This is a genomic window from Methylorubrum aminovorans, from assembly GCF_022179725.1.
In the GTDB taxonomy this organism is placed as follows: Bacteria; Pseudomonadota; Alphaproteobacteria; order Rhizobiales; family Beijerinckiaceae; genus Methylobacterium; species Methylobacterium aminovorans.
Genome location: NZ_BPRC01000035.1, coordinates 1 through 42,230, shown reverse-complemented (window position 1 = coordinate 42,230; position 42,230 = coordinate 1). Strand labels below are relative to the sequence as shown.

31 protein-coding genes are annotated in these 42,230 nt (G+C 65.7%); 21 read left to right on the top strand and 10 right to left on the bottom strand.

Translation table 11 applies throughout. The features are described 5' to 3' along the window. Window positions 1–462 precede the first annotated feature (462 nt). Complete coding sequence (locus tag MFF24_RS25380; protein ID WP_238228762.1) at window positions 463–831, bottom strand: hypothetical protein; 369 nt, start codon at window positions 829–831, stop codon at window positions 463–465. Between the two features lie 963 nt (window positions 832–1,794). On the opposite strand from MFF24_RS25380, the gene MFF24_RS25375 reads away from it, so the two are divergent. Continuing rightward, entirely contained in the window at window positions 1,795–3,327 is a 1,533-nt protein-coding gene (locus MFF24_RS25375; protein WP_238228761.1) for an ammonium transporter, read from the top strand. Between the two features lie 85 nt (window positions 3,328–3,412). On the opposite strand, the gene MFF24_RS25370 is transcribed toward MFF24_RS25375, so the two are convergent. Further along, the gene (locus MFF24_RS25370; protein WP_108943239.1) at window positions 3,413–4,411 is read right to left on the bottom strand and encodes a GlxA family transcriptional regulator; all 999 of its coding nucleotides are present in this window, start codon (window positions 4,409–4,411) and stop codon (window positions 3,413–3,415) included. A 105-nt stretch (window positions 4,412–4,516) separates the two neighbouring features. Between MFF24_RS25370 and MFF24_RS25365 the strand changes: the two genes are divergently transcribed. The 5 genes from MFF24_RS25365 to MFF24_RS25345 all read left to right on the top strand — a co-directional run bounded on the left by MFF24_RS25365 (window position 4,517) and on the right by MFF24_RS25345 (window position 10,628). After that, entirely contained in the window at window positions 4,517–5,767 is a 1,251-nt protein-coding gene (locus MFF24_RS25365; RefSeq protein WP_238228760.1) for a sarcosine oxidase subunit beta family protein, read from the top strand. 12 nt (window positions 5,768–5,779) lie between these two features. Then, entirely contained in the window at window positions 5,780–6,067 is a 288-nt protein-coding gene (locus tag MFF24_RS25360; RefSeq protein WP_063988298.1) for a sarcosine oxidase subunit delta, read from the top strand. Next, window positions 6,064–9,105: a sarcosine oxidase subunit alpha family protein gene (locus MFF24_RS25355; protein WP_238228759.1), complete on the top strand. Its 3,042-nt coding sequence runs from the start codon at window positions 6,064–6,066 to the stop codon at window positions 9,103–9,105. The genes MFF24_RS25360 and MFF24_RS25355 overlap by 4 nt, the downstream gene beginning before the upstream one ends. After that, window positions 9,098–9,718 (top strand): sarcosine oxidase subunit gamma, encoded by a 621-nt coding sequence (locus MFF24_RS25350; RefSeq protein WP_238228758.1) that lies wholly within the window; start codon window positions 9,098–9,100, stop codon window positions 9,716–9,718. The genes MFF24_RS25355 and MFF24_RS25350 overlap by 8 nt, the downstream gene beginning before the upstream one ends. Window positions 9,719–9,911: 193 nt before the next feature. Next, window positions 9,912–10,628, top strand: a complete 717-nt coding sequence (locus tag MFF24_RS25345) for a helix-turn-helix domain-containing protein (protein WP_238228757.1) — start codon at window positions 9,912–9,914, stop codon at window positions 10,626–10,628. 988 nt (window positions 10,629–11,616) lie between these two features. Here MFF24_RS25345 and MFF24_RS25340 read toward each other — a convergent pair. Next, the gene (locus MFF24_RS25340; protein WP_108943210.1) at window positions 11,617–12,261 is read right to left on the bottom strand and encodes a helix-turn-helix domain-containing protein; all 645 of its coding nucleotides are present in this window, start codon (window positions 12,259–12,261) and stop codon (window positions 11,617–11,619) included. 567 nt (window positions 12,262–12,828) lie between these two features. On the opposite strand from MFF24_RS25340, the gene MFF24_RS25335 reads away from it, so the two are divergent. The 10 genes from MFF24_RS25335 to MFF24_RS29115 all read left to right on the top strand — a co-directional run bounded on the left by MFF24_RS25335 (window position 12,829) and on the right by MFF24_RS29115 (window position 22,942). Then, window positions 12,829–13,404, top strand: coding sequence for a dimethylamine monooxygenase subunit DmmA family protein (locus MFF24_RS25335; protein WP_108943209.1), 576 nt, complete (start codon window positions 12,829–12,831; stop codon window positions 13,402–13,404). Continuing rightward, window positions 13,401–14,348 (top strand): PDR/VanB family oxidoreductase, encoded by a 948-nt coding sequence (locus MFF24_RS25330; RefSeq protein ID WP_238228756.1) that lies wholly within the window; start codon window positions 13,401–13,403, stop codon window positions 14,346–14,348. Before MFF24_RS25335 ends, MFF24_RS25330 begins: the two co-directional genes overlap by 4 nt. A gap of 10 nt (window positions 14,349–14,358) precedes the next feature. Next, window positions 14,359–15,420, top strand: coding sequence for a heme-dependent oxidative N-demethylase family protein (locus tag MFF24_RS25325; RefSeq protein WP_108943207.1), 1,062 nt, complete (start codon window positions 14,359–14,361; stop codon window positions 15,418–15,420). 303 nt (window positions 15,421–15,723) lie between these two features. Next, window positions 15,724–16,617, top strand: coding sequence for a class II glutamine amidotransferase (locus MFF24_RS25320; protein ID WP_108943275.1), 894 nt, complete (start codon window positions 15,724–15,726; stop codon window positions 16,615–16,617). After that, a complete protein-coding gene (locus MFF24_RS25315; protein WP_238228755.1) occupies window positions 16,617–17,306 on the top strand; it encodes a GltB/FmdC/FwdC-like GXGXG domain-containing protein in 690 nt (229 codons plus the stop codon). The genes MFF24_RS25320 and MFF24_RS25315 overlap by 1 nt, the downstream gene beginning before the upstream one ends. Beyond that, entirely contained in the window at window positions 17,306–18,649 is a 1,344-nt protein-coding gene (locus MFF24_RS25310; RefSeq protein ID WP_238228754.1) for an FMN-binding glutamate synthase family protein, read from the top strand. Before MFF24_RS25315 ends, MFF24_RS25310 begins: the two co-directional genes overlap by 1 nt. Window positions 18,650–18,738: 89 nt before the next feature. Next, window positions 18,739–20,037 carry a type III glutamate--ammonia ligase gene (glnT, locus tag MFF24_RS25305; RefSeq protein ID WP_238228753.1) on the top strand — a complete coding sequence of 433 codons (1,299 nt, stop codon included), beginning with the start codon at window positions 18,739–18,741 and terminating at the stop codon, window positions 20,035–20,037. Window positions 20,038–20,330: 293 nt separating this feature from the next. Next, on the top strand, window positions 20,331–20,879 hold the full coding sequence (locus tag MFF24_RS25300; RefSeq protein WP_238228764.1) for a formaldehyde-activating enzyme: 549 nt from the start codon (window positions 20,331–20,333) through the stop codon (window positions 20,877–20,879). A gap of 84 nt (window positions 20,880–20,963) precedes the next feature. Then, window positions 20,964–21,371, top strand: a complete 408-nt coding sequence (locus MFF24_RS25295; RefSeq protein ID WP_108943203.1) for a globin domain-containing protein — start codon at window positions 20,964–20,966, stop codon at window positions 21,369–21,371. 992 nt (window positions 21,372–22,363) lie between these two features. Continuing rightward, a complete protein-coding gene (locus tag MFF24_RS29115) occupies window positions 22,364–22,942 on the top strand; it encodes a MucR family transcriptional regulator (protein WP_425543210.1) in 579 nt (192 codons plus the stop codon). 317 nt (window positions 22,943–23,259) lie between these two features. Here MFF24_RS29115 and MFF24_RS25280 read toward each other — a convergent pair whose 3' ends face one another. The 4 genes from MFF24_RS25280 to MFF24_RS25265 are packed head-to-tail and all read right to left on the bottom strand — an operon-like array spanning window position 23,260 to window position 28,575. Further along, window positions 23,260–26,424 carry a multidrug efflux RND transporter permease subunit gene (locus MFF24_RS25280; RefSeq protein WP_238228752.1) on the bottom strand — a complete coding sequence of 1,055 codons (3,165 nt, stop codon included), beginning with the start codon at window positions 26,422–26,424 and terminating at the stop codon, window positions 23,260–23,262. Between the two features lie 26 nt (window positions 26,425–26,450). Beyond that, the gene (locus MFF24_RS25275) at window positions 26,451–27,605 is read right to left on the bottom strand and encodes an efflux RND transporter periplasmic adaptor subunit (RefSeq protein WP_238228751.1); all 1,155 of its coding nucleotides are present in this window, start codon (window positions 27,603–27,605) and stop codon (window positions 26,451–26,453) included. Window positions 27,606–27,646: 41 nt separating this feature from the next. Continuing rightward, window positions 27,647–28,228 carry a TetR/AcrR family transcriptional regulator gene (locus tag MFF24_RS25270; protein WP_108943197.1) on the bottom strand — a complete coding sequence of 194 codons (582 nt, stop codon included), beginning with the start codon at window positions 28,226–28,228 and terminating at the stop codon, window positions 27,647–27,649. Window positions 28,229–28,230: 2 nt separating this feature from the next. Further along, entirely contained in the window at window positions 28,231–28,575 is a 345-nt protein-coding gene (locus MFF24_RS25265; protein WP_238228750.1) for a DMT family transporter, read from the bottom strand. 734 nt (window positions 28,576–29,309) lie between these two features. Here MFF24_RS25265 and MFF24_RS25260 point away from each other — a divergent pair. Next, on the top strand, window positions 29,310–29,588 hold the full coding sequence (locus MFF24_RS25260) for a hypothetical protein (protein ID WP_238228749.1): 279 nt from the start codon (window positions 29,310–29,312) through the stop codon (window positions 29,586–29,588). 539 nt (window positions 29,589–30,127) lie between these two features. Beyond that, a complete protein-coding gene (locus MFF24_RS25255; RefSeq protein ID WP_238228748.1) occupies window positions 30,128–31,186 on the top strand; it encodes a helix-turn-helix transcriptional regulator in 1,059 nt (352 codons plus the stop codon). A 104-nt stretch (window positions 31,187–31,290) separates the two neighbouring features. On the opposite strand, the gene MFF24_RS25250 is transcribed toward MFF24_RS25255, so the two are convergent. Then, complete coding sequence (locus MFF24_RS25250; RefSeq protein WP_238228747.1) at window positions 31,291–32,424, bottom strand: aminomethyl transferase family protein; 1,134 nt, start codon at window positions 32,422–32,424, stop codon at window positions 31,291–31,293. A gap of 144 nt (window positions 32,425–32,568) precedes the next feature. Further along, window positions 32,569–34,413 (bottom strand): trimethylamine N-oxide permease, encoded by a 1,845-nt coding sequence (locus MFF24_RS25245; RefSeq protein WP_238228746.1) that lies wholly within the window; start codon window positions 34,411–34,413, stop codon window positions 32,569–32,571. A 1,345-nt stretch (window positions 34,414–35,758) separates the two neighbouring features. On the opposite strand from MFF24_RS25245, the gene MFF24_RS25240 reads away from it, so the two are divergent. From MFF24_RS25240 to MFF24_RS25230, 3 genes are all read left to right on the top strand, one after another. Beyond that, window positions 35,759–37,114, top strand: a complete 1,356-nt coding sequence (locus tag MFF24_RS25240) for a trimethylamine monooxygenase (RefSeq protein WP_238228745.1) — start codon at window positions 35,759–35,761, stop codon at window positions 37,112–37,114. Between the two features lie 135 nt (window positions 37,115–37,249). Then, window positions 37,250–39,631, top strand: a complete 2,382-nt coding sequence (locus MFF24_RS25235; RefSeq protein WP_238228744.1) for a trimethylamine N-oxide demethylase — start codon at window positions 37,250–37,252, stop codon at window positions 39,629–39,631. 991 nt (window positions 39,632–40,622) lie between these two features. Beyond that, entirely contained in the window at window positions 40,623–40,835 is a 213-nt protein-coding gene (locus MFF24_RS25230) for a dodecin (RefSeq protein WP_238228743.1), read from the top strand. Between the two features lie 212 nt (window positions 40,836–41,047). On the opposite strand, the gene MFF24_RS25225 is transcribed toward MFF24_RS25230, so the two are convergent. Beyond that, complete coding sequence (locus tag MFF24_RS25225) at window positions 41,048–42,049, bottom strand: IS481 family transposase (protein ID WP_425543211.1); 1,002 nt, start codon at window positions 42,047–42,049, stop codon at window positions 41,048–41,050. Window positions 42,050–42,230: the final 181 nt, after the last annotated feature.

Sequence of the window (42,230 nt, the reverse complement as noted above, 5' to 3'; positions counted from 1 at the left end):
GTCGAGCCGGATTCGATCTCCTGCGACAGCGCGTCCTGCATGCTGCATGAGCCGCAATCAGCAAGGCTTGATCGGACGCCAAGCCTTCAGCACCGAAAGTGCGGAAGAACCCTTTTTCCACGCCGATACCCACTGTGAACGCTTGATGAGACGAATGCGTGCGCGTCCCTGGTTCCTTCCGCGTCCCGGCGTTCGACGCCCTGTCAGGCTGCCCGGCGGAAACCTTCGCGCGGTCGCCCGATGACGGGACTCTCAAGTCGGCCTTGAAGGTCGTGCGTCCCGAGACGGAACTCGGCGAGATCGATCCCGTCAAGGCATCCCCGGGACACGGCACCCTATCGGAAAACTCGACGCGGCGGAGCGGATCGATCGGGCGCCCGTCCTTCCCGGTCTACGGTGGCAGGATTCGGGAAGCGCCGATACCGAGACGATTTCATCCGGACCGACTCAGGCCCGCCAGCCTCAGCTATCCTGTTCCCTTCTTTGCAGCCCGATGTCCCGCAGCACCTCTTCCCGGCCCTGTTCGCGCGCCGCCGTCATCAAGGCGACGATCTGGTCGGCGGTCGCGCGGAACGTTCCGGTTCCCTCGAACTGTCGGAAGCCGTGGAACATCGCGACCTCCACCATCGCATTCGCGGCGTCGCTTCCGGGGGCAGGCGGAGCGAGAGCCACCCGGCCGGCGTCGCGCGACTGCCGGGCATGGCGCAGACCGTCATAGATGCGCTCGATCAAGACGTGCCCACTCCAATCGTCGGCGATCCTTATGATCGTGGATCCATGATGGATTTCGAATAGATAGGGTGTCGCTCCTGCCTTGTCGTTCATGGTCATTCGTCATTTCGGGTTGGTGTATAGGTACGACGGCTCGAGCACCGCTCTCGTGATCCCAAAGGACCGCCGGAGACCGCGCCTGATCTGGGCACAGCTTCGGCTGCCCGCCGATCGTCTAGGACGGCAGCGCCTCCCGTACAACGCCTCGCTGCAACAGCGACGTCGTGCCTCGTCGTTCCCCCGTCAGCCGATCACCCATCCCAACCAGCAGAACTCGTCAACGATCACCCGCGCCGGCGATCCGGAAGGCCGGGGTGCCGGTCCGCCGACGATGGGCTTGCCGACGCTCGACCGCGTCGAGGACGCCCCCACCGGCATCTCCAGGCGCAGGAGACGCGGAGCCGGGGAGGCCGTCTCTTCTAGCGCCAAGGGCCGTTGGGCATGGGCCTGCGACATCAGCCAGCGCCGCGATGGGAAATGCCGCACGGGTGATGCTCGCGCGTGCAGTGAAGGCTCCAACGGCAAAGGGAGGCCGTGCTCTCGGAAATGCAAATACGGGCTGTTCGGCTGCGCGTGGTTCCGGAACCCTCCTCGCCAACCGCCGGCAGCGCCGGGGACGAGAGGTCAAGACAGGGTCATCAACCTGGATTGCAGAACCAGGTTGGCATCCATGCCGTCAGCACGGCTGTCCTGATGCAATTCGGATCGCCGAACCGAAAGGGTGGGCCCCCGATCGGGCTCCAGAGGAGACCGCCTCCTTCAGGCGCCGGAACAGTGCGGCGGTACCGCGGGACCGCCGTCGCCGACCAAGTTCCGCGCAGCGCATTTCCTCCTGCCGCGTCCCTTTCCAGGCGACAGGCATGCGATCGCGGCTGCCCCATGCCTTTCCGACCCCGTCATACCGCATGAACCAAATGACCTCACCACGCACGGCTCCACTATAGCTGCCCATCCAAGACACATACTGCCGCATTATTGGGCCCATCGAGCGATTTATTTGATCACGGCATAGAGTTCGCCAGCTTGACGATCTCGGATCCAAGCCGGCATCTTCTCATACTGTTCCGCAAGGGAATAAAAATTGCCCATCGGGGGAAGCCCCGTAGTGAAGAGTTGATGCTTCTGACGGAGATGAAGATGCGTAAAGCAGCTTTCACTGCTGCCATGTCATGCGGCCTGCTAAGCCCATCGTCGGCCTTCGCTCAGGATTCACCTGTCGCGACATTGAACGGGGCGGATACGGCCTTCGTCGCAACCTGTTCGCTGTTCGTGATGCTTATGATGCTACCGGGTCTGGCCCTCTTCTACGCGGGCTTGAGTCGCGGCAAGAACGTTCTTTCGGTCCTGACTCAGGTCTTCACTTCCGCCGCCTTGATGTGCGTGCTCTGGACGGTCGCAGGTTACTCGCTCGCGTTCGATGCCACGGGGCCGTTGCAAGCGGTCATCGGCGGCACGTCGAAGCTGTTCCTCTCGGGCGTTGATCAGGCAAGCTTGGTTGGGACCCTGCCGGAGTACTTGTACTTCCTGTTCATGATGCTCTTCGCCGCGATCACGCCGCCCATCATCGTCGGGGCCTTCGCGGAGCGGATCCGCTTTTCCGCGGTCCTGATCTTCATGGCCGTCTGGTTCTTCATCAATTACGTGCCGATGGCGCACATGGCTTGGGGCGGCGGTTGGGTCGCCAAAATGGGTGGGCAGGATTTCGCCGGCGGCAACGTCGTCCACCTGAACGCCGGTCTGGCCGCGCTTGTCGCCGCTTACATGGTCGGGCCGCGGAAGGGCTACGGGTCGACCATGATGGCGCCTCACAACATGACGATGGCCTTCGTCGGGGGCGCCCTGCTGTGGGTCGGCTGGCTCGCCTTCTGCGGCGGCTGCGCCCTCGTCGCGAACGGATTCGCGATGCTGGTCGTGGTCAACACGTTGCTCGGCGGTGCCGCCGGCGCCCTGAGCTGGATGGCAACCGAGTGGCTGCACCGCGGTCGCCCGAGCACCCTTGGCGTCCTGTCCGGCACCATCGCCGGCCTCGTGGCCATCACTCCCGCCTGCGGCTTCGTCAGCCCCATGGGGGCGATCGGTGTCGGCCTGCTGGTGTCGCCCGTGTGCGTGTGGGCGGTCGAGTACCTGAAGCACCGCTTCGGTTACGACGACTCGTTCGACGTGTTCGGCGTGCACGGGGTGGGCGCCATCGTCGGCGGCCTCCTGACCCCGGTCTTCGCGGCACCGCTCCTGGGCGGACCGGGCTACGCCGAAGGCCGCGATCTCGTCTCGCAACTCGGCGTGCAGCTCCTGCTGATCGCGTTCAGCTCCGCGGTCTCGGTCGCGACAACGTTCATCGCCCTTAAGCTGGCCGATCTGGTGGTCGGGCTGCGCGTCAGCGCCGAGGATGAGGTGACCGGTCTCGACCTGACCACTCATGGCGAGCGCGGGTACCGGATCTCCGGCGCCGCGAGCGAGGAGGGCGTGCCGATGCCGCAATCGCCGGACGGAGCGAACCTTCTGCCCGATCCGGCCGCGTCCGGTGCGGTGAACCTGTCGGCGGCCTCCGCGACCTGATCCCTCTGCCGTACTGGAGACCTCGGTGGCTTCCCACCGAGGTCTTATGCCACCGCCGAGACGAGCATCGCGAGCACGCGATGCCTCAGTGCGTCGCGGCTTGGCGCCGCCTGCGCCGCTCCACCCGGGAAAGTTCGTCCGCGCTCGCGAAGCCCGTCGCCGCTGCGATCTCGGAGGCCGAGAGCGCGCTCTCGCGGCGCAGCTGGTGCGCCCGGTTGAGACGCAGGTCGAGGTAATGCCGGTGTAGGCCGCGCCCGAGCAGATCCCGGAACAGCCGCTCCAGCTGCCGCACCGAGACGCGGGCGAGATCCGCCAGGGCTTCGCGGGGAAGCGGGGCTTCGAGGTTGGCCTCCATCGCGGCCAGCGCCCGAAGAAGGCGCGGGTCGCGCACGCCGAAGCGCTGGCGCAAATCCATCCGTTGCGGGCTCAGGCCCTCGCGAATCTGGTTGTGCAGGAACCAGTCGCTGACCCCGGCGGCGAGGCCGGGCCCGTGATCGCGCTCGATCAGGTTCAGCATCAGGTCGAGGGCGGCGATCCCTCCCGAGCAGGTGACCCGATCGCCCTGGATCTCGAACAGCGAGCGGACCACGTCGATCTCAGGGTAACGCTCCTCGAAGGCGGGGACGTGTTCCCAGTGCAGCGTACAGCGCCGCCCGGCGAGCAGGCCGGCGCGGGCGAGAAGGTAGGGCCCGCCCGAGATCCCGCCGATGGTGGCACCGTGCCGGGCGAGGTCGCGCAGCCACGCGAATAGGTCGGGATCGTCGAACGCGGCCGGGTTGCCACCTGCGCAGACGAAGATCCGATCGGCCCTCTGGGCCGCCGATCCGACCTCGACCTCCGTCAGGACGGCGACGCCGCTCGAGGCCCGCACCGCGCCCCCGCCCGGCGCCGCATGCCACCACTCATAAAGCTTATAGCCGGACAGCGTGTTCGCCGCGCGCAGCGGCTCGACGGCGGCCGTGTACGCCATCAAGGGGAAGTCCGGCACGAGGATGAAGCCCACGTTGATGGGGGCAGGTGGCTCGACCCGTGGCGCCTTGCGGCCTGGCTTCGATCGCGCCGCGTCCTGGGATGGGCTGCTCATTTCCGCGCAGTCTGCCGGATAAGTGTCGCAAAATGCAAGGGCGAACGCATCGGCGGGCGGTATTTAGACAACTGCAGACGAACACGACCGGCGACGGGAAACTCCATGCGCTACTCTGTCTTCAGCGTGCTGGGCCAGGCGCTCCGCGGCCAGCGGGACTGGGGCCCGCAATGGCGCGACGCCGCCCCGCAGGAGGCCTACGACGTGGTGATCGTCGGCGGCGGCGGGCACGGGCTCGCGACCGCCTACTACCTCGCCAAGGAACACGGGATCTCCCGCGTCGCGGTGCTCGAGAAGAGCCACGTCGGCTCCGGCAATGTCGGGCGCAACACCACCATCGTGCGCTCGAACTACGGCCTGCCCGGCAACATCCCGTTCTACGAGCGCTCGATGAAGCTCTGGGAGGGGCTGGAGCAGGACATCAACTACAACGCCATGGTCAGCCAGCGCGGCGTGCTGAACCTGTACCACTCGGACGCCCAGCGCGACGCCTACGCCCGCCGCGGCAACGCCATGCGGCTCGCCGGCATCGACGCGGAGCTCCTGGATCGCGAGGGCGTGCGGGCGATGGTCCCGTTCATCGACTTCGACAACGCGCGCTTCCCCGTGAAAGGCGGCCTGCTCCAGCGCCGTGGCGGCACCGTGCGCCACGACGCGGTGGCCTGGGGCTATGCCCGCGCGGCCGACGCGCGCGGCGTCGACATCGTCCAGAACTGCGCCGTCACCGGCATCCGCCGCGAGAACGGACGCGTCACCGGCGTCGAGACCAGCCGCGGCTTCATCCGCGCGAACAAGGTGGCTTTATCGGTCGCCGGCTCGTCATCGCTGCTCGCCGGCATGGTCGACATGCGCCTGCCGATCGAGAGCCACGTCTTGCAGGCTTTCGTCAGCGAGGGCGTGAAGCCCCTGATCGACTGCGTCATGACGTTCGGGGCCGGCCACTTCTACGTCAGCCAGTCGGACAAGGGCGGCCTCGTCTTCGGCGGCGACATCGACGGCTACAATTCGTACGCGAGCCGCGGCAACCTCCACACCATCGAGGACGTGATGGAGGGCGGCATGGCGCTCTGGCCCGGCCTCGGCCGCCTGCGGCTGCTGCGCCACTGGGGCGGCATCATGGACATGTCGATGGACGGCTCCCCCATCATCGACCGCACCGAAATCGGCGGCCTCTATCTCAATGCCGGCTGGTGCTACGGCGGCTTCAAGGCGACGCCGGCGGCGGGCTTCTGCTTCGCCCACCTGATCGCCCGCGACGAACCGCACGCGGATGCGAGCGCCTACCGCCTCGACCGCTTCGCCACGGGCCATCTCATCGACGAGAAGGGCATGGGCGCCCAGCCGAACCTGCACTGAGGAGCGAGTCAGATGCGCATCCGATGCCCGCATTGCGGCGAACGCGACAACGGCGAGTTCAGCTACTTGGGCGACGCCGCGCCGGTCCGCCCCGACGGATTGGCTGTCGAAGCCGCCGCCATGCACGATTACGTGTACCTGCGCGACAACCTGGCCGGCGAGATCCGCGAGCTCTGGTACCACGCCGCCGGATGCCGAGGCTGGCTCGTCGTGACCCGCGACACACGCACCCACGCCATCAGCGACGTCTCGCCTGCCCGCGACGCGGCGCTGGCCCGCCGCAAGGGAGAGGCCGCATGACCACCATCACGCTTCGCCGCGCCGAGAACGGGGCCGGTGCCGCCCCCGCGACGCCGGGTCGTGCCGAGGTCTTCCGCACGGTCACCGGCGGCCTGATTGATCGTCGTCAGCCGCTCGGCTTCAGCTTCGACGGGCGCGCCTACACCGGCTTCCAAGGCGACACCCTGGCCTCGGCGCTCCTGGCCAACGGCGTGCGCCTCGTCGGACGTTCCTTCAAGTACCACCGGCCCCGCGGCATCCTTTCCGCGGGCTCGGAGGAGCCGAACGCCCTGGTCGAGCTGCGCTCGGGCGCCCGGCGCGAGCCGAACACCCGGGCGACGGTGGCCGAACTCTACGACGGGCTCGAGGCGCAGAGTCAAAATCGTTGGCCCACGCTGGCGGTGGACGCACTCTCGGTCAACGCGCTGCTCAGCCCCGTCTTCGCCGCGGGCTTCTACTACAAGACCTTCATGTGGCCGGCCTCCTTCTGGGAGAAGCTCTATGAACCGATGATCCGCCGCGCGGCGGGTCTCGGTCGGGCGGCGACGGGGGCCGATCCCGACGATTACGACAAGGTCTACGCCCATTGCGACGTGCTCGTCATCGGCGGCGGCCCGGCGGGCCTCGCGGCCGCGCTCGCCGCCGGCCGCACGGGCGCCCGCGTGATCGTGGTGGATGAGGATCACCGGCTCGGCGGCCGCCTGCTGTCCGAGCGGCGCGAGATCAACCTGGGATCCGGCGTGAACTGGGTCAACGAAGCCGTCGCCGAACTGCGGAGCCTGCCCGAGGTCACGGTCCTGAGTCGAACGACCTTGTTCGGCGTCTACGACCATGGCGCCTACGGCGCCGTCGAACGGGTCAGCGACCACTTGGCGGTCCCTCCGGCTCACACCCCGCGCCAGCGCTTGTGGCGGATCACGGCCCGGCGAGCGGTGCTGGCGGCCGGCGCCATCGAGCGTCCCCAAGTCTTCGGAGGCAACGACCGGCCCGGCGTGATGCTGGCCGGTGCCGTACGCGCCTACCTCAACCGCTACGGCGTGCTGCCGGGCAAGCGCGTGGCGATCTTCACGTCGGGCGACGACGGTTGGCGCACCGTCACGGACGTCGCGGCCGCCGGCGGCCAAGTCGTCGCGGTCATTGACACGCGCTCCTCCATCGCACCGAGCCTGCACCGGGAGGCCGAGGCCGCGGGCGCGCGGGTGATCACCGACGGTTACGTGGCGGGCACCAAGGGCCGGCTGGCGCTCCAGGCCATCGACGTCGTCGACAGATACGGCAGCCATGAAACCATCGCCTGTGATTGCCTGGCCATGGCGAACGGCTGGAACCCCGTGGTCCACCTCGACTCGCACCTGTCCCGGCGTCCCGTCTGGTCGGAGGAAATCTCAGCGTTCGTGCCCGGCACGCTGCCATCCGGAATGACCGCCGCGGGCGCGGCAGCCGGCCGGCTGACCCTTGCCGATTGCCTGGAAACCGGGGCGACGGCAGGGACTGAAGCAGCGTCCGCATGCGGATTTACCGCGAGGCCTTCCGAGCCGCTCAGAACCGACCCCGAGAGCCACGCACACGAGCCCATGTGGCGGGTGCCGCGGCCGAAGGGCAAGGCGTTCGTCGATTTCCAGAACGACGTGGCGGCCGCGGACGTCGAGCTCGCCCACCGGGAAGGCTTCCGGGCGGTCGAGCATCTGAAGCGTTACACCACGCTCGGCATGGCGACCGACCAGGGCAAGACCTCGAACATGGCCGGGCTCAGCATCATGGCCGAGCTGACGGGACAGGCGATTCCGAGCGTCGGCACCACCGTGTTCCGCCCGCCCTTCACGCCGGTCGCCATCGGCGCGTTCGCCGGCCACCATCGCGGCAAGGACTTCCGGGCAACCCGTCACGTGCCCTCGCACGCCTGGTGCGAGGAGCAGGGCGCGGTCTTCGTCGAAACCGGCCTGTGGCTGCGCCCGGCCTACTTCCCGAAGGCCGGCGAAACCGACTGGCTCGAGACCGTCAAACGAGAGGTGAACACCGTCCGATACCGGGTGGGAGTCTGCGATGTCACCACCCTCGGCAAGATCGACATCCAGGGCCCCGACGCGCTGGCCTTCATTGAGCGGGTCTGCGCCAATCCGTTCGGATCGTTGCCGGTCGGCAGGGCCCGTTACGCGGTGCTGCTGCGCGAGGACGGCCTCATCATGGATGACGGCACGATCGCGCGGATGGCGGAGTCGCATTACGTGATGACGGCCTCGACGGCGAACGCCGCGAAGGTGATGCAGCACCTCGAGTTCTGCCGCCAGTGGCTCTGGCCGGAACTCGATGTTCAGATCGCCTCGGTCAGCGAGCAATGGGCGCAATACGCGGTGGCCGGCCCCCGTGCCCGCGACACCCTGCGGGGCGTCGTGGATGCCGGCTTCGACATCGGCAACGAAGCCGTCCCGTTCCTGGCCTGCCTCGAGGTCACCGTCGGCGGCGGGATCCCGGCGCGGCTTTTCCGAATCTCGTTCTCGGGCGAGCTCGCCTACGAGCTGGCGGTGCCGGCGGCCTACGGGGACGCGGCGTGGCGGGCGATCATGCAGGCGGGATCGGCCCACGGCATCACCGCCTACGGCTCGGAAGCGCTCTCGGTGATGCGCATCGAGAAGGGACACGCGGCCGGACCTGAGATCAACGGGCAGACGACCGCGCGTGATCTCGGCCTCGGAGGCATGCTCGCCAAGAAGAAGGACTATGTTGGCCGCCTCATGAAGGACCGGCCGGCATTGACCGACCCCGACCGGCCGATGCTCGTCGGCTTCCGCCCGGTCGATCCGAGCGAGCGTCTCCGCGCCGGCGCTCACTTCCTCGCGCTCGACGCCACTCCGAGCCTCGAGGCGGACCAGGGCGCCATGACCTCTGTCGCCTACTCTCCCAGTCTCGGTCACTGGATCGGGATCGGCCTGATCCGGCGCGGCCCCGAGCGTCATGGCGAGCGCGTGCGCGCCTATGATCCGGTCCGCGGCGGCGACGTGGTGGTCGAGATCTGTTCGCCCGCCTTCGTGGACCCGAACGAGGAGAAGCTGCGTGTCTGAGATTATGACGAGCGCGTGGGCTCCCCGCAGCGCCTGGCCCGCCAGCCCGCGTTCCGGCCGCCATGGCCGCTTGCAAGGCGAACCCGGCCTACGCCTGACCTTCCGGGACGGTCTCGGTCTTGCCACCATCGTCGCGGCCGACGGTCAGGAGGAGACGCTCCGCGCGATCCTTGCCGAACGCCGCGGCTGGCGCCTGCCCGAGGCTGGCGCGGCCGCGCTGACGGGCGAGCGCGGCCTCGTCTGGTCGGCGCCGAGCCAATGGCTCGCCGTGGACGAGTCGCCGGACACCCTGCGCGACCTGCCAGAGGTCCTGAGGGGCGTGGCGGCGGTGACGGACCAGAGCGACGGGCGCGCGATCGTGCGCGTGTCGGGCGCGAATGCGCGGGCAGCCCTCGCCAAGGGGGTGACGATCGACCTGCACCCGCGCACCTTCCGGACCGGGCGGACGGCGGTGACGAGCATCGCGCATATCGGGGCGCAGTTCTGGCAGCGGGACGAGGCACCGACCTACGACATCGCGGTGGCGCGCAGTTTCGCGGGCAGCTTCTGGGCCTGGCTCGGCGAGGCCGCCGCCGAGTTCGGGTACGAGGTCAGCCGTACGCGGTCAGCCTAGCGACGGAGAGACGGCCTGTCGTGTCGGACGGGGCCGAGCCCGTCATGCCGACGTCCGACGCCTCAGGCGCCGACGGCGTCGCGTTTGACCTTTCAAACGGTCGCTGCGGCGTAGCCGGTCGGTATCGTTCCAAAGGCGCCGAGGACACCGAGGCGATCGCCGAGTCTGCTCAGACAGCACGGAGGCGGACCACATGGCACAGGTCACGAAGTTTCCCGTCTCGCTCGCCGATCGCGGAAAGGTCGGCGTCGACACCGCGGTCGCAGGGTCCCAACCCGCCGGACTTCCGGCCGGCTCCGATCTCGCGACCGTATCGAGTGCGCCTCAGGAGTGCGCGAAGACCCTGGAGAAGGCGCTCGGGCATCAAGTGCGCCTCCTGCGACGCGAGCGCGACCTCTCCGCCGCCGAACTGGGAAGGGCCGCTGGCATCTCGCTCGGAATGATCTCGAAAATCGAGAACGGCCAGATCTCCCCCTCTCTCTCGACCATCAGCGGCATCGCGAATGCCCTGAACGTGCCGTTCACATCGCTCTTCTCGACGTTCGAGGAAAAGCGAGACTGCTCCTACGTGAAGAACGGCCAAGGACTCATCATTGATCGAGGCGGAACGAAGGTCGGCCACGTCTACGAACTCCTGGGAGCGTCCCTGGGAGGGGATCTCGCTGTTGAGCCCTACCTGATCAGTCTCGAGGACGATGCCACGCCCTATCCCAATTTTCGGCACGCGGGCATCGAGTTCATCTACATGTTGAGCGGCGAAGTTGTGTATCGGCATTTGAATCATGATTACCATCTGTCGCCGGGGGACTCGCTGATGTTCGACTCGGCCGGGCTCCACGGACCTGTCCAACTCGTTCGCACGCCGGTGACGTACGTCACGGTGATCATCTACCCGCGTCAGCCAAGGTGAGCCGCGGCACGGCGGACCAATCCCGGGGTACGGCGGGGCAAACGCGGCAGCCAGTCGCAACCGCTTCGCCCGAGCCGCTCGGCCCGCCTGCGCGTCGGGTGGGCGTCGAGTTCCCCGGCCCGTCCGCGTCGGCCTGAAGGCTCATCACCGACGGCTGGGACGCTGCCGGGCGAACGCAGGCTCCGCGAGCGATCCATCCACGCTTGGAACGCCTACCGGCGACGCACGCAACAACTAGCCTTGCGAGAGGTTGCCGCGGCGCAGGGAGGCGAGGGGGCTCTGCCAAGGCTGCGACCGGGAGCGATCAGCACACTCCTTTCGAGGTGACGCGGATCTGTCGACGGAACGGGCCGGGACCGGCTCGGCTTCCAGGAGAGTAGAGGCCGGCGCGGTATCCGTTACCCAGGGTACGCCGACGCATTGGACGGGATGGTTTCGGTTCGCGGCGGATGTCGTCACCGAGGGACGGCGACGGTCGCTTCCGGCGCATCTCACGCAACGAAAAAGCTTCGCCGGCTTGGACCGGCGAAGCTAAGTCCTTGGGAGAAACCATGATCGAGGGCCCGCCCGCACCGGGAGCGTCGATCACACAAAGAAACTATCGTGCTTGTCAGGAAATGCAAGACTGATTTCGCGACCGGCCGCCATATGGCCGTTCAAGCGGACCGTCGTCGCGGAGAACTTCGACCTTCGGCGACGCGGGTTCCACCGCTGCCAGGCACGCGTGATGAATGCCGGGTAACGGCCCGATGTCGGGGCTACCGCCATCGAAGGGGCTTCAGGGACGCCGCGGGCGTACGCCCTACCTCCGCCGGCGACTTGTCCGCCGGGGCGCAGGATGGACATGACGCTCGTTCGTCATCGGAATCGATCGCAGCCGGGCTCCGGCCGCGGGCCGCGATCAGACCTCATCTCAGGCGGCGCGGTTTCTGAGCCCCCGACGGAATGCCATCCACGTCGGCACCTCCGATCGTACGGCAGGCGGGGTTTAGGGCCTGGGGAAAGCGATGATCGAGAGATAGGTCATCGGCGTCTTGAGGAGTTTGGCCGGCCCGTGCATCGCCTGCGCATCGAACATCAGCGAGTCACCAGGCTTCAGGTGATAATCCTGGTCGGCGTGACGATAGCTGACCTCGCCGGTGAGCATGTAGATGAACTCGATGCCGCCGTGACGGAAACCCGTGTAAGATTCCGCATCCCCCTCCAACGTGATCAGGTAGGGCTCGAGCACGATCTCGCCTCGCAGGCCCGCACCGAGCAACTCGTAGATGTGGCCGACCTTGGTGCCTCGCCGCTCGATCACCACTCCCTGACCACGCTTCACGTAGGAGCAGTCACGGCTCTCCTCGAAGGCCGCGAACAAGGCGGTGATCGGCACGTTCAGCGCGCTCGCCACCGCGTTGATCGATCCGAGCGAGGGCGAGATCTGACCATTCTCCATTTTCGAAATCATGCCGGGCGAAATGCCTGCCGCCGCTCCGAGATCGGAAACCGAGAGGTCGCGCTCGCGCCGCAGCGCCCGGATCTGGTGACCGAGCGCGCGTTCCAAAGTCCGCTTCTCGTCGACGGGCGCATTCGAGGCCGTGTTCAGCGGGCGGTCCTGATGATCGTGTTCGGATGCTCGCCTCTTCATTGTCAGGAAACCGCTCGCCTCGATACCGCCGGACCGATCGAATCCTCGGAGGCGCCAGCAGGCGGCGCAACCGGCCTCCGCGCGGCACCACGAACTTCATCTTCGCTCACCGCTCGAAGGTTGGCTACCTGTCGAAGCGGCCGGATGACGGTCGTCGCCGGCCGGCAAAAGCAAGCCGCGAGACTGCAAGATAAGTGCACTCGACCACATTGGATGACGCGGGCTCAAATCCGGCGCTCAAATCTGTGGCAACTGCCGAAAAAGCCGCCATCTGTCTAAACCGTGCGCAAAGACTCAGTTTTGTTGCAGAGCAACATCGAATCGCCAGTTGACATCCGATTTCCCTTAGAGAAAACATCATTCGCCGAGGGAAGGCCGCGAAAGGTCCTGCCGGCACGATGTTGCTGAATTCCGGTCGGTTGGCAACGTCTCGGACCTGTCCCGGGCCTTCGGCGGGGGAGGGCGATCCCGGTCCGGCACTTCGGATTCCGCGGCGTGAGCGGCCCTGTGCGGGCATCGGTCGCATGCGGTGTCGAAGCATCGCTTTACTGCTTGGGGACCTGAGGCATGAGTGATCAGGGGATAAAGAGCCGGCCTATTTACGAACAGCTCCGGATCGACCCGTCGGGCTTACGCCACCTGCTGGTTGCCGATGCCCCGTCCTACCCGATCGAGCCGCTGGTGGCCGAGGCGGCGGAACTGGAGGTTTGGACCGTCGTCCCTCGCGACAGCGAGGGCGTCATCGGAGCGTTCGCGCAGGAGGGTCGACGCAACTTCCGCTCGTCGCAGCACCTGCTCGAACGCCTCGCCCATCGTCTCGACAACGAGCATATGGGCCTCCGCTTGTACGCGGCTGGCCGCGAGGCCTTCCTGTGGGACGTGTACGGTGCCGCCCAGCGTGCCGGCATGGGCAAGCAGGAGGTCTTCCTCTCCCACCACGGCTCCAAGGCTCGCCGCGTACACTGTGTGCATTGCAGGACCTTCAACGATGGGGTGTCCACGACCATCGTGCGCTGCGACGGATGTGGCGCCCATCTCTTCGTCCGCGATCATTTCTCGCGGCGGCTCTCAGCCTTCATGGGCGTGAAGGTCGACGCAGAGGTTCCCGGTGACGTTCCTCCCGCAGAGCAGGCCTATCTATGATCTTGGAAGGCAACCTGTCGGCGCGCGTGGTCGACGTCGAGAGTATCAGCCCGACGCTCAAGCGCTTCCGCTTCGCCCCGGAAGGGCGGGATGAGTTTCCGACGGCCGCGCCGGGCGCGCACGTCCTGATCACCCTCCGAGGCCCGGATCGGGTTTGGAAGAACTCCTACTCCCTGGTCACGACGCCGGACCAGCGCGACCAGTACGCGATCATCGTTCGGCGGGTGAAAGAATCTCGCGGCGGATCCCACTTCCTCCACGACGTCATAAAAGGCGGTGAGACCGTCGAAATTAGCGCTCCGGCGAGCTTGTTTCCGATCGCGTCCCTTGCACGCAGGCATATCCTGATCGGCGGGGGCATCGGGCTCACCCCGTTCCTCTCCTACATGCCGGTCCTGAGGTCTCGCGACGCCGACTTCGAACTTCATCAGTTCTGCTCGGAAGAGGAGGTGAGCATCTTCGAGGGCCTCCTCGGCAACTACGGCGAAGGCTTCAGCGTGCATGGTCCGCAATCGCCGACCGGTCTCGGGGACATCCTCTCCGGTCAGCCTCTCGGGACCCACGTCTACACCTGCGGGCCGGAGGGCCTGATGGACGCGGTGACGAGAACCGCTCGTCAACTTGGCTTTCCCGAGAGCGCCATCCATCAGGAGAGCTTCGGCGCCACGCGCGGCGGTGAACCTTTCGTGGTTCGATTGGCGCAATCCCAAAAGACCATCCATGTCGGCGAGACGCAGTCGCTCCTCGAGGCGCTGGAGGGTGCCGGGCTGGAGGCGCCGTGCCTATGCCGCGGCGGTGCGTGTGGGGTGTGCCTCCTGCCGGTCATCGATGGCGAGCCCGAGCATCGGGATCATGTTCTCTCCGACGCGGAAAAGGCCGAAGGACGCCTGATCGCCACCTGCGTCTCGCGCGCCAAGTCCGGCTCTCTCGTGCTGGATTTCTGAGGAGGTCACGATGGGCATTCAGTTCAAACCGGCAGAAACCTTCCGCGACGATTTCTCGTACAAGAACAGCGACGCGGCCGTACTGCGCTTTCCCTTCCCGTTTACGGAAGACAAGTACATGTACTCCGTGAACATCGAACCGCACGTGAAGGGCGGTGGAAGTCCGACGTTCGAGCATGCGTTCGACGTCGACGAGCATTACATCGCCGAGTGCCACGAGCGCGCGCTCGTCTTAGAAGCGGATCCGAAGCGCTGCCAAGTGCTGCCCCACATGATGCCTGCTCAGTGGGACACCCTCGAGCTCATCATGCAGAGCCTGGCTGCCGATTATCCCGAACACTTCTCCCTAACGCGCGATGGCTCGAACTGGCACTGGGTCAACCGGCCGCTCAACATCGATCAAGCGTTCGTCTTCGGCGATGCCAGCACCTTGCCGTGTGAGCCGTTCGAGTACATCACCAGACAAGCCCAGGGCGATTTCACGCTCCAAGACCAGCGGGACAACAACCTCTATGTCGATGGCGGCATGGTCACCTGCCAGGCGGACTGGTCGCTCGAGTTCGACATCGGCATGAGCTTCCACGAATGGCATGGTCCCGTACCCCTGGCGCATGATATCGGCGTGTTCGACCGCGCGCTGCAGTTCTTGCTTCGGCTTCAGTACGGCCACCCCGTGCGCCGCCTGAATTGGACGATGACGATCAATCCGCGGATGGACACGTCGCCGGAGAACTATCCGGATTGGGGGCCGGACCGGACGACCGTCACGGCCGAGAACGTGGCGCGGAAGGTCCACCTCCGGGTCGAACTGCAAACCCTGTTCCGCCTACCTCGCTCCAACGCGGTCCTGTTCGGGATCCGCTGCTACTTGATCAGCCTACAGGACATCGAGCGTGTCGAGAAATGGCGCAAGCGGCTCCACAGGGTGCTCCGCACGCTCCCGCCGGAACTGGCGGAGTACAAGGGCCTGACCCGGTACCAGGATCTCATCCTATCCCGTCTCGCCGCAAGCGACGACGGGGCGCCGCTCTCTCTCGGCATCCAGCCTGACCAGTCAACGCTGCCGGCCTGAACCCGGAACCCGAAGGGGCCGCGGGCGGGCTCGCCGCCGAGCGGCCCTCCACATCCGCCGTGCTCGGCGATCGCGATCCCAGCCCGGTCCTCACCTCCGCGGGGACGGTCGCTCCGTGGTTCCCGGATCGGCCGACCACCTTCCGTTCGGGAACCCGCACGGGAGCGCGATCCGGGTGTTTGCCCGCACGTGAGTTCCCAATCGGCATCGTTTCGTAGCAGGAAAATTTTGTGATCCTTAGTTGACGGAACTTCAGCAGTATGCGAGCAGTATGCAGCGCCGCTGATGAACCGGGGAATGGCGATGTGTGGTATTGTTGGTTTGTTTCTCAAGAATCCGAAGCTTGAACCGCAGCTCGGATCTCTATTGTCGAGTATGCTTGAGACGATGACCGACCGGGGTCCGGACAGCGCTGGCTTCGCGGTCTACGGCTCGGACGCTGCGGGCGTGAAGCTGACCTTGCGCGGTCCGGACCAAGCTGCCCTGGGCAAGGCGATCGCCGGGCTCGAGGAGGTCTTCGGGCGCACCTTCACCAAGACCGAACGCGATACCCACACCGTGCTGTCGGTGCCCGCCGAGCGCGAGGATAAGATTCGCGTCTGGCTCAAGGACAACGCCCCCGGCATCGACGTGGTGAGCTCGGGCCGGCGCATGGAGATCTACAAGGAAGTCGGCCTGCCGGCCTCCGTCGCCGAGCGATTCGATCTGTCCGGCATGGCGGGCAGCCACGGGATCGGCCACACCCGCATGGCCACCGAGAGCGCGGTGACCACCAACGGCGCCCACCCGTTCTCCACCGGCACCGACGAGTGCCTCGTCCACAACGGCTCGCTGTCGAACCACAACGACATGCGCCGTCGTTTGGAGCGCGAGGGCCTGAGCTTCGCCACCAAGAACGACACCGAGGTCGCCGCCGGCTATCTGAGCTGGCGCATGCGCGAGGGCGCGTCCCTCAAGGAGGCGCTTGAATCGAGCCTGACCGATCTCGACGGCTTCTTCACCTTCGTGGTCGGCACCGAGAACGGCTTCGCCGTCGTGCGCGACCCCATCGCCTGCAAGCCCGCCGTGATGGCCGAGACCGACGACTACGTCGCCTTCGGCTCCGAGTACCGCGCCCTGGTCGGCCTGCCCGGCATCGACAAGGCCCGGGTGTTCGAACCCGAGCCGGCCAAGGTCTATGCCTGGGAGCGTCACTGATGCCGAACTTTGATCTGAACCGCTCGCCCCTGCGCGAGCTGAACCGGGCGCTCCACGCCCTGCGGCCCGACACTAACGAGACCCACTGGACCGTCACCGGTCCGGACGGGCGCCACGCCATCGCCGCGGGGCTCGACGCGCCGGTGACCGTCGAGATCGAGGGCAATGTCGGCTATTATTGCGCCGGCATGAACAAGCACGCGAGCGTCGTCGTCAACGGCAACGCTGGCGTCGGTGTCGCCGAGAACATGATCTCGGGCTTCGTCCACGTGCGGGGCGATGCCAGCCAGTCGGCCGGCGCCACGGCGCATGGCGGCCTCCTCGTCATCGACGGCAATGCGGGCGCCCGCTGCGGCATCTCGATGAAGGGCGTCGACATCGTCGTGAAGGGCTCGATCGGCCACATGTCGGCCTTCATGGCCCAGGCCGGCACCCTCACGGTGCTCGGGGATGCCGGCGAGGCGCTGGGCGACTCGCTCTACGAGGCGAGGCTGTTCGTGCGCGGCTCGGTCAAAAGCCTCGGCGCCGACTGCGTCGAGAAGGAGATGCGCGACGAGCATCGCGAGCTCCTCTACGCCAAGCTGAAGCTGGCCGGTCTCGCGGGCGAGATCGATCCGTCCGAATTCCGCCGCTACGGCTCGGCCCGCACCCTCTACCACTTCCACGTCGACAACGCCGGAGCCTACTGATGGCCGAGCATAAGGACTCGCGCGGGACCCCGCGCACCAAGCCGCGCCTGTCGGCGACCTTCACCCCCGACGTGATGTCCGAGATCCGCCGCGCGGCGGCGACCGGCATCTACGACATCCGCGGCGCCGGCGCGAAGCGCGCGCTGCCCCATTTCGACGACCTGCTGTTCCTCGGCGCCTCGATCAGCCGCTACCCGCTGGAGGGCTACCGCGAGCGCTGCGGCACCGAGGTGGTGCTGGGCTCCCGCTTCGCCTCGAAACCGATCCACCTGAAGACGCCGGTCACCATCGCCGGCATGAGCTTCGGCTCGCTCTCGGCCAACGCCAAGGAGGCGCTCGGGCGCGGCGCGACGCTGGCCGGCACCTCGACCACGACAGGCGACGGCGGCATGACGCCGGAGGAGCGCGGCCACTCCAAGACGCTAGTCTACCAGTACCTGCCGTCGCGCTACGGCATGAACCCGGACGACCTGCGCAAGGCCGACGCCATCGAGGTCGTCATCGGCCAGGGCGCAAAGCCCGGCGGCGGCGGCATGCTGCTCGGCCAGAAGATCACCGAGCGCGTCGCCGGCATGCGCTGCCTGCCGCCCGGCGTCGATCAGCGCTCCGCCTGCCGCCACCCGGACTGGACCGGGCCGGACGACCTCGAGATCAAGATCGAGGAGCTGCGCGAGATCACCGACTGGGAGAAGCCGATCTACGTCAAGGTCGGCGCCTCGCGCCCCTATTACGACACCGCGCTCGCGGCGAAGTCGGGCGCCGACGTGGTGGTGCTCGACGGCATGCAGGGCGGCACCGCCGCGACCCAGGACGTGTTCATCGAGCATGTCGGCATCCCGACGCTCGCCGCGATCCGCCCTGCCGTGCAGGCGCTCCAGGATCTGGGTCTCCACCGCAAGGTGCAGCTCGTGGTCTCGGGCGGCATCCGCTCGGGCGCCGACGTGGCCAAGGTGCTGGCGCTCGGCGCCGACGCGGTCGCCATCGGCACCGCCGCCCTGATCGCGCTCGGCGACAACGATCCGCGCTGGCAGGCGGAGTACGAGGCGCTCGGCACCACGGCCGGCGCCTACGACGACTGGCACGAGGGCAAGGATCCGGCCGGCATCACCACGCAGGACCCGGAGCTGATGAAGCGCCTCGATCCGGAGCTCGCGGGACGGCGGCTCGCCAACTACCTCGCGGTGATGACGCTGGAAGCCCAGACCATCGCCCGGGCCTGCGGCAAGAGCCACCTGCACAACCTCGAACCCGAGGATCTGGTGGCGCTCACCATCGAGGCCGCGGCCATGGCGCAGGTGCCGCTCGCCGGCACCGGCTGGATCCCTGGCAAGACGGGCATCTGAGAAAGCACGGGCCATCTCCGCACGGAGATGGCCCTTTTTCGTTGTCGGGAAATAACAAGTAACCGATCGACTTCCGGGAGGATTTGGCGATGACGCTCGATCTCGAAACGGCCGCCAAGGAGCGCGGCATCAAGTATTTCCTCGTCTCCTACACCGACCTGTTCGGCACCCAGCGCGCCAAGCTGGTGCCGGCCGCGGCCATCAAGAGCACATGCAAGAACGGCGCGGGCTTCGCCGGCTTCGCCACCTGGCTCGACATGAGCCCGGCCGATGCCGACCTCCTCGCTGTGCCGGATCCGGACGGCCTGATCCAATTGCCGTGGAAGCCGGAGGTCGGCTGGCTGCCCGCGGATCTCGTCATGGACGGCAAGCCGGTCGAGCAGGGCCCGCGCAACATCCTCAAGCGCCTGATCAAGGAGGCGGCCCGCGAGGGGCTGCAGATGAAGACCGGCGTCGAGTGCGAGTTCTTCCTGATCACGCCCTGCGGCTCGGAACCCGCCGACATGGCCGACAAGCAGATGAAGCCCTGCTACGACCAGTCCGCCCTGATGCGCCGCTACGATGTGATCACCGAGATCTGCGACGCGATGCTGGCTCTCGGCTGGAAGCCCTACCAGAACGACCACGAGGACGCGAACGGCCAGTTCGAGATGAACTGGGACTACGACGACGCGCTGGTCACCGCCGACCGGCACGCCTTCTTCAAGTACATGACCCGCTCGATCGCCGAGAAGCACGGGCTTCGCGCGACCTTCATGCCCAAGCCCTTCATGGACCTGACGGGCTCGGGCTGCCACGCCCACGTCTCGCTCTGGCGCGACGGGGAGAACGTCTTCGCCGACCGCTCCGACGAGATCGGCATGTCGCAGCTCGGCTACCACTTCATCGGCGGCCTGATCCACTCGGCCGACGCGTTGGCGGCGATCACCAACCCGTGCGTGAACTCCTACAAGCGCATCAACGCGCCGCGTACGACCTCGGGCGCGACCTGGGCGCCCAACACCGTGACCTATACGGGCAACAACCGCACCCACATGATCCGCATCCCCGACGGCGGACGCTTCGAGTTCCGCCTCGCGGACGGGGCGGCCAACCCCTACCTGCTCCAGGCGGGTATCCTCGCCGCCGGTCTCGATGGAATGCGCAACAAGCGCGATCCGGGGAAACGCCTCGACATCAACATGTACACCGACGGGCATACGGTCGAGGGCGTGAAGCAGCTGCCGCTGAACATGCTCGACGCGATGCGCGCGCTGGACCGTTGCGACGTGCTGAACGACGCGTTCGGTTCGTTCGTTCCGAGCTACCTCAAGCTGAAGCAAGAGGAGTGGAACGCCTATTGCCGCCACCTGACCCAGTGGGAGCGCGACACCACGCTCGATTGCTGATGAGCGGATAGCCGCGGCGTCCGACCCCTTCCCGAAGCCCCAAGGCATCCCCGCCCCTCGCGGGAGCACCGGCCAAGGGGAGGGTGCTCTGTTGAGCCGCCGTAATGCGTCGGTAGAGCTCCGGCCTCGCGGAGGGGCATGGACGAGCTCGGTTGTGACGCTGGCTGGTCGAGATGCCGTGCAGCGCCGATCACCAGCACTCATATTTAGAGTTTCCTGAAATGCATGATCGAACCTACGACGACGCGCCGGAGGACCATGTCCGGCAGAGAACTCATCCCGTGCCCTCGAAAATGCACCAGCGTATCGTCCTTCGCTCCGGCGAGGCTCTCGTCGCGGGCGGCCCCCCCAACACCGCGTCCGAGCCCGAGGTCATCATCGGTGAGCTGGACGGGCCGGTCGGCACCGCGCTCGCCACGCTGACCGGCGATCAGGTCGTCGGCCACAGCCGCGTCTTCGCGCTCCTGAACACCGACATCATGGTCCGCCCCGTGACGCTGTGCGTGTCCAAGGTGAGCGTGACCGAGAACAAGTACACCTCGATCCTGATGGGCACGGTGCAGTACGCCATCGCCAACGGCGTGCTCGACGCGGTGCGCGCCGGCTACATCCCCAAGGAGAAGGCCAACGATCTCGGCATCATCTGCTCGGTCTGGCTCAGCCCCGGCGTGATCCAGGCCGAGAACGTCGACCACAAGGCGCTGTTCGAGATCCAGCGCAAGGGCATGACCGAGGCGATCCGCAAGGCCATGACCAACGAGCCGTCGATCGACTGGCTCCTCGAGAACCAGGACAAGATAACTCACAAGTATTACAAGATGGGCCTTGAGGGAAAGCTTTGAAATAATCGCTTCGAGGTATGAAACGCAGCTCCCATCCGATACTTGCCGCCCTCCTTGGAAGTGAAGTCATCCGGAGTAGGGCCGATGCGTAGTCTTTACGAACGAATCGGCGAAGATTCACTTCGCATTCTGATCGAAAATTTCTACGATGAGATCGAAAGAAATCCCGCTGCTGAAGCCTTGCATCTTCTCCATATCCGCGGCCATGGAGTTCAACATTCAAGGATCGAACAGTTCAACTTCCTATCGGGCTTTTTTGGCGGCCCGAAGCTCTATGTCGAGAAGTTTGGACATTCGAATCTAAAGAAGATTCATGAACACATAGATATCGATACCCCGCTGCGCGAGCTGTGGCTCGAATGCATGTCTCGTGCGATCGAGCGGACGAACCTGTCCTCGGACACCGCCACGGAGATCATGAGCTTCCTCACGAAGGCGGCGAGGACCATCGGAACGGACAACCCCGACCACCCCGTGTCGCGGAACAGATAACTCGCAACCAGCGGAGCAAGTCGCCATGCTGTCTCGCCCATCGCCGCCCCGCAGCGACGCCGAAGACAGACACAGGGTCATATCTGAGCTCCTGACGCGCACTGCCGCGGCAGAGCAACTCGACGAAGACCTGTGGGCCATGATCGTCACGCGTTCCTTCGGTCATCCGGACCCGGCGATTCGGTGGCTGGAAGAAGATGAGTTGCGCCTGCTCGGCGGCTTGGATGCGTGCCTTGCCCTGATCCGTGCGAACCTGCCGGGCTGGCGGGTCCGACTGGTTTGCAACGGCAAGGCGCGGCCTCGAGCCTCTTGCGACCGGTGGGGCCATTGGCCTGGACCTTCGGAGGGGGCGACCGAAGGACTTGCCCTTTGCGCGGCGCTCCTTCGAGGGCTGCTCTCGGAGGTGGAGGCAAGCCTTGGGAGCACGGCGCCGGCGCAGCGCCGGACCACGGCGCTCATGAGATCGCTCCGTCACTACGGCCGCGCGGGATCTTGGAAGCTGTTCCGCCCCTGGCCGCTCATCACGGGAGGGAGGGGCACGGCCTAAGGTCCGTCGCATGGCGCCCGCCGGCGGTCGTCAATAGCTCCGATTGGGTTGCCTCAGGCCGATCGAGACGGCCTGCGTCGACCGTCGCCGGTTCTTCGCGTCCCCTGGCGGCACGGAATGGTTTTCGACGCAGGTGCGTGTCACCCCGGAAGGACCATCGCTCCCGAAAGCCTTCCCGGTGCTGATAGGACGGCCCGAGGCCCACGCCATTCCGGCGCTAAGCGCGCATCGTTCTGCCGTCGGAAGCATTCGCTTCCGCACCTCGGCCCTCCGGTCGTCATCGCTGACGCCGGCTGACACGAGGAGCCCGAAGCCGGGTTCGCGACGGGGCCAGCCCGTCCGGTTCTCCCGCGAAAAGTTGGCCACTTCCGTATCGCGAGGACAGGTCATCGAAGCATTTCGTCGGAGTTCGATCTCAGCTCTTGATCGTTTGGAGGGTTAGACATTGGTTGACGAAACTGGCTCGTCCGTCGAAACGACCGACCGCCTCGATCTCACCGCAATGATTGCTGCGGCCTATGTCAGCAACAGCACGTTGCCGCCCGCCGAATTGCCGCGGTTGGTCGCCGACGTGCACCGCGCGCTGCTCGCTTGCGATCGCGCCGGGGCCGTTAGCCAATCTGACGCCAACGTCGAGTTCATGAAGCCGACGCCTGCGCAGATCAAAAACTCTATCACCCCCAATGGCCTGATATCGTTCATCGACGGCAAGGCTTACGCGATGCTGAAGCGGCACTTGGGCAAGAACGGCCTCGACGCATCCGGCTACCGCGCGTTACGGCCTCCCTGCAGACTATCCCATGACTTCCCCGAATTACTCAGCGCAACGGTCGGCACTGTCTCGGGCGAGCGGGCTCGGGAAGCTCATCCGTCGCCGCGAACCGGGTTCGGAGACGGTCGAGTAAGGGCTCACGAGGCCGACCCGCATCGAAAGCGACGCGACAAACGCTCACGAAGGCGGCCCGTGCCGTCCGATCGTTACGCGGCAACCGCTCCATCGGCGGCCGTCTCTCGTCCGGCTTGATGAGTCACACGCTTCCCGGGCCGGCGACAGTGAAGATCCCGCCCGCTCCGGCAACTCGATTTGGCTAACCGGCCCCGCCCGCCGCATCGGGCATCAGGCCATCCGCGGACTTCGGCGACGGGCTCACGCTGCCGATGAGGAACCGTGCATCTGTCCAAGCCCGCGCTTGCACCGTCGCTGCCGCCGCCGCCGAGGTAGCCCGTCGATGCTCTCTTCGGCGGAAGGCAAGCCCGGCGCCAAGCCGACGAGCGGCTCACGAGCGACGCCGGGACGTCCCGCTGCGGCGACCGTGCCGACAACGGCGGCCCGGCGGCTTTTCATCGGACGGGGCAGGGCGTCCGAGTTTCAGGATCCGGCACAGCCAACCCTTCGGCGGGCTCGCACACGGCGCGGCGCCTCCGGAAGGTCCGTGCGATCAGCACGTAGAAGAGCGGCGTGACGAACACGGCCAGCACCGTGGCCGTGATCATGCCGCCGAGCACGCCGGTGCCGATGGCCCGCTGGCTGTTCATGCTGGCGCCCGTGGCGATGGCGAGTGGTACCACGCCGAGAATGAAGGCGAAGGAGGTCATGACGATCGGCCGGAAGCGCAGCTCGCAGGCCTCCAGCGCCGCCTCCGGCACGGAGCGGCCCTGCGCCACGAGCTCCTTGGCCACCTCGATGATGAGGATGGCGTTCTTCGCCGTGAGGCCGATCACCGTGATCAAGCCGACCTTGAAGTAGACGTCGTTCGGCATGTCGCGCAGCAGCATGGCGAAGACCGCACCGACGACGCCCGTCGGCACCACGAGCAGCACGGCGAGCGGGATCGACCAGCTCTCGTAGAGCGCGGCGAGGCATAGGAACACGCAGAACAGCGCCAGCGCCAGCAGGTAAACCGCTTGGGAGCCGGAGAGCTTCTCCTGCAGCGACTGCCCGGTCCAGGCATAGTCGAAGCCTACGGGCAATTGGCCGGCAAGGCGCTCCATCTCGGCCATGGCGTCGCCGCTGGCGTAGCTCGGCGCGGCGCTGCCGGAGATCTTGATGCTCGGGTAGCCGTTGAAGCCGACGACCTGCGACGGACCCATGGTCCACTCGACCCGGGCGAAGGATTGCAGCGGCACCATCTGGCCCGACGCGTTGCGCACGTGCAGGTCGAGCAGATCCTCGGCCTTCATCCGACGCCCGGCCTCGGCCTGCACGATCACCCGCTGCATGCGCGCTTGGTTCGGGAAGTCGTTGACGTAGGCCGAGCCCAAGCTCGTCGAGAGCGCGTCGTTGATGTCGGCGAAGGTGACGCCGAGCGCGTTCGCCTTCTGCCGGTCGAGGGTCAGCTCGATCTGCGGCGCGGTCGGCAGGCCCTCGACGTAGACGCCCTGTAGGACCGGGCTCTGGTTCGCGGCCTTCAGCAACTGGTCGCGGGCAGCGGCCAGCGCCGCGTAGCCCTGCTGCGCCTTGTCCTGCAGGCGGAAGGCGAAGCCGCTCGAATTGCCGAGCGCCTCGATGGCCGGCGGCGACAGCGACATGGCGATGGCGTCGGGCAAGCCGCCGAGCACCGCGTTGGCCCGGGCGCTGAGGTCGTCGGCACCGTCACCGGCGCCCCGCTCCTTCCAGTCCTTCAGGGTCACGAAGGTGATGGCCGCGTTCTGCCCCTGGCCAGAGAAGCCATAGCCCAGCAGCGTGACGCGGGCCGCCACGGCCGGCTCGGCACCGAAATGCCCCTCGATCCGCTTCGCCACGTCGAGGGTGCGACCCGTCGCCGATTCCGGCGGGGTCTGCGCATCGACGATGACGTAGCCCTGGTCCTCGATGGGGAGGAAGCTCGAGGGCATGCGCAGATAGCCCCAACCCAGCGCCGCCACGAGCGCGGCGTAGACGAGGAGCGACCGCACGGGACGGCGCAGCATCCCGGCGACGCCGGACCGGTAGGCCAGCGTGCCGGCCTGGAAGCGGCGGTTGAACCAGCCGAAGAAGCCGCCCTTGGCATGGCCGTGCCCGGCCTCGACGGGCTTGAGCAGCGTGGCGCAGAGCGCCGGCGTGAGCGAGAGCGCCAGGAAGGCCGAGAAGGCGATCGAGGTCGCCATGCTGACGGCGAACTGGCGGTAGATCACGCCGACCGAGCCGGGGAAGAAAGCGAGCGGCACGAACACGGCCACCAGCACCGAGGTGATGCCGATGATGGCGCCCGTGATCTGACCCATCGCCTTGCGGGTCGCCTCTCTGGGCGAGAGGCCTTCCTCGGCCATGATGCGCTCGACGTTCTCGACGACGACGATGGCGTCGTCGACGAGGATGCCGATGGCCAGCACCATGCCGAACATCGTCAGCACGTTGATGGAGAAGCCCGCCACCAACAGGGCGCCGCAGGTGCCGAGCAGCGCCACCGGCACCACGATGGTGGGGATGATGGTGTAGCGGATGTTCTGCAGGAACAGGAACATCACTGCGAAGACCAGCGCCATCGCCTCGGCGAGCGTCATCAGCACCTTCTTGATCGACACTTCGACGAAGGGCGTGGTGTCGTAGGGCACCGTGACGCTGACATTGGCGGGCAGCGTCTTCGAGAGCTGGGCGATCTTGGCCTTCACCCCGGTGGCGGCGGCGAGCGCATTGCCGCCGGGCGCGAGCTGGATGCCGATGCCGGCGGCCGGGCGGCCGTCGAGGCGGGTCTGCATCGTGTAGGACTGGCCGCCGAGTTCGACCTCGGCCACGTCGCGCAGGCGCACCAGCGAACCGTCGGGGTTGGCGCGCAGCACGATTTCCTCGAACTCGGCGACCGTGGTCAGCTGCCCCTTCACCAGCACGCTGGCGGCGATGCGTTGCCCCTCCCGGGCCGGCTGCGCGCCGACGAGGCCGGAGGCGACCTGCGCGTTCTGCGCACCCACCGCCGCCGTCACGTCGCCGGGCGTCAGGTTGAAGCCGACGAGCTTCATCGGGTCGATCCAGATGCGCAGCGCCTTCTCCGACGAGAACAGGGTGGCGCGCCCGACGCCCGGCACGCGCCGCAGCTCGCCGAGCAGGCGGCGCGCGGCGAGGTCGCCGAGATCGCTCTCGCTCAGGGAGCCGTCGCGGGAGGAGACGACGACGAACTGGAGGAAGCTGGTGCTCGCCTCCTCGACGATGACGCCCTGCTGCGTCACGGCGCGCGGCAGACGCGCCTCGATGCGCTTGATCCGGTTCTGCACCGCGACGGTGGCCTTCGACGGATCGGAGCCCGGCGCGAAAGAGGCCATGATCTGGGCCTGCCCCGAGGTGTCGCTGGTGGACTCGAAGTACATCAGCCCCGGGATGCCGTTGAGCTCCTCCTCGATGATGCGGGTGACGCCATCGTAGAGCCGCTCGGGCGGGGCACCCGGGTAGGTGGCCGTGACCTGGATCGTGACGGGAGCCACGTCCGGGTATTGCGAGACCGGCAGGAAGGCGATCGAGATCGCGCCCACCAGCATGATAAAGATGGAGATCGCCCAGGCGAAGATCGGGCGCTCGATGAAGAAGCGGGTCATGGCGGGCCTCGTCCTAGTGCGGCGGGTCAGGGCTGCTTGGACGCGGTGTCGGTTCGGGCCCCCGTCCACGGCACCGGATTCACGGCCATGCCGGGCTGGATCTTCTGGAAGCCCTCGACCACGACTGTCTCGCCGGCCTTGAGTCCCTCCTCGACGATCCAACCCGCATCCGTCAGCGCCCCGGCGCGCAGGGGCCGCAGGGCGACGGTCCTGTCCGTGCCGACCACGAAGGCCTGGGCCACGCCCGCGCTCGAGCGCTGGATGGCCTGCGCCGGGACGATCACCGCGCCGGGCAGCGCCCCGCGCGCGACCCGCACGCGGACATAGGTGCCGGGCAGCAAGGCGACCCGCGGGTTCGGGAAGGTGGCGCGTAGGCTGACCTGCCCGGTGCCGGGATCGACGCTGACATCGGTGAACAGGAGCCGCCCGGCATCGGCGTGGAGCGAGCCGTCGGGCAGGACCAGCCGCACCTCCGCGCTCTCCCGTCCGGCGGCGCGGTCGGCCAGCAGGCTCGGATCCGAGGCGGCCGCGTTGAAATCGGCGAAGATCGGATCGACCTGCTGGATCAGCGCGAGCCGGGTCGCCTCGCTCTGGCTGACGAGCGCGCCCTCCGTGACGAGGGCGCGGCCGATGCGGCCGTCGATGGGCGCGCGCACGGTGGCGTAGTCGAGATCGATTCTCGCTCGGGCAAGCTGCGCCTTCGCACTCGCGACATCGGCCTCCGCCTGCCGCAAGGTGGCGACGGCGATGTCGTGCTGGGCGGTGCTGGCCGCCTGCCGTTCCAGCAGCGTCTCGGTGCGCTCCGACTGCTTCAGGGCCTGCACCCGTGTCGCCTCGGCCCGCGCGAGGGCCGCGGTCCGGGCATCGACCTCGGCCCGATAGACGGCGGGATCGATGCGGAAGAGGACATCGCCCCTCCTGACCAGACTACCTTCCTCGAAGGTGCGCTCCTGGATGATGCCGGCCACCTGAGCCCGGACCTCGGCCACGCGCGTCGAGACGAGGCGCCCCGGCAGGTCGAGCCTGCGCGGCACCGTGGCCGGCTCGACCGTCACGGTCGATACCTCGGAAGGTGGTGCCCCCGGGACCGCGTCGGCCTCGTTCGTCGGCTTGCAGGCGGCCAGTGCAACGCTCAGCAGGAGCGGCATGACGGCCAAGCCTCGGTGTTCACACCGTCTCATGGATCGATGGGTCTTCCGGTTCGGTGAGGATGAAGGGCGGGCTATGTGCGACAGGCGTCCGGGCCTGTGCGGGTCATGCCGAGCAAGCGGTCGCGCAGGGCCGGAATCTCCGGCACCGGGCCACCCTCGTCGCGAAATAGGAAGGCGAGCCAAGCGCCATCGGCAGCAAGGCGCACAAGCTCAAGGGTCGGTCCGTCGTCCGTGTCGCGGTGCCGCGAGAGGCGCTCGGCGAACCACTCGGCCCAGAGCCGCCGGAGACCGGGCTCCGCGAGCACCGAGATGTGCAGGGCCGTCCATTGGTTGCCCTGTGGCAGCATCGGGTCGGAGAAGGTCGATCCGACATAGGCTCGCGTGAACGCGCCCCTGGGTTCTGGGTCGGCGGCCATTGCCGCGTCGATGTCCTTGTCGACCTGGGCCAGCAGGTCGACGAACACGCCTTCGACCAGGGACTGCTTGCTCGGGAAATGGTGGAACAGGCCGCCTTTGGTGACGCCTGCCGCCTCGGCCACGGCCTGAACCGTGACCGCAGCGAGACCCTGCTCGAGGGCAAGCTTCGCGGCACAATCAAGGAGGGTGCGCCTGACAAGTTCCGGCTGCTTCTTGCGATTGTAAGCGGTCGTCATGGTCAGTGCCCTGTCGTAACCGAGAAGGCCTGCATGACCACGACGCCGCCGACGATCATGCCGATGCCGACCAAGGCCGGCAGGTCAAGGGACTGCTTGAAGAGGATAGTGCCGATGACGGCGGTGAGGACGACCCCGACGCCGCTCCAGATCGCGTATGCGACGCCCAAAGGCATGGCCTTGAGGACGAGCGAAAGGAAGTAGAAGGCCGCGGCGTAGCACGCGGTCGTGGCCAGCGCCGGCGCGATCCGCGTGAACTGCTCGGACTCCTGGAGAAAGGTCGTGCCGGCGATCTCGCAGACGATGGCGACGCCGAGAGCGGCATAGGTCGCTAGGTAGCTAGGCATCATCAATCCTCTTGGGCGCATCAAGATACCGACCGTGCGGTATCTTACAAGTCTTTTTCTATCGTCCCGCATGGCCGTCATGTTCGGGAGTGTTGTCGAGACGCCGGTGCACGCCGTTGGGCGAGGGATCAGAAGCCTCGTCGCCCCACGTCGCGTCGCTTCCCTTGCAGATCTCCGCGTTCCCGGCGAGGCGAGCGCCAACCGCTGGCCTCGCATTTTCTTTACCTCGATCCGGCACGGCTTGGGCACGATCGTCCCACGCCCGCCATCGGATGCCGCCTCATTACCGCCCCCGGTACAGGCCGCTCTTCTCGCTCGGCCTATCCCGTCACGGCAGGTCAGGCCGGAGCTTGGGATGGGGATCCGAAACAAAAAAGCTTCGCCGGACGGAACCGGCGAAGCTTAGGTCGGGGAGAAATGATGACCGCGAGCTCATCCGCACCACGAGCGACGGTCACAGCAAGAAACTATCGTGCCCATCAAAAATTCAAGGCCCCTTCCAGTCTTCGTCTGCCGTGAGCCTCCGTGTCGTGGATGGTGCAGGCCGTCCGAGAGGTGTGCCCCCGCCGAGTCATGACAACCGAGGACGCGGGACGAAAGTCGGGAAACAAGCGCGCTATCGAGCTCTGGCCCTGTCGAGGGATCATCCACGGTTCGCGAGGATGGGGCGCTCGTTTCCGCGCTTGTAGCGGAAGCTGCCATGCCTTTAATGCGCTCGCTGGGGGCATTTGCACATGATTTGGGCAACGCGGCTGATTACGGAAGAAGAGGTCGCATCGTTCGAGCGGTTGTTCACGGATCAGGCCGAAGCCTTCGATCCTAACGATCAGATGCTCCTGGTGAGCGTCAAAGCGGACTGGCCCGGCGTGAGACTTTGGGTCGGCGTTCCCGACGACGACCTGCTGTCGTCCTACTACGGCTTTCAACCCTGCAAGCGAAGCGAGCTGCCGATCGCCCCGACATTGGTCCGGGGCTCCGCGACACGCTTCTCGCGGATGTTCCACGGACACTAGCGGCCTGATTCCGGAGTTCGTTGGCAGAAGTGCCTGACGCCGGCGGGGATGTCGCTGGAGGAGCCGGACCGGAAAACCATTTCGGATCGGCGACGGTACGATCGAGGCAGGCGTGGATGGCCGCTTCCTGCTCATCCGTGGCCTTGAACGCACCGCGCTGGAGCGGAGCCGCGCCAACGGCGCGCAGCACCTTTCGAACGAGTTTGGGGCGGGGGCGGCGGCGTGTGAAGGCGCGTACCGGCGCGGGCGCTTGGGCAACCGGTCGTGGATCAGCCTGGTCTTGTGGGCGGTCGGCCGCACCGTCGACCCGCACGAGCCGCCGCCTCCAACCGCGCGATCGCAGGATAGACGACGGCCCACGAAAAGCGCCCCTTCGAGGCCGCCTCGGGCGGTTGGGGCTCCCGACCCCGGCGACCCTGCTCCATTCCGACTACGGCAACGAACTTGCAAGCCTTCGACGGGATGGGCCTTGAGACTCGGCCCAATTCGGCAGTACCATCTTCACAAAAAATAGACGCCACCGGCCAGGTACACCTAGGATGAGTGAAGTCGAAGTAGGGAAGAAGCCGCTGCAATTGAGCGACACGGAGTGGTTCCAGGAGCTGGGCAAATTGGCTGCTTCGATCGGCACGGACGGCTTTCATCGCAATCTCCTGAGCCTGTTCGGACGGTGTATCCGAAGCGACTCAGCTTGGATTATCCGATACTCGCGCGTTGCCCCACCGGACGTGCTCTACACATCCAACGTTCCCGATGAAATCGTGCAATTTTATAATAAAAAGTGCCTCCATATAGATCCGTTTTCAATGTATTGGAAAGAACACGGCCGCCCCGGAGTCCTCACATTAACAGAATTGACGAATTCCGGACCAGAGTCGGTACTTTACACTAAAATATTCACCGCGGCGGCAAAAATCTCCGATGAGATTGGAATGTTCTTCTCCACGGTCGGACACTGCTGCTTCGGAATCTTCCTCGAGCGCGAAAAAGGTGGCTTCACGCCAGCCGACATCCGGCGCGCGAACCTCATCTTCCCGGCTCTCGAAGGCTTCCACAAGAGTCACCTGGGGCACCTTTTCAACAACCTCAGGCGCACGGACGCCTCGAAGGCGGACGACCTCATCCGGCGGCCGACCTCGATCCGGGACCGCCACGGCGTCGAGGTCTACGCGAACGACTCCTGGAGATCGGCGGTCTCTGCCGACACGTCGATCAACCCGATGCTAGAGACGATCGAGCCGGACGCGAGCGTCCAGACCCTCTGCACCAGAGACTACCTCCTTCGAACGGAAACATTCGATCGCGATTTCCCGCTCGCGCCGGGAGGACGGATCTTCACGCTTGAACCGAAGGCCGCCTCGCCCGCAGCGCCCGTCGACTACGAGGCCGCGGCTGCTGTTCTGCAGGCGCTGACACCGCGCGAACGGGGCATCCTGAGCTTGATCATGCAAGGCGAAAATACCGGCCAGATCGCACAGAAGCTGAAGATCAGCAAAGGAACGATCAAAAACTGCAAGCTGCGGATCTACCGGAAGGCCGACGTCAGCTCCGAGCGCTACCTCGTGAAGAAATTCGTGCAGTTCTTCCCCGCGCCTTGAGAAGGCGGGAAAGGCCGGGAAACCGGGCCGACGCCCTCACTGCGGCCGCGGACCGGGGCGACGCGCACGCCCGGTCCGCACCAAGGTTCGCTCCCTGCGCCTGATCAGGCGGAACGCTCGTCCGGCGGGTGGGTCCGCAGGCGCATGGGGTCGTAGAACGGGGTTCGAACGACATTGGCGGTGAGTTTGCCGCCGTCATGCTGAATCTCGACCTCGGTACCGAGCGCGGCGAGTTCGCGCGGCAGGTGCGCGAGGCCGAGGGACTTCATGAGGTGACGGCTGAAGGTCGTGCTGTTGACCGTGCCGACCTCGCGCCCGTCCTTGAAGATCTTGCTGCCGGGTACGACGGCATCGTCGTGGAGGATCTCCAGTCCGACCTGGCTGAAGCGTTCCTTGCCCTTCTTGGCCTGGAGCGCAGCCTTGCCGCAGAAGTCGGGCTTGCTGAGGTCGACGGTCCAATCGGCGCCGACCTCCCACGGGGTCGTGTCCGGCTTGGGCATGTCGAACGGGAAGAACAGGAGACCTCCCTCCACGCGGACGATGTCGAGGCAATCCCAGGAGGCCGCGATGATCCCGAACGGCTTGCCGGCCTCCATGATCGCGTCCCACAGCGCGACCGCATCCTGAGAGGAGCAGAAGACCTCGTAGCCGCGCTCCGCCGAGTAGCCACCCCGGCCGATGGAGACATCCTTGCCGAAGAGGGTCGTGCGCGCGTGCTCGAAATACTTCATTCTGGTCAGATCGAAGGACGTATGCGGCTTGAGGATATCGAGGGCGAGCGGACCCTGCAGCGAGAGGATGTGCACGTCATTGTCTTTGGCGGCTTCGACGTTTCGCCCCTCCGTGAATTCGGGGAGGACTTCCTCGAGACTGCCGCCGCCATGGGAAACGCGAAACTTCTGAGGTCCGTCGCGATAGACCAGCACGTCGTCGATGAGCGATCCGTTCTCGTCGACGATGTTGCTGATCGCCGACTGACCGGGCTTGAGCTTGCTGACGTCGCTGGTCAGCATCGCGTTCAACACGCTCTCGGCGTCCGGTCCTTCGACGTTGACCATTTGGAGACCGGACACGTCGAACAAGCCCGCGCGGGACCTGACGACCGTCGTTTCCTCATAACGGTCGGTGTTGTAGCTCTGCGGGATGGGCATCCCATTCCACTCCGCGTCCAGCTTGGAGCCCAGCGCCAGGTGGCGGTCGTTCAGAACGGATTGGCGCGGAAGATCTTTGTAGCTCACGATCAGTGTCCCTTTCTCGCTCGTGTGTTCGCGGGTCGGGCGCGGATCGAGCGCCCTTGCCGATGCGCCGCCGTAATGTCATCGGCGTCGCCTACCTACGGCTCCCGCTCCCGCGCTGGGCGCCCGGGCGGGAGCCGAGATCCGTCAAAGCTGGAAGAACCAGTTGGCGAGCAGGAGAACCGCGACGCCCGCGACGAGCGTGAGGTAGGGGAGGGCGCCCGCCTTCCTGCGGGCCATCGCCCCCTCGGTTCCCACGTGAAGATCCTCGAACATCTCGGCGGGGAACCTGCCGCCGTCCTGGACATAGTGCCGGTAGCAGAACACCGGGATGATGAAGGCGGCCGTGGCGAGCCCCGCCCACAACGCTACAGGGTTCCACACCTTGGCGCCGGCCCCCATGAAGATCACGTTCACGAAGGACAAGACTCCGCCGATCACGAGCACGAGCGTAGGGGCCCGGTACGGACGGGGGACGTGCGCCGAGTCGATCCGATGGATCCACACGGAGTTCAGGTTCAGGAAGTTGAAGATGATGTAGCCACAGTTCGACACGGCGAGGATGAAGAAGAAGCTCGTCGCGTCGGCGCACGCGATGGCCAGGATCGCCAGGTTGAACAGAAGGTCGGTCCACATCGCCCGGGTCGGTGCGCCGTGCTCGTTGACGTGGCTCAGGAAACGGGGGAGCCAGCCATCGACGGAGCCTTGGTAAAGCGTCCGGGAAGAGCCCGCCATCGCCGTCATGATCGACAGGATGAGCGCGAGGATCATGAGCATGACCAGCGCGCTCTCTACGATCGGTCCCCCGCCGACCATGCGGGCGAGCGCCGCCGCGACACCCGAACCGTCGGCGATGGAGGGAGCGATCATGCCTTCCACCCCAAGCATGCTCTGGAAGGTGAAGGGCACCAACGTGAAGAGCACCAGACAGAGCAGGCCCGAGTAGAAGATCGCCTTGAACGTATCTCGGGCCGGATCACGGAACTCCCGGGTGTAGCAGATGGCCGTCTCGAAGCCGTAGGTCGACCAAGCGGCGATAAACATGCCGCCGAGGACGAGCGTCCAGCCAGCGACGTTCCACTCGCCGGGCGCCGCGGCGTTCGGCGCGGCCAACGGGACGAGCGGCGAGAAGTTCTGCCAGTTGATGCCGTGGATGAGGAGCGGGACGACCCCGACGATGAACATCGGGATGATCACCAGGAGGCCGACGTACTTCTGGAAGTTTGCTGTCCCGAGAATGCCGCGATGCTGAACCGCGAAGACGGCCAACATCAGCGCCGCCCCGATGAAGAAGGCGGCATTGAGCGACAGCGAGACCGGCCCGAGGGTGGTCTGGAACAGGGTCCAAGTACGGATACCGGTCGACAACGCGGCGATTGCGGCGGCGGTCTTGTCCGCGTCCGACATCTGCAGCTCGGCTCCGTGCAGAGCGAGCCACTGGGCCACCGCGGGGGAGGCGGCATCCACGGGCGGGAAGAGCGCATTCAGTATGTAGGAGGCGGCGATCGAGCAGCCGAGCGACAGGACGGGCGTCCACGCGAACCAGTTGCACCAGACGGACAGGGGGGCGATCAGCTTGGAGTACCGCACCCACGCCGCGGCGCCATACACGGACGCGCCGCCCGACTTGTTCGGGAAAAGGCCTGCGATCTCGGCGTAGGTGAAGGATTGGACGAAGCCCATGACCATGGAAAGGGTCCAGATCAGGAACGCCAGCTTGCCGGTGTTGCCGGCGATGCCTCCAACGGAGAACAGGACGAGCGCAGGGACGCCGCTCGCCACCCAGAAGGCACCGGTCCAGCTGATCGTGCGTTGGAGTTCGCCCTCCGCACCTATGGGGTTTGCCACTCCACCGTAGCTCGGTAGGGACTTGCTCGTTGGCGCTGCTCCGGACCCCATCGACCGTTTCCTTTCCTGTATTCGGTGAGTCTCTGTTGATGGCCGCTTTCGGCTGACCGACTCCGATCGGGTTCGACCATTCTGCGCGCGCATCAGGGACAAGGCTCGGCGAACATGCCCGCGCCCGGCGAAGAAATTGATCCTGATTCTTGAAGCGGCGCCTTCAGTCCTGGGCCGAACAAAGCTTTTCGGCTGTCATTGCTTTGCGGATCGGCCACAGAGTCATGGCATTCCGACCCAAGACGACGGAAGGCGTGCACCCCGTTGCTCGCAGCCGCGCACCAGGCGCGGGATATCCCTCCCGTTCACGGCGCCGTTTCATGATCCCGATCAGGGGCGCCTTGCTTTGATGAACCTTCGCCCGAGGGTCAGGAACCAACCCGAACATCCTGCGACACGGCATATCGGTACCGATCCCCGGCAGCGACCCGTAAGGGTTCGGCAAGGGCCCGCCCCCTGGGTCGATCCGATGAGCAGACTTCGACTTTGATCACCGGCTCCTGTCACGTGACGGAAACGAAGTGCCCGGCGAAACGCCCCAGGGGCGTAACCCGATAATCGGCCATGAATTCTCGCTGAGAACAATCCTTTCCCGACAGGCTAGGACATGTCAAGCACCATTGTTCGCATACGAGCTTAACAGAGCCGTCACGCACGAAAAATGGGCAACAAAATTCATTTTTTGGGCAGCACTGCCCCGCCGATAGGCCGTTGCGGCCGCCATCATGGCCGCTTGACCCTCGCCACCTGCCCAGTTGCAGTTCGGAGCCTGGGCGGCAAGCGCCGGGGACGGGTGAAACGTGAGCGCGCCATCCGCCGGCCGGGTAATGCGATAGGCTCGCGCGGGCCGACGGCGCAGCCGTCGGAGGGGGCGGCCCGGCCGATCTCGCCGACTGGGACTTGCCCGCCTTGGGCGGTTGCGGTCCGCACGTCAGGTCGGGATCCCGCGCCCCGATCGCGTAAGACGTCGTCGACCGAGCCACCTTGATCCGAAGCTTCCTCGGCAACCGCGTGCTCACCGCACCGCTAACCCTTGGCTGGTCGGTCGATCGGCGGAATGGTGCCAACAGTCACCATTGCGCCTGCACCTTACTCAAATAAAAAATTTCCTTGGAAGAAATATCCACCCGTGCCGAGGCAACGGGGAGAGACCTATTGCGAGGTTACGCCAGGCAACTTCAGGATCTTGGGGGCCGGCTGGACGACAGTCCACCCTCGAACATTTGGCCGTTGGCGCGGACCGGTGCCAACCATAATCCGGACAGCGATAGGGGAGCACGCCATGGGTAGATTTGGAATCACCGGCCGAGATCACTCCCCGCGCAGGCGACCCGACCGGAAGGGCGGCCCCTGAAGTCCTGCGCGGATCAGCCTTCCCAACCCGGCATGCGACGTTTGGGGATGCCGGGCTCCAGGAAACAGAAGCGAGGAGCGGTTCATGACGAAGAGAGTTGCCATCATCGGTGCCGGTCCGAGCGGCCTCGCGCAATTGCGTGCCTTCGAGACGGCACGGAAGGCCGGGGTCGAAATCCCGGAACTCGTCTGCTTCGAGAAGCAATCGAACTGGGGCGGGCTATGGAACTATACCTGGCGTACCGGGCTCGATGAGAACGGTGAGCCGGTACACGGAAGCATGTACCGGTACCTTTGGTCCAACGGTCCCAAGGAGTGCCTCGAGTTCGCGGACTACTCGTTCGAGGAACATTTCGGTCGGCCGATTCCGTCTTATCCGCCTCGGGCCGTGCTGCACGACTACATCGCCGGCCGCGTCGAGAAGAGCGACGTGCGCAAGTACATCCGCTTCTGCACGCCGGTGCGTTGGGTGAGCTACTCCGAGGAAACCGGTAAGTTCACCGTGACGGCGAAGGATTTGATCAAGGACGAGCATCAGGTCGAGGAATTCGATCACGTCGTCGTTGCCAACGGGCATTTCTCCGTGCCCAGCGTGCCCTACTTCGAAGGCATGGAGCGCTTCCCCGGGCGCGTGATGCATGCGCACGACTTCCGGGTCGCTGACGAGTTCGCCGGCAAGAGGCTCCTCATGATCGGCTCGAGCTACTCGGCCGAGGACATCGGGACGCAGTGCATCAAGTACGGAGCCAAATCGATCACCTTCAGCTATCGCACCAAGCCGATGGGGTTCGAGTGGCCGGAAGGGTTCATTGAGAAGCCGCTGCTTCAGAGGCTCGAAGGTAGGACCGCTCACTTCAAGGACGGATCGACCGCGGAAGTCGACGCGATCATCCTCTGCACCGGCTACCAGCACAGCTTCCCCTTCCTACCCGATGAGCTGCGGCTGAAGACGCATAACTGCCTGTATCCCGCAGGCCTCTACAAGGGCATTTTCTGGCAAGACAATCCGAAGCTGATCTATCTCGGCATGCAGGATCAGTACTATACCTACAACATGTTCGATGCGCAGGCCTGGTATTCTCGGGACTATATCTTAGGACGCATCGAACTTCCCAGCCGGGAAGATCAGGCGGCTGATATCAAGAAGTGGCTGGCGTACCAGGATACGTTGACCAATCCGTTCGAAGCCATCGACTTCCAGACCGAGTACGTGCGAGAGTTGCTCCAAGCCACGGACTACCCCCATCTCGACGTCGACAAGGTCGCGGTGCTGTTCAAGGAGTGGGAGCACCACAAGATGGAAGGCATCCTGACCTATCGTGATCGTTCCTACCGGTCTACGATCACCGGCACGCTCTCCCCACCCCATCACACCACGTGGATGAGGGCCATGGACGACTCTCTCGAAGCGTTCATGGGCTTGCCGCAAGCCGCCGAGTAAGACGGCGAGAGAGGTCCGCGGCGGCGTTCCGGGAGCCAAGGGGCTCTCCGGGGCGCCCGCCGCTCTTTGGGCGCCGCCCGACCTTTTCGTCGTCCGCGCGCCCCGATTTTCGGCAAGTTTGCATGGGTCAGTCCTATGAACCAGATCTGGATGCCGCCTGCGGAATCCGTGCCTGCCTCCTCTGCGGCAAGGATGCTTTCGTTCGCGGCCCGCGGCGATAGCTGCTGCTTCTTCGAACTGGAGGCTGGCGACAGGCTCCGGATCATCGATCCCGAAGGGCGGCAGCCAGGCTACCTCTATGTCCAGGCCGGCGCCGTTCCGGATGAGGTGCGCACGCGTCCTGAAGCGGGCGCGCCGAACCTGAGCGACCATCTCGCCCGGGGCGGAACCGACTGCCGTGCCGTCGTTGCGATGCTCCATTCGCGAGGCATCGCCGCGTCGAACTTCCAAGCCCTCCAGCTCTTTGCCGCCGAAGCCGAACCGGGTGCCGCGTTCGAGGTCACGGCGACGGCGGATGCGATCTGCGTGCTGGTGGTCGCGGGCAAGCCGATGGCCCCGGATGCCCAGGATCCGCCCACCGACCTGCTCGTGGAGATCCGGCCCTCCGGCTCCCTCGAAGGGCGTGCGCCGCCCCCGCTCGCCCCACCGCTTCTCGATCTGCGGGTCAAGGCCGCGACCGCGAGGTCATACACGGTCAAGGCCGGCCAATATATCCAGATTATCGACGTCGACGGACGTCAATGCGCCGACTTCCTCGCCTTCGACGCCGCCGCCCTCGCCGAGGGCAAGGAGTACGGGCTCGACGCGACGACGACCCACACGCTTATGGGCTCGACGGCGCCGAAGCCGGGCCTGCTATCCAAATATTTCGATGCCAGGATGATCCCGTTGGTGGAAGTCGTGCAGGACACGGTCGGCCGCCACGACACCTTCATGCTGGCGTGCTCCGCAAAATATTATGAGGACATGGGGTATCCCGGCCACTCGAACTGCACGGATAATTTCAACGCTGTCCTAGCCCCTCACGGCGTTCAGGCGAAGAAGGGCTGGCCGGCCATCAACTTTTTCTACAACACCATCGCGGGAGCAGGCGACCAGATCACGATGGACGAACCCTGGTCGCGTCCAGGCGATTACGTGCTGCTCCGCGCGCTGACGGATCTCGTTTGCGCAACGTCGTCCTGCGCGGACGACATCGACCCCGCGAATGGCTGGTTCCCGACCGACATCCACGTCCGGGTCTACGATGCCGCCAGCGCGTTTCCCAAGGGGATGAGCCACCGCATGACTCCCGATGCCGAACCTCGCCTGACCCGTGAATCAGGTTTTCACCCTCGCACGTCAGCCTTGACGCGAAAGATGGAAGACTACCGCGGCTTTTGGGTTCCGACGTGCTTCAACGCCGCCGGTCCCCTGGAGGAATACTGGGCCTGCCGCGAACGCGCGGCGATCATGGATCTGTCGGCGCTGCGGAAATTCGAGGTCATCGGCCCGGACGCCGAGGACCTCATGCAGCTCGCGGTCACCCGGAACGTTCGCAAGTTGGCGATCAACCAGATCGTCTACACGGCGATGTGCAACGAACACGGCGGGATGATCGACGACGGGACCGTGTTCCGTCTCGGGCAGAACAACTTCCGCTGGATCTGTGGAGACGAATACTCCGGCGTCTGGCTTCGCAAGCTCGCGGCCGAGCACAAGCTGAAGGTGTGGGTGAAGAGCTCGACGGACCAGCTACACAACGTCGCCGTACAGGGCCCGAAATCCCGGACGATCCTGTCGGGAATCGTCGTCACGCCGCCGCAGGAGCCGACGGTCGATGAACTCAAATGGTTCCGCTTCACCGTTGGACGGATCAACGGCGTTCCGGTCTTGATCTCCCGCACCGGCTACACGGGTGAACTCGGCTTCGAGGTTTGGTGCCATCCTTCCCAAGCGACGTCCGTCTGGGACTCGATCATGGAGGTGGGCGAACCGCACGGCCTCACGCCCATGGGGTTGGCAGCTCTCGATATGCTGCGGATCGAGGCCGGGCTCGTCTTCGCCGGATACGACTTCTGCGACCACACGGACCCGTTCGAAGCAGGCATCGGCTTCACCGTCCCGAAGGACAAGCCGGATCCCTTCGTCGGATCGGAAGCCGTCTCACGGAGGCGAGACAATCCACATCGCCGGTTGGTCGGCCTCGACATCGAAGGAAACGAGCACGTCGGCCACGGCGATGGCGTGTACGCCGGGCGCACCCAGGTGGGGGTCGTCACCAGCGCGACGAAGTCGCCGATCCTTGGGAAGACGATCGCGCTGGCGCGCCTCGACGTCTCGGCGGCGGCCATCGGACGAGATGTCGAGATCGGCAAGCTGGACGGCCATCAGAAACGTCTCTCCGCGAAGATCGTCGAGTTTCCGCACTTCGACCCGAAGAAGACGCGGGTGCGCGCGGAAGCCTCGTCCCAGGCTGCCGCCCGTCCCGCCCCCTCATCGCCCGACGCGGTCGCGACGGCTGGCGTGCCCGCCTGAGCGGGAACGTGTCGACACGGATGCTCGCGGTTTCGCGAGCATCCATCCTGGCGCCTCCGAGCCGGGCCAACGGCACTCGGCGGGATCGGGGCAGGGGAACGCGATTCTCCCTTTAGCGCGGCAGCAGGAGCATGGCTGCCCGATGACCCCGCAACGCCTCCGACGTCCTCAGATTGCGAGGGCACAGCTTGGGACCTGACCGATTTGCCGGGCCCGGGAGAGCCTCGGCTCAGAAGGTGTCATGCCAGGGCGCAGCGGCCGCGGGCTGCTCCGCAAGCCTATCGGACAGTGAGAGGGAGGCGGCCCCGATGTCTGGCGACGTTGCAGTTGTCTTTAAGTCGAGATTCGCGGCAGACTTTTACTGCGTTGTTGCCGGATCCGTGAAAATCCCAGACGGCCTGCTGTCGGGTGCATGGAGGTATTGGGGGATTCTTCACACGAGTCCGGATCGAGTACGGCGACTTACATCCGTATGCGACGGATCGCAGGTTGAAGCGGATGGAGTGGTATTCTTCTCCGCGCGGAATCCCGTGCGTTTCCTTTCGAGCGGTAAGCTGAAGCCTTTCAACAAGACTGCACAGCCGGCGTCGCTCGCCTAGGCATCACGGCTCCCATCGCTCGACCACCTTGGCCTGGAACCTGGCATGTCGATGAACCTCGGGGTGCGCCGCGGGCGCCTTCGAGGCGGAGTTGCGCCTCGACCGTGACCTTCCAGCCGGGGTGATCTTCATGCCGTCCTGCTACGCCGCAAGTACCGTCAACCTGCTACGGCCGGTCCGTCTTGGCGAGCCATGTACGCTTCGCCCTGCCGAAATGGCAACGACTGGTGCATGCGCGCTATGGCCCGGATTGGATATCGCGTCGAGGAGACAACGGAATGCGCCATGCCTTCGATCGACAGGTCGCACAATAGACAAGCGATTAGTCGTTTTATTCTTGAGCACGCATCGATGTTGTCACATAATTATAAGGTTCCTTAGAGGAGGCATTTATGTCTGAGCATGTCTATAAAGTGACCGAGCTGGTGGGCTCTTCAACCATCTCGATCGAAGATGCGATACAGTCCGCGGTAGGTCGTGCAAGCGCCACCCTGCGCAATCTGCGCTGGTTTGAGGTCATAGAGACGCGTGGGCAAATCGACGACGGGAAGATCCAGCATTATCAAGTGACGATCAAGGTCGGATTCACCATAAGCGACACTTGATTGACCTCCTGACACTGCGGACTCTTGTCGAAGTCGGTGGTCGGGTGAGTGAATCGAGAGGCACGGTGGATCTGTATGCGGAACTACGCATTGCCGTCCGCCGTGCGCCTCGATGCTGTGCGCCCTTCCCACGCGCAACTTGGTTCGGACATCACCGAATATGGACACTCAAGGTCGGGACCGTGCCGGACTATGACGAGATCCTCAGCCTCCTAGATGTTCGGTCCCGGCATGTGGTGTGACGGATCGAGCCTGAAACGTTCGGGCTGTTTCGTCCAGGCTTGGCAGATGAATTCGTACGGGGTGAGGCCGCGCAGGGTCTTAAGACGGCGGCCATAATTGTAGGCTTCGACGAACAGCTGCAGGTGGTGGCGCAGTTCGTCGTGGCTGACGTAATGGTAGCGCTTGACCGTGGCGTCCTTGATGGTGCGGTTCATCCGCTCGACTTGGCCATTCGTCCACGGACAGCGCGGCTTGGTCAGGCGATGCTCGATCCTGGTCTGCTCGCAGGCCCAGTCGAACGAGTGCCAGCGGTAGATGCGGGGCTCGTCGCGCTCGGCCCAGTAAGCGGCGGCTGCGGCTTCGGCCTCCTCGTTCACCGGCCTGTTGTCAGTGAATTGGATGCCGTTGTCGGTCAGCACTGTGTGGATCGTGTAAGGCACGGCGGCGACCAGATCACGAAGAAAGTCCGCTGCGATCCGCTGAGTGGCCCGGTCGTGCAGTTGAACGAAGGCAAACTTGCTCGTGCGGTCGATGGCCACAAACAGGTGCAACTTGCCTTCTTCTGTGCTGACCTGAGCGATGTCGATGTGGAAGTAGCCGATCGGGTAGGCCTTGAAGCGCGAACGCTTGGGTTTGTCGCCGTCCACGTCGGGCAGCCGGCTGATGCCATGGCGCTGAAGGCAGCGATGCAGCGACGAGCGGGTCAGGTGCGGAAGGGTGGGCTGGAGCGCATAAAGGCAATCGTCCAACGGCAGAAGGGTATGCCGCCGGAAGGCGACGACCATGGCTTCCTCCTCCGGGCTCAGGACGGTGGAGCGCGCTTCCTTCGGTCCCATGCGCGCGTCCGCTGACGTCTCCCGGCCGCGCCACTTCTGCACCGTGGTCGCGCTGATGCCGTAGCGCTTGGCGGCGGCTCTCACGCTCTCTTGACGAGCTTGGATTGCCCGACGGATCGCCTTGTATCTTTGAGTTGCCCGCTGGAGCGATGCCAGCGAGGCTACACGGTGAGGGTCAGCCCGTGTTTGCCTCGGGCTCGCAAGCCCGCGACAGAGCAAGGTGCGGCCCTCACCGCCACAGTCCCGAACCCGGACAGCCGCTCGGGCCCGAGCCCGCATTTGCAAGGTAGGGTCATGGACGAACAACCCACCGTCTTCGTCGGCATCGACGTATCTA

Bases quoted from the DNA above. Each gene is read 5' to 3' on its own strand.
- MFF24_RS25380 (WP_238228762.1), bottom strand. From the start codon at position 831: ATGACCATGAACGACAAGGCAGGAGCGACACCCTATCTATTCGAAATC.
- MFF24_RS25370 (WP_108943239.1), bottom strand. From the start codon at position 4,411: ATGAGCAGCCCATCCCAGGACGCGGCGCGATCGAAGCCAGGCCGCAAG.
- MFF24_RS25365 (WP_238228760.1), top strand. From the start codon at position 4,517: ATGCGCTACTCTGTCTTCAGCGTGCTGGGCCAGGCGCTCCGCGGCCAG.
- MFF24_RS25360 (WP_063988298.1), top strand. From the start codon at position 5,780: ATGCGCATCCGATGCCCGCATTGCGGCGAACGCGACAACGGCGAGTTC.
- MFF24_RS25355 (WP_238228759.1), top strand. From the start codon at position 6,064: ATGACCACCATCACGCTTCGCCGCGCCGAGAACGGGGCCGGTGCCGCC.
- MFF24_RS25345 (WP_238228757.1), top strand. From the start codon at position 9,912: ATGGCACAGGTCACGAAGTTTCCCGTCTCGCTCGCCGATCGCGGAAAG.
- MFF24_RS25340 (WP_108943210.1), bottom strand. From the start codon at position 12,261: ATGAAGAGGCGAGCATCCGAACACGATCATCAGGACCGCCCGCTGAAC.
- MFF24_RS25335 (WP_108943209.1), top strand. From the start codon at position 12,829: ATGAGTGATCAGGGGATAAAGAGCCGGCCTATTTACGAACAGCTCCGG.
- MFF24_RS25330 (WP_238228756.1), top strand. From the start codon at position 13,401: ATGATCTTGGAAGGCAACCTGTCGGCGCGCGTGGTCGACGTCGAGAGT.
- MFF24_RS25325 (WP_108943207.1), top strand. From the start codon at position 14,359: ATGGGCATTCAGTTCAAACCGGCAGAAACCTTCCGCGACGATTTCTCG.
- MFF24_RS25320 (WP_108943275.1), top strand. From the start codon at position 15,724: ATGTGTGGTATTGTTGGTTTGTTTCTCAAGAATCCGAAGCTTGAACCG.
- MFF24_RS25315 (WP_238228755.1), top strand. From the start codon at position 16,617: ATGCCGAACTTTGATCTGAACCGCTCGCCCCTGCGCGAGCTGAACCGG.
- MFF24_RS25310 (WP_238228754.1), top strand. From the start codon at position 17,306: ATGGCCGAGCATAAGGACTCGCGCGGGACCCCGCGCACCAAGCCGCGC.
- glnT (WP_238228753.1), top strand. From the start codon at position 18,739: ATGACGCTCGATCTCGAAACGGCCGCCAAGGAGCGCGGCATCAAGTAT.
- MFF24_RS25300 (WP_238228764.1), top strand. From the start codon at position 20,331: ATGCACCAGCGTATCGTCCTTCGCTCCGGCGAGGCTCTCGTCGCGGGC.
- MFF24_RS25295 (WP_108943203.1), top strand. From the start codon at position 20,964: ATGCGTAGTCTTTACGAACGAATCGGCGAAGATTCACTTCGCATTCTG.
- MFF24_RS25280 (WP_238228752.1), bottom strand. From the start codon at position 26,424: ATGACCCGCTTCTTCATCGAGCGCCCGATCTTCGCCTGGGCGATCTCC.
- MFF24_RS25275 (WP_238228751.1), bottom strand. From the start codon at position 27,605: ATGAGACGGTGTGAACACCGAGGCTTGGCCGTCATGCCGCTCCTGCTG.
- MFF24_RS25270 (WP_108943197.1), bottom strand. From the start codon at position 28,228: ATGACGACCGCTTACAATCGCAAGAAGCAGCCGGAACTTGTCAGGCGC.
- MFF24_RS25265 (WP_238228750.1), bottom strand. From the start codon at position 28,575: ATGCCTAGCTACCTAGCGACCTATGCCGCTCTCGGCGTCGCCATCGTC.
- MFF24_RS25260 (WP_238228749.1), top strand. From the start codon at position 29,310: ATGATTTGGGCAACGCGGCTGATTACGGAAGAAGAGGTCGCATCGTTC.
- MFF24_RS25255 (WP_238228748.1), top strand. From the start codon at position 30,128: ATGAGTGAAGTCGAAGTAGGGAAGAAGCCGCTGCAATTGAGCGACACG.
- MFF24_RS25245 (WP_238228746.1), bottom strand. From the start codon at position 34,413: ATGCGCGCGCAGAATGGTCGAACCCGATCGGAGTCGGTCAGCCGAAAG.
- MFF24_RS25240 (WP_238228745.1), top strand. From the start codon at position 35,759: ATGACGAAGAGAGTTGCCATCATCGGTGCCGGTCCGAGCGGCCTCGCG.
- MFF24_RS25235 (WP_238228744.1), top strand. From the start codon at position 37,250: ATGAACCAGATCTGGATGCCGCCTGCGGAATCCGTGCCTGCCTCCTCT.
- MFF24_RS25230 (WP_238228743.1), top strand. From the start codon at position 40,623: ATGTCTGAGCATGTCTATAAAGTGACCGAGCTGGTGGGCTCTTCAACC.